We start from the raw sequence: 56,279 nt of genomic DNA on the forward strand, positions 1-56,279 counted from the left end.
CACCCGTCGCGCGGGTTGCGCCGGCGGCTGAGCACGATGTGCTCCGAGAGCCGGGAGACCGTCTGCTCCGAGCCGTACTGGCGGGCGTTGCGGGAGCCGCCCATGGCGTCGAAACCCGCCGCGACGGCGACCGCCTCGACGAGGGTGGACTTGCCCGAGCCGTTCTCCCCGCCGATGACGGTGACCGGGCGGGTCAGCTCGAGCGGCTCGCGCTCGAGCGCGAGGGTCAGCGGCAGCCCGGCGAGGTATCCGGGCAGGTCGGCGGCGGGGCAGGCCAGGCGCACCGACGTCAGGTACGCCGGGCCCGGACCACCCCGGCCGCGCGAGCCGCCGACCACGGAGACGTCAGTAGTCCTGCTCGGGCACCTGGACCTCGCCGAGGGCGGAGAGCTCCTCGACGGTGTCGTAGTCCTTCTCCTCGCCGGTGCCCGGCATCTTGATCATCTCGACGTCCGCGATGAGCTCGCGGGCGGCGACGTCGCGGGCGCCGCCGTGCTTGGCGGCCACGCCGTCGAGCGCCTTGCGCAGCGCCGGGGTGCGCCACAGCTGGCAGAGATGCTGCAGCTGGCCGTCGTCCGACTCGACGACGGCGACGTCGGCGTCCTGGGCGCGCTCGAGGGTGCGGTAGAGCGGGGCGATCAGCGCCGGCGCGTGCGGGGCGTCGACGGTGAGCACCATGGTGTAGCGGCAGGTGGCGTCGAAGGCCGCGGCGATGCCGGCCACAGGGCCGCCGCCCGCGGGCTTCTCGCTGACCTGGCGGATGCCCTCGGGCAGATCGAGGGTCTCGCTCGGCGAGACCACCGTGACGATCTCCGGCCCGGGCAGCTGGCGCAGGACCGCGTCGATCAGGCGCACGCCGCTGACGCGCACGAGCGCCTTGTCGACGTTGCCCATGCGCTTGCCCTGCCCACCGGCGAGGACGATGGCGTGGATGCTGGACATTTAAGACTCCTCCGTTCGGCCTGGCGTCGGACGCGACCAGTCGCCCGACCTGCCCCCTGATTTTGCCACGATCGCGCAGGTGCGGATGTAGGCGGAGCGGTCGACGCCCTTGACCATGTCGATCACGGTCAGGCAGGCGACGGTCACGCTGGTCAGTGCCTCCATCTCGACCCCGGTGCGGTCCGCGGTGCGCACGGTGGCGGACACCGTGACGTGGTCCTCCTCGATCGAGAGGTCGACCACGCAGCCGTGCACGCCGATCACGTGCGCCAGCGGCAGCAGGTCCGGGACCTTCTTCGCCGCCGCGATGCCCGCGATGCGGGCGGTGGCGAGCACGTCGCCCTTGGGCACCGTGCCGTCGCGCAGCGCGGCGAGGATGTCGGGTGAGCAGGCGACCTCGCCCCGGGCGGTGGCGGAGCGCACGGTCGGCGTCTTCGCGGTGACGTCCACCATGCGTGCCTGCCCCCGGGAGTCGATGTGGGTCAACTGGGGTTCGCGAGGTTCGGAACTGGTCATGGACACCGAGTCTAGCGGGCGCGCAGCACGACGGTGGGCGCGTTCGGGCGCGTGACCGCCAGCCCGTCCGCCCCGGCGAGCGCGCCGACCATGTGGGAGCCGCGCGCCGCCGACATCCGGGCCACACCGGCGGCCCAGTCGAGGCGCACCGGGGCCGCCGAGACACCCCCGTGGCGCGGCGTGAGCTCGCCGTCGAGGGGCAGCGCGACCTGGGGGAGCTCCTCGATGGCACCCGCGGCGGGCAGTCCGGCGAGGCGGCGCACGGAGGGGGCGACGAAAAGCACGGCCGAGGTCCAGGCGGCCACGGGGTTGCCGGGCAGGCAGACGACCGGGGTGTCGCCCCACAGCCCGGCACCCTGTGGCTTCCCGGGGTGCATGGCCAGCGGGTAGAAGTCCATCCGCGCGCGCCCGTCGGCGGTGGCGGCGTGCCCGAGCGCCTTTACCACGTCGAAGGCCCCGGCCGAGATGCCGCCAGCGGTGACGACGAGGTCGCTGCCGGCGGCCGCCTCGTCGAGGAGCCCGGCGAGCGCGGCGGTGTCGTCGCGGCAGTGCGCGGCGGTGACCTCGGCGCCGAAGTCGCTGATCAGGCGGGTGAGCATCGGCCCGTTGGAGTCGGGGATGCGCCACAGCTCGTGTCGGGCGTCGGGCGCGGTCTCGTCGCCGGTGGTCAACACGCACACCCGCGGCACGGGCCGGGCGGTGACCGCTTCGACCCCGCAGGAGACGAGCGTGGCCAGCGTCCCGGCGTCGAGCGGCAGGCCCGCGGGGACGGCGACGTCGCCCGCGCGCAGGTGCTCGCCGGCGTGCCGGATGTGCGTGCGGCCCGCGTCCAGCGCGGTGACGGTGACGCGGGCGGGCAGCTCGACGCGCGGGGCGTCGGTGTCCTCGACGGGGACCACGGCGACGTCGTCGTCGCAGGCGGGCACCACCGCGCCGGTCATGATGCGCACGGCGGCGCCGGCCGGGATCTCGACGGGCGGGTGGCCGGCGGGGATGTCACCGGCGACGGGGAGGCACGCGCCGACGGCGAGGTCGCGCACCCGGGCGACATAACCGTCGACAGCGGAGACGTCGGCGGGCGGCACCGCGCGCAGGGCGCGCGCGGCGTCGGCAATCACGCGGCGGGGGTCGGCGCCGCCGACGGCGACGGTGCGCCCGGGCAGGGGGGAGACGAGTTCCTGCACGGCGCGCAGGTGATTGACGACGTCGCGCTGGTGCGACTGGGTGGGCATCGTGCGCTAGCCGCCGATCGCGGACATGGGGCGGTCCGGCTGGATGAAGGAGGGCTCGTCGATGCCGTGGCCGGGCAGTTTCGCCCACATAACGGCGCGCCACGCGTCGGCGAGCTCGGAGTCGGTCGCGCCGGAGCGCATGAGGTCGCGCAGCGATGTCTCCTCGCGGGCGAACAGGCAGTTGCGCACGGAGCCGTCGGTGGTCAGGCGGGTGCGGTCGCAGGTGCCGCAGAACGGGTGGCTCACCGAGGCGATCACGCCGATGCGGCCGGTGACCTGCGGGGCCTCGCGGTCGATCGCGTTCCAGACGGCCGCGGGGGCGGAGCCGCGCGGCTCGGCGGCGGGGGTGAGCTCGAAGCGCGTGCGCAGGTCGGCGAGGATGTACTCGGCGGTGACCATGCGCGTGCGGTCCCACTGGCCCGGCGGGCCCAGGGGCATTTGCTCGATGAAGCGCAGCTCGAGGCCGCGCTCGAGGGCGAAGGCGGCCAGCGAGACGATGTCGTGGTCGTTGATGCCGGGCATGATCACGGTGTTGATCTTGACCGGGGTCAGGCCTGCGTCGAGGGCGCCCTGGATGCCGCGCAGGACCCCGGCGTGGCGGTCGCGGCGGGTCAGCCGACGGTAGTGCTCGGGGTCGAGGGTGTCCAGGGAGATGTTGACGCGGTCGAGGCCGGCGGCGGCCAGGCGCGCGGCGCGCTTGTCGAGGCCGAGGCCGTTGGTGGTGATCGCGGTCTGCGGGGCGGTGCCGTCGTCGGTGCGCAGGCGCTTGGTCGCCGCGACGATGTCCTCGAGCGAGCGGCGCAGCAGCGGCTCGCCGCCGGTGAAGCGGACCTGGCGGATGCCGAGGTCCTCGACGGCGATGCGGATCAGCCGCAGGGTCTCCTCGTCGTCGAGGGTCTCGGCGGTGGGGAACCACTCGAGGCCCTCGGCGGGCATGCAGTAGGTGCAGCGCAGGTTGCAGCGGTCGGTGAGAGACACGCGGAGGTCGCGTGCGACGCGGCCGTAACGGTCCTCGAGGGGGAGGGCCTGGAGAGAAGTGCTGTCTCGGGTCATGGTCCCTCCAATGATAAGTCCGGTCCCGTCGGAATTAAAGAAACCTCTCCTCGGGCGGCGGGCCGGCGGGCTCGCCGGTGCCGTGGTAGCTCTCCGGCGGGGTGATGCGCTCGACGGCCAGCCGGATCAGCGCCTCGTCGTGGGCGTGGTTCTGCAGGTGGCGGTGGATGAGCAGGCCCTCGTAGAGCGAGTCGAGCACGAGCGTGGTCGGCCAGTCGAAGTGACGGGACATCGCCTCGCGGCAGCGGCGCACCCAGCGCAGGAAGATCGCCCGGTAGCGCGGGGCGCGCAGGGCCAGGGCGTAGATCTCGATGGACAGCGAGACGCCGCGCTCCTCGACGGTGGACTCGCTCGTCAGCGCGGAGACGACGGTCTCGCGGGCGGAGGCGAGGTCGTCGGCGGCGGCGGAGGCGGCGCGGAACTCCGCGGCGGAGAGGTCGGTGAAGCGGAGGAAGGCCTCGGTGATGAGGTCCTCGCGGCCGTCGAAGTAGTAGGTCAGCGAGCCGAGCGGCACGCCGGCGCGGGCGGCGATCTTGCGCAGCGAGGTGCCCTCGACGCCGTCGTCGGCGATCACGTCGAGGGCGGCGTCGATGATGCGGTCGCGCCGCTCCGGGTCGTGGCGGGGGGTGCGGGGTGGGCGCGTCGTGGTCCATGTCGGTCACGCTACCCGGGCCGGTCAGGCCGGGGTGTTCGGCGGGACCTCCTCGGCCGTCGGCGCGTCGCTGCGGCGCCGGGAGGTGCGGTAGGCCAGCCAGATGCCGTAGAGGCCGACGACGGCCCAGACGAACTCGGTGACGAAGAGGCCGACGTTGAAGGGCTTGATGGCGGTGTAGACGAACGCGGCGCTTGCGCCAGATCTTGAAGATGCCGTAGACGCCGATGAGGCTCCAGATCACCTCGGTGAGGAAGACGCCCATGTTGATCGGCTCGGTGACGAAGGCGGAGTAGGCCAGGAAGCCCGCGCCGATGGCGTTGAGCCACTGGTAGGTGTAGTGCTCGGCGGTCAGCTTGCCCAGGGTGAGCAGCGCGAAGCCGGCGAGGAGGGCGACGGAGGCGATCAGCCCCGTCACGGTCATGACATCGAGTTCCATGATGGTCATTTCTCGGTGAGGCCCCCCGGCCTCAGCGGTCGTTGTGTTCGGCGTGCCGGCGCTTCTCGGGGCGGCGGTGGTCCTCGACGGTCGGCAGGGCCAGCGCGCGCAGCGTGTCGGTCATGCCGGCGAAGTCCGCGTCGAAGGCGTGTAGGCTCTCGAGCTGGTCGGCGCGCAGCCTGCCCTCTTTCTCCAGGTACTTCAGCCGCGGGTACCGGCCGGCCAGCAGGAGGCCGAAGTCGACGCCGAGGTCGCGCTGGACCTCCGTGGTCGGCCCGCCGCCGGCCTCGGCGAAGCAGCGGACGTCGGCGAGCGCGTCGTGCAGCATGCGCAGGTCGAGGTCGACGCCCGGCTCGGAGCCGTCCTCGGTGGCGTAGGAGTCGACGCCGGTGCGCGACGGGCCGGTCTCGGTGTCGCGCCAGCGGCGCATCCGCAGCGTGTCGGTGGCCAGCACCGGCTCGTTGAGCTCGAGCACCTTCGCGTCGGGCTCGCGCGTCAGCTGACCCTGGCTCATGCGGATGAAGGTGTGCCGGCGGCTCATGTCGGGGCGCAGGCAGCGCAGGCCGACGGCGAAGGCGTCGAGGTCCTCGCGGGTGAAGTTCCAGCCGAGGTAGCGGGCGACGGGCAGGATCTCGTAGTCGTCGGGCCCGGTGCCCGGGAAGCCGAAGCCGGTCTCCTCGATGTAGGCGCGCACCCGTTCGCCGGCGGCGTCGTCGAGGATCATGTCCTCGTGGACGGGATACATGTGCTCTGACTCCTTCTAGATCATCTGCATGCGGTCGTAGTCGTCGTTGTCCTCGAACCAGCCGCCGCGGCCCTTGCCGACGATGTCGTAGCGGTTGACCACGTCGATGCGCTCGACCCACTTGATGGAGCGGAAGCCGGTGGAGATCTCCTGCCGGATGCGCATCGGGGCGCCGTTCTCGATCGGCACGGTCTTGCCGTTCAGCGAGATGGCGACCAGGGTCTGCGGCTGGTTGGCCTCGACCAGGGGCGCGGACTCGTAGTAGAAGCCCTCGTCGTAGACGGCGTCGTCGCGGCCCATGTTCCGGAAGCTCTGGAAGACGACGTCGGTCGCGCCCGGCAGTGGGCGGGCCAGGTCGAGGATCGTCTTGAGCGGCACGCCGCCCCACTCGCCGACCCAGGAGAAGCCCTGCACGCAGTTGTGCATGGTCACCTGGGAGTGGTCCTTGGCCAGTTCGCGCAGGTCTCGCATGGACAGCACCATTGGGCGCTCCACGCAGCCGCCGATCTCGAGGTAGTAGTCGTCCTCGTAGTTGTTGGCCACCATCGCGGTGTACTCGTCGATCTCCGGCGGGCAGCCCGAGCCGCGGAAGAGGCGGCCGGTCTTGAAGCCGGGGAAGTCCTGGCGGCTGGGCAGCTTGATCAGCCGGCGGGTCAGCGGGCGCACCAGCGCGTTGTTGAGCTGGCGCACGATGTGCGACTTGTGGAGCGAGGTCTTGGTGGCGACCACGTGGAAAAAGACCACGAAGGCGAGCAGCGCGGTGAAGATGACGCCGCCGTCGACCGGGGAGTCCGAGTGTCCGAAGACCATCTTGGAGACCTCGTGGCCGTAGCCGTGCATGATGACCATCGCGACGTGGATGACGATGAAGACCAGGTAGATGATCAGGCCCCAGAAGTGCAGGGTGCGGATGACCTGGCGGCCGCCGAGGGCCTTGGTGATCCGCGGCCAGTGCGTGTTGACGGCCGGGGTCTGGAAGAGGCCGGTGAAGATCATGAAGGCCGGCAGGATCAGCATCACGAAGGCGTAGGAGAGCTGCTGCACCGAATTGAAGGGCATGCCGTCCTGCGCGTGCGGGATCTGGAAGGCCGGGTAGTTCACCACGTCGTCGAGGGCCTGCGGGAAGACGTCCCAGCTCTGCGGGACGTAGCGGCGCCACTGGCCGGTGACGGCGAGCAGGACGTAGTAGATGAGGAAGCAGGTGACGTAGCCGGTCACCGTGATGAAGTGCCAGCAGCGGCCCTGGCCGAGCTTGCCGTAGCCGGGCAGCGAGACGATCGGGGAGTAGTTCTCGTACTCCGCGCCGACCGCGTAGTACTTGTGCTTCGGCTTCTCCTTCACCGTGAACTGGGCCCAGTGCTCACCGGGCTGGTTCTGCACCTTGCGGTGCAGGCGCGGGTAGGTGCCCAGGATCTCGATGCCCGAGCGGATGAAGAAGGTGACGGAGATGATGTTGAGGAAGTGCTCGGCACGCAGCCACCAGGAAAATCCTAATTCCATTGTCTCTTTCTCCTTCGGGCTCTCAGTCCGTGAAGCCCTGGTCGTCGGGCCAGGCGACGATCATGCCGTAGTTGATGGCCCAGTTGAGCACCCAGTAGGCGACGGAGGCGAGCATCATCGTGTTCCAGCACGCCGCCAGCTCGACGCTCGCGCCGTTCCAGACGTAGGGCGCGTCGCCGAAGAGCCCGCCGACGTAGACGAGCACGGCGACGGTGGCCACGAGGCTGCCGTAGTCCCAGATGCGCATCCGGGTGCACAGGCCGAGCGCGAGGTAGACGGCGGCCAGTGCCGCCACCGCCCACAGCGCGAACCCGGCCCCGGGGAAGGGGAGGTGGTCGGAGAGCGCTACGGCCACCGCGGTGCCGCCGATGACGGCGACGACGATCAACAGCAGCGCCTTGGTCAGGCGCGGCAGGTTGATCCGGATGTAGCGCGGGAACGGCGCGCGCTCCCGCCCGGCGGGATGTGGTGGAACACATCCTCGGTGGCGTTGGGGGCCCCGACCGCGTTGATCTCTTTCATGGGGCGACCCTTTTCCAGTCAGTCCGTCCCCCGGGGCGTCCGCGCCCGGCGACCGATGTGCCGGGGTTTATCCACGACGTTTCCCGTGCGGCTTGACACACCGGAGTCTAAGGCGGAACCCGAGGGCACGCCTAGTGTACGGGCGTACATATGCGCAGGTGACCGGAGTTGCGGAGGGCACGGAAAATCCCCCGGCCGACAAGCCGGGGGATTGTCACTGACGAGTCCGTGAAAAGAGTTCAGGGGCTTCAGTCGACGACGATGACCATGAGGTCGCGCGGGCCGTGCACGCCCTCGACGCGGACGAGCTCGATGTCCGAGGTCGCCGAGGGGCCGGAGATCATGGTCACGGGCAGCTCGGGGTCGAGGCGGCCGACCATCTCGGGCACGCCGTAGACGACGGTGTCCATGCGCACGATGCACACGTGCCGGTCGGGCACGAGGGTCAGGGCGCGGCGGCCGTTGGTCGCGTTGGACTGCAGGCAGATCGTGCCCGTCTGCGCGCAGGAGACGTGCGAGTCGGTGACCACGGCGTCGACGGAGTCGAGCTCGCGCGGGTCGGAGTCGCGGGAGTCCGGGGTCCATTCGGCGTCGACCTCGGCGAAGAGGCTGGCGTCCAGGCCCTCGGCGTAGCGCACGGTGTGCGCGCCGCGCTCGGAGAGCACGCGGGCCAGGGTGGCCGGCAGCTCCTCGGCGCTCGAGCGGGTCACGTCGGCGCGGTAGTCGACCAGCCGGTCGACCAGCAGCTCGCGCAGCTCGTCGCGGCCCATCTCGGAGGTCGTGTCGTACTCGCGGGGCACCTCGACCTCGGCCGGGGTGTGCGAGAGCTGCTGGGCGTCGCGGACCCGCTTGAGGATCTCGCGCTTGGCGTCGGCGTTGCGGCGCTCCTCGGCGGTGGTCATCGGTTCTCCTCCTCGTTGTCCTGCGCGGCGTCGGGCTCCTGTGCGTCGGGCATGCCCTCGCGGCGGGCCTCGTCGAGCAGTTCGCGGGCCTCGTCGGAGTTCCACCAGGAGCGGAAGGACTTCTTCGGGGGCACGGCGGTGTCGCGCACGTCGGTCCAGCCGGACAGGAAGCTCGGCAGGTGGGTGATCGTCTTGTCGAAGCCGCCGAGCACGCGGCCGAGGAAGATCCCCTGCATGACGGCGTTCCACATCTTCGGGTGCCCCATGACCAGGCCGGCGGCGTCGAGCAGGGCGCCCTCGATCTTCGGCCGGTGGTTCTCCACCTTCTGGTGGCGCAGCTCGAGCAGGATGTCCGTGATCGGGATCTTGACCGGGCAGACGCTGTCGCAGCGCCCGCACAGCGAGGACGCGTAGGGCAGCGAGGCCGAGGGGTCGTCGGTGGAGTCGATGCCGGTCAGCTGCGGGGTGATGATCGCGCCGATCGGGCCCGGGTAGACGGAGCCGTAGGAGTGGCCGCCCGCGCGCTCGTAGACGGGGCAGACGTTGAGGCACGCCGAGCAGCGGATGCACTTGAGCGCCTCGCGGCCGATCTCGTTGGCCAGCGCGTGGGTGCGGCCGTTGTCCAGGATCACCACGTGGAAGTCCTGCGGGCCGTCGCCCTCGGTGGTGCCGGACCACAGCGAGGTGTAGGGGTTCATGCGTTCGCCGGTCGAGGAGCGCGGCAGCAGCTGCAGGAAGACGCCGAGGTCGGAGAAGCGCGGCAAGAGCTTCTCGATGCCCATCACGGAGATCAGGGTCTCCGGCAGGGTGAGGCACATGCGCCCGTTGCCCTCGGACTCGACGATGGAGACCGTGCCGGTCTCCGCGACGCCGAAGTTGCAGCCGGAGATGGCGACCTTGGCGCGCATGAACTGCTCGCGCAGGAAGAGGCGGGAGGCCTCGGCCAGCTCCGGCGGGTTCGCCGGCAGCGACTCGTCGGTGTTGGGCATCTCGCGCACGAAGATGTCGCGGATCTCCGCGCGGTTTCGGTGCAGCGCGGGCACGACGATGTGCGACGGGCGGTCGTGGCCGAGCTGGACGATCAGCTCGGCCAGGTCCGTCTCCTGCGCGTGGATGCCGGACTCCTCGAGGACCTCGTTGAGGGCGATCTCCTGGGTGGCCATCGACTTGATCTTGACCACGTCGGTCTCCCCGGTGGCCTTGACCAGGTCGGTGACGATCCGGCCGGCCTCGGCGGCGTCGCGGGCCCAGTGCACGTGGCCGCCGCGGGCGGTGACGGCCGCCTCGAACTGCTCGAGCAGCTCGGGCAGGTGGGCGGCGACCTCCTGCTTGATCGCGGAGCCGGCGTCGCGCAGGCGCTCCCAGTCGTCGCACTCGGCGACGACTCGGGCGCGCTTGGCACGGATGGAGGTGGTGGCGTGGTGCAGGTTGCGGCGCTTGGTCGCGTTGTCCAGCTCGGTGTGGGCGGCCTTGGTGAAGCCGACGTCGCCGCGCAGGGCGCTGGGGGAGTGGGAGGCGACCGGCGGCATCGCCGGGCGGCCGAGGTTGACGACGCTCACAGCATGGCCTCCCTCTGGTAGGCGGCGCGCTCGGGCGTCCACGGTTGCTCGCGGGTGGAGACGAGGATCTCGGCCATGTGGATCGCGCGGATGCCGGTGCGCTGGCGCGAGAGCGAGCCGACGATGTTCATCAGGCAGGAGGAGTCGCCGGCGGTGACGTACTCGGCGCCGGTGGACTTGATGTTGCGCACCTTGTCCGAGACCATCGCCGCGGAGACCTCCGCGTTCTTGACGGAGAAGGTGCCGCCGAAGCCGCAGCACTCCTCGTAGTTGGGCAGGTCGACCAGCTCGAGGCCCTCGACGGCGTCGAGCAGCCGGTAGGGCCGGTCGCCGACCTCGATGAAGCGCAGGGAGTGGCAGGAGGCGTGGTAGGTCACCCGGTGCGGGAACCAGGCGCCCAGGTCGGTGCGCTGCTCGACGTCGCAGAGGAACTCGCACAGCTCGTAGGTCTTGTCTGCGGCCCGCTGGGCGCCATCGACGAGGGCGGAGTCGCCGTAGCGCTCCGCGATGCGCACGTGCTGTTCGCGCACGGCGCCGGCGCAGGAGCCCGAGGGGGCGACCACGCAGTCGATGGACGGGTCGGCGAAGGCGTCGGCGTAGGTGCGGATGATCGGCACCGCCTCACGCTGGTAGCCGGTGTTGATGTGCATCTGTCCGCAACAGGTCTGGCCCTCGGGGAAGACGACCTCGTGACCCAGCCGGGTCAGCAGGATCGCCGTGGCCTTGTGGGCGTCCGGGAAGAGTGCGTCGCCGATGCACGTGGAGAAGAGCGCGATGCGCATGTGAGCGGCTCCTGGGGAGTATTCGGCGTGAAGACGGACGTCCGCTCCGCCGAACTCGCCGGGGTCGTCGTGAGACGTCTGCGACGGGGGTGGTGGGGTGGGCGTCCGGGTCCTTGGGGCACCCCCGATCCTAGCGCAGAAATAGTTGACACGCCCACGGGTAAAGCTTGCGACCTGCGGTTATTAATGCAATGAGGGTGTTGCGTTATTCCGTTTGCTGTCGAAGAAAATGTCCGGTCGTTTCCGGTTCGTCTACCCCGTCGGGGGTGGCGCGCCGGGTGTGACGTGCACCGCCGAGTCTGCCGCCGCGCCCCCGCGCGGGCCCCGGGGACGCCGCCGAGGGGGGTGACCGGGGTCGAAGATGGGGTCGAAGATAGGGACGATGCACCTCTTTCAACGCCCCGGCCGTGCCGGACGCGCGCGACCTGTGCGTTAGAATCTGCGCCCATGACACCTGCAGCCCTCGGAGAACTCATCGGCACCACGGCCTCGGCCGTCTTCGCCGACCACAACCTCGATACCGCGGTGCTCCCGGAGACCGTGACCGTCGAGCGGCCGCGCAACCCGGAGCACGGCGACTACGCCACCAACCTGGCCCTGCAGGTGGCCAAGAAGGCCGGCGTCAACCCCCGCGAGCTGGCCGGCTGGCTGGCCGAGGCGCTCGGCGCGGACGACGCCGTCGCCTCCGCCGAGGTCGCCGGTCCCGGCTTCCTCAACATCCGCCTGGCCGCGGCCGCCCAGGGCGAGATCGTCGCCCGCATCCGCGAGGCCGGCGCCGCGTTCGGCCACGCCGACACCTACGCCGGGCGCCGCATCAACCTCGAGTTCGTCTCCGCCAACCCGACCGGCCCGATCCACCTGGGCGGCACCCGCTGGGCCGCCGTCGGCGACTCCCTGGGCCGTGTGCTCGAGGCCGCCGGCGCCGAGGTCACCCGCGAGTACTACTTCAACGACCACGGCCGCCAGATCGACCGCTTCGCGCGCTCGCTGGTCGCCGCGGCCAAGGGTGAGCCCACCCCGGAGGACGGCTACGGCGGCGACTACATCGCCGACATCGCCCGGCGCGTCGTCGACAAGCGCCCCGACGCGCTCGACCACGAGCCGGAGGAGACGCAGGAGATCTTCCGCGCCCAGGGTGTGGAGATGATGTTCGCCCACATCAAGTCCTCCCTGCACGAGTTCGGCACCGACTTCGACGTCTTCTTCCACGAGAACTCGCTGTTCGAGTCCGGCGCCGTCGACGCCGCCATCCAGAAGCTCAAGGACAACGGCGAGCTCTACCTCGCCGACGGCGCCTGGTGGCTGCGCTCGACCGACTTCGGCGACGACAAGGACCGCGTCGTCATCAAGTCCGACGGCGACGCCGCCTACATCGCCGGCGACATCGCCTACATCGGCGACAAGATCGACCGCGGCCACGACCTGTGCATCTACATGCTCGGCGCCGACCACCACGGCTACATCGCCCGCCTGAAGGCCGCCGCCGTGGCCCTGGGCTACCGCGCCGAGCAGGTCGAGGTGCTCATCGGCCAGATGGTCAACCTGCTGCGCGACGGCCAGGCCGTCAAGATGTCCAAGCGCGCGGGCACCGTGATCACCCTCGACGACCTCGTCGAGGCGATCGGCGTGGACGCCGCCCGCTACGCGATGATCCGCTCCTCGGTGGACAGCTCGCTGGACATCGACCTGGATCTGTGGGCCTCGCAGTCCAACGACAATCCCGTCTACTATGTGCAGTACGCCCACGCGCGCCTGTGCTCGCTGGACCGCAAGGCCGCCGAGACCGGCGTCGAGCTTCCGGCGGCCGACCTCGCCGCGCTCACCGACGAGCGCGAGGGCGAGCTCATCCGCACCCTCGGCGAGTTCCCGGCCGTGGTCACCGCCGCCGCCGAGCTGCGTGAGCCGCACCGCGTCGCCCGCTACGCCGAGCGCCTGGCCGGTGTCTTCCACCGCTTCTACGACAACTGCCCGATCCTGCCGAAGGCGGACGAGGAGCCCACGGCCCTGCACGCCGCGCGCCTCGAGCTCGCGCGCGCGTCGCGTCAGGTGCTCGCCAACGCCCTCGGCCTGCTCGGCGTCACCGCGCCGGAGCGGATGTAAGGGGGACGCCAGGTGACCGTCCCGAAGAACATACCGGAGTCCGTCCGCCAGACCGTCGCGGCGTTCAAGGCCCAGGGCCGCACGGCCGAGGAGGCCTTCAACGAGCTGCCGGCCAACGTCTGGCCGACCAACGCGCGCCGTCAGGAGGACGGCGTGGTCACGATCGCGGGCGTGCCGCTGCCCGAGATCGTCGAGGAGTACGGCGCGCCCGTCGTGGTCGTCGACGAGGCCGACTTCCGCCTGCGCGCCCGCCAGCTGGCCCGCGCGTTCGGCGGCCCGGACCACGTGCACTACGCCGCCAAGGCCTTCCTGACCCGCCAGATCGCCCGCTGGGTCGACGAGGAGGGCCTGAGCCTCGACGTCGCGAGCGCCGGCGAGCTGGCCATCGCGCTGGCCTCCGGCTTCCCCGCCGCGCGCATCACCGTGCACGGCAACAACAAGACGCGCGGCTTCCTCGAGCAGTGCGTGCGCGCCGGCGTGGGCCACGTGGTGCTGGACTCGCCCGGCGAGCTGCAGATGCTTGACGACGTCGCGCGTGCCGCCGGTGCGGTCCAGTCCGTGCTGGTGCGTGTCACCCCCGGCGTGGAGGCGCACACCCACGAGTTCATCGCGACCTCGCACGAGGACCAGAAGTTCGGCTTCTCGCTGGCCTCCGGCGCGGCCTTCGAGGCCGTGCGCGACGCGCTGGCGGCCGAGGGCCTGCACCTCGACGGGCTGCACTGCCACGTCGGCTCGCAGGTCTTCGACGCCGAGGGCTTCTCGCTCGCCGCCCAGCGCGTGCTGGGGCTCCTGGGCCGTGTGGTCGACGAGCTGGGCCCGGAGTACGGCGGGCGCGAGGTGCTCGCCGAGGAGCTCAGCCTGCTCGACCTCGGCGGCGGCTTCGGCATCGCCTACACCGCCGAGGAGGACCCGCTGGACGTCGCCGGCGTGGCCCGCGACATGCTCTCCCAGGTAGCCGCGCACGCGGAGGCCTCCGGGGTGCCGGCGCCGAAGGTGATGGTCGAGCCGGGCCGCGCGATCGTCGGCCCCTCCGCGGTGACCGTCTACGAGGTCGGCACGGTCAAGGACGTGCCGATCGACGAGGGCATCACGCGGCGCTACCTAGCCGTCAGCGGCGGCATGTCGGACAACATCCGCCCGATGCTCTACGACGCCAACTACGACGCCCGCCTGGTCAACCGCTTCACCGAGGGCGAGGCCGTCGCCGGCCGCGTCGTGGGCTCGCACTGCGAGTCGGGCGACATCCTCGTCCACGACCTGATGATCCCGGACGACGTCGGGGTCGGCGACCTGGTCGCCCTGGCCGCCACGGGCGCGTACTGCCTGGCGATGTCCTCGAACTACAACGCCGCCTGCCGCCCGCCGGTGGTCGTCGTCGACGGGGGAGAGGCGCGCCTGATGGTGCGCCGCGAGACCGTCGAGGACCTCATGGCCCGCGAGGTGCTCTGAGGCCCCGAGGGCCCCTGCCGAGCCCCCTGCGTCGTGCAAAATGAACAGCATGGTCTATAGTGTCGGGACATACCCGTTCTGACGCTTGAGGCAGGAGAGAGATGACGACGCAGCAGCATGACGCCGCCCGGTACCCGACCGCGGCGGCCCGCGAGAATCGTCCGGTGGGCATCGCCCTGCTGGGCTACGGCACGGTCGGTTCCGAGGTCCTGCGGCTGATGACCGAGAACTCCGAGGCTCTCGAGCACCGCATTGAAGGTCCCTTCGAGCTGAAGGGCGTGGCCGTCTCGGACGCGTCGAAGCCCCGCGAGGGCGTGGACCCGGCGCTGATCACCGACGACGCGCGCAGCCTGGTGCTGCGCGACGACGTCGACGTCGTCGTCGAGGTCATCGGCGGCATCGACTACCCGCGCGAGCTCGTGCTCGCCGCGCTCAACGCCGGCAAGTCCGTGGTCACCGCCAACAAGGCCCTGGTCGCCGCGCACGCCGACGAGCTGGCCGTCGCCGCGGACGCCAACAACGTCGACCTCTTCTACGAGGCCGCCGTCGCCGCCGCGATTCCGGTGGTCAACATGCTGCGCCGCTCGCTGGCCGGCGACCAGATCCGCCGGATCTCCGGCATCGTCAACGGCACCACGAACTTCATCCTCGACGCCATGGACGCCACCGGCGCCGACTACGAGGACGCCCTGGCCGAGGCGACCCGCCTGGGCTACGCCGAGGCCGACCCGACGGCCGACGTCGAGGGCCACGACGCGGCGAGCAAGGCCGCGATCCTGGCCTCGATGGGCTTCTACACCCGCGTGCGCTTCTCCGACGTGAGCTGCGAGGGCATCACCGGCGTGACCGCCGAGGACATCGAGGCAGCCAAAGCCGCCGGCGACACCATCAAGCTGCTGGCGATCTGCGAGAAGATCACCGGAGAGGACGGCACCGTGTCCGTATCCGCCCGCGTCCACCCGACCCTCGTGCCGCGGGAGCACCCGCTGGCCAGCGTGTCCGGCTCCTACAACGCCGTCTTCGTCGAGGCCGAGGGCGCCGGCGACCTGATGTTCTACGGCAACGGCGCCGGCGGTGCCCCCACCGCCTCGGCCGTGCTCGGCGACGTCGTTGGCGCGGCGCGCAACAAGTACCTCGGCGGTCGCGCCCCGAAGGACCTGACCTACGCCGACCTGCCGATCGCCGACCCGGGCGACGTGCCCACCCGCTACCACATCGACCTGCGCGTCCACGACCGCGTCGGCGTGCTGGCGGACCTGGCGCAGACCTGCGCCTCGCGCGGCATCTCGCTGCGCACCGTGCGCCAGGAGGAGGGCTACGACGTCGACGGCCACGAGGCCGCCCGCCTGATCCTGGTCACCCACACCGCCCGCGAGCACGACCTGGCCGACTTCGTCTCGGACCTCAAGGCCCACGACGACGTCCTGGCGGTCAAGTCGGTCATCCGGCTGGCCGACTAGGGCCGGCGGGGCAGCGGACGAACAGAGGAGGAGCAAGAACATGGCAGTGGAACTCGAGGTCGGTCGCGCCGTCACCGTGCGCGTGCCCGGCTCCTCGGCGAACCTGGGTCCCGGCTTCGACACGATGGGCCTGGCGCTGGACATCCACGACACCGTCGAGGTCGAGGTCATCGACTCCGGCCTGGAGATCGAGATCCACGGCGAGGGCGCGGCCGACCTGCCGCGCGACGCCTCGCACCTGGTGGTCAAGGCCATCACCGCCGGTCTCAATGCCGCGGACGTCACCGCCCCCGGCCTGCGGGTGACCTGCACGAACACGATCCCGCAGTCGCGCGGGCTCGGCTCCTCGGCCGCGGCCGCCGCCGCCGGTGTGCTCGCCGCCAACGGCCTGGCCGACTCCCCGCTCAGCGAGGAGCAGCTCGTCCAGCTGGCCAGCGCCTTCGAGGGCCACCCGGACAACGCGGGCGCCTCGGTGCTCGGCGGCGGCGTGGTCTCCTGGATCGAGATCCCCGTCGACGGCGTGAGCCATCCGGTCTACCGAGCCGTGCGCATCCCCGTCGACGAGCGCATCCGCGCCACCGTGCTCGTGCCGTCCTTCCACGCCTCCACCCAGGCCGTGCGCCGGGTGCTGCCCAGCCACGTCACGCACACCGACGCCCGCTTCAACGTCTCGCGCACGGCGGTGCTCTCCGTCGCGCTGCAGGCGCACCCGGAGCTGCTCTGGGAGGGCACCCGCGACCGGCTGCACCAGCCGTACCGCGCGGACGTGCTGCCCGTGACCGCGGAGTGGGTCAACCGCCTGCGCAACCGCGGCTGGGCGGCCTACCTCTCGGGCGCGGGCCCGACCTGTGCGGTGCTGTCCACCGAGCCGGTGGACCCCGCGCTTCTCGACGCCGCCCGCGAGGAGGGCCTGGCCGTCTACGAGCTCTCCGTGGCCGGCGGGCCGACGGTCACCCCGTCCCGGGCCTGACCGGCCGGGGGCCGGGGACTAGGGCCGCACGCAGAGGGTGCAGCGGCCCTTCTCGGTCAGGGGCAGCATCGTCGTCTCGGCGGTCGAGGTGGCCCCGAAGTACTCCTCGATGACGCCCTCGTGGATCGCGCAGACGACGGGGGAGGGGGCCGTCTCCCCGGCGACGAAGGGGCAGGCGCGCAGCGAGACCACGCGCGCGCCCTCCTCGGGGTCCTCGGTGAGGTCGCCGCGCGACTCCGGCTCGTCGGCCGGGTCGAAGCCGAGCTGACGCAGCCGCTGGACCAGCTGGTCGAATGCGGCGTCGGCGCCGACGCGCCCGCCCTCGTCGGCCAGCGTCATCTTGCGCGCCCACCGGCGCCCGATGCGGTGCGCGGTGGCGAAGCGCTCCTCGGGGTCCGGGGTGCGCGCGGTCAGGTCGTCCGCCATGATCTCGATGAGCGAGAGGTACTCGCGGGCGATGGCCCGGTTGTCGGGCAGCCGGGCGGAGAAGAGGATCGTCGGGCGGCCGCGGCCGTGGATCGGGGCGGTGGCCGTGTGCACGGCGCCGTGGGCGAGCAGCTCGTCGAGGTGACCGCGCACGGTGTTGGCGTGCATGCCGAGGATCTCGGAGAGTTGGGCGACCGAGACGCCGGCGGGGTGCTCGCGCAGGGCGGCCAGGACCTCGCGCTGCTTGGGGCTCAGCGGCAGGGTCTCGGAGAACAGCTCGGTGGCGGGCCGCGGTGCCCGGCGGCGGGCGGGAGCTCCGGTACGCATACCTTTTATCGTACCCCGTAGAAAACGGGTGTCAGCGCTTGCCCGGGCCCATGAGGGCGACGACGTCGAAGTCGCCGGCGGCCAGGTGGGCGCGCAGGTCCTTCTTGTCGAACTTGCCCACCGAGGTCTTGTCGATGTGGCGCACGAAGGTCCAGTACTCGGGCAGCATCCAGCTGGGCAGCTGGTTGCGCAGCCGCCCGCGCAGGCGCTCGGCGGTCTCGGCGTCCTCCGGGACGTCGGGGTGGACCACGGTGACCACCAGCGGGCGCTCGCCCCACTTGTCGTCGGGGTAGCCGATGACGGCGGCCTCGACGACCTCGGGCGACTCCATGACCATGTTCTCCACCCCGGCCGAGTAGATCCACTCGCCCCCGGAGCGGATGACGTCGCGGGCGCGGTCGTGGACGGTCAGGTAGCCGTCCTCGGTCACGGAGCCGACGTCGCCGGTGCGCAGCCACCCGTCGGCGGTGAACTGGACCTCCGGCGTCTCGGCGGCGCGGTCGTCGGCACCCGCGCTGTCGGCGCCGACGTAGTAGGAGCCGGCGACCAGGGGACCGCGCACCTGGATCTCGCCCTGGTTGCGGTCGGTCGCGGAGACGACGCGGCCGTCGTTGACCACGCGGTAGTCCACGGTGGCGGGGAAGCGGCCCTGGCTGGTGCGGTAGGTCCAGCGCGCCTCGCCGGAGGCGCCGGCCGGCGGGCGGGCCACCGAGCCGACCGTGGAGGTCTCCGTCATGCCCCACACGTGCACGACGTCGACGCCGTAGCGCTCCTCCCACATCGACAGCAGCACCGGCGGGGCCTGGGAGCCGCCGACGAAGATCTCGGTCAGGCTCATCCGCTCCGGCGGGTGGTGCATGTAGTGCACGAGCAGCTGCATCCACACCGTGGGCACGCCGTGGGCCACGCGCGGGTGGGTGGCGGCGATCAGCTCGGCCAGGGTCTCGCCGGAGACGTCGGCGTCGGGCAGCACCAGCGGGGTGCCGGCCATGAAGGCGGCGAAGGGCACCGCCCAGCTGAGCACGTGGTAGATCGGCACGCAGCACAGGAAGCTCTGGCCGTTGGAGACGGCCATCGAGTCGGTGCCCAGCAGCGTCAGCGCCGTCAGGTACAGCGAGCGGTGGGAGTAGGCGACCCCGCGGGGCTCGCCGCCGGTGCCGGTGGAGTAGCACAGGGCCGCGGCGTCGTTCTCGTCGGGCACGGGCCACGCGTAACGGGTGGCGCGACCGTCGAGAAGCGCCTCGTAGGAGTGGACGCTGACCCCCTCGGGCAGCTCCACGTCGGGCAGCTCGGTGCCGATGAAGACGACGTGGCGCACCCCGGGGCAGCCCTCGAGGACCTCGGCGAGCCGGGCGGCCAACCGCGGGTCGGCGATGACGACCTGGCCCTCGGCGTCGTTGACGATGTGCCGGATCTGGCTGACCATCAGCTGCTTGTTCAGCGGGTTGAAGACGGCGCCCATGCACGGCACGGCGAACATCGTCTCCAGGTGCTCGGCGCAGTTGAACATCAGGGAGGCCACCCGCGCGTCCCCGGAGACGCCCAGCTCGTCGCGCAGGGCGTGGGCCAGCGCGGCGGCGCGGGCGGCGATCTGGGCGAAGGTGGTCTCCTCGCCCCGGCCGTTCTTCCACGTGGTCACACGGGTCCGGCCGTGCACCGAGGCGCCGTAGGAGAGGATGCGGGCCACGGACAGTGGTATGTCCTGCATCGTCGACTGCATGTGCCCCACACTACCGCCGGGGGTCGAAGTTCCACCGTCGTGGTGCCATGCGTTAGACTTGTCGCCGGATTGGCCGGGTGCCCGCCCGAATGTGGGGCCCGCCCCCCTCCCGGGGCAGTTGCCCGACCCGCACGCGTGATTCAGCGGCGGAGACGGAGGGGAGACACGGCCGACCGGCATCGTCAGGCCCGAGGGGTGCACCGGGGTGCGCCCGCACGCGATTTTCCGGGCCGCGAGAAGTCTCCACCCGGGCCGCGCGCGCCGCGTCTCCACCGCCGTGGGCCGCACCCGGAGCCACGAAAGGACATCTGTGACGACACAGGACAGCACCACCCCTGCCGCCGGCGGGGACCTCGCCGGAATGCGCATCCCCGAGCTGAAGGCCATGGCCGCCGGGATGGGCATCAAGGGGTTGTCGGGCAAGCGCAAGGCCGACATCATCGCCGCGATCCAGGCCGGGGGTGGCGGGCAGGTGTCCGCGAAGCAGCCGACGAAGAGACAGGACCAGAACCGAGCCGTGGACAACGAGAGCAACGAGAACAAGGGCGGCGAGGGCCGCGACGAAGCCCGGGGCAGGCAGCACGACGCACAGCAGGACGGCCAGGGCCACAAGGACGGCCAGAACCACTACGAGTCCCGCTCCCAGGCGCGTCGCGCCCGCCGCAACCGCGCCCGCCAGGCCCAGCGCGAGCAGGAGAACCAGGACAACGGTTCCCGCGACGGCGGACACGACGGCGGCAACACCGGCGACGGCCACAACAACAACGGCGGCAACAACGACGGCGGCCACAACGACGGCAACCACGGCAAGGGGCGGCGCCGCGAGCGTCGTCGCCGCGGGCGTCGTAACCGCGACGGCAACAACAACCAGAACAACGGCAACAGCAACCAGCAGGGCGGCCGCAACCAGAACCTCGAGGACCTCGAGCCGGTCGCGGGCATCCTGGACATCGTCGACAACAACGTCGCGTTCGTGCGCACCACGGGTTACCACCCCTCGGAGAAGGACGTCTACGTCCCCAACCAGCTGATCAAGCGCTGCGGCCTGCGTTCCGGCGACGCCGTGACCGGCCGGATCTCCGCCGGCGGCGCCCAGGTGCGCGGTCGCGGCCGCAACCGCCAGAAGTTCAGCAACCTGGCCCACGTCGAGACCGTCAACGGCCTGAGCGTGGGGGAGGCCCGCCAGCGGCCCGACTTCGCCAAGCTGACCCCGCTGTACCCGAACCAGCGCCTGCGCCTCGAGACCGAGCAGAAGGTCCTGACCACCCGCGTGATCGACCTGATCATGCCGATCGGCAAGGGCCAGCGCGCGCTGATCGTCTCCCCGCCGAAGGCCGGCAAGACCACCATCCTACAGAACGTGGCCAACGCGATCTCGACGAACAACCCGGAGTGCCACCTCATGGTCGTCCTCGTCGACGAGCGCCCCGAGGAGGTCACGGACATGCAGCGCAGCGTCAACGGCGAGGTCATCGCCTCGACGTTCGACCGCCCGCCGAGCGAGCACACCGCCGTCGCGGAGCTGGCCGTCGAGCGCGCCAAGCGCCTCGTCGAGCAGGGCAAGGACGTCGTCATCCTGCTCGACTCGATCACCCGCCTGGGCCGCGCCTACAACAACTCCTCGCCGGCCTCCGGCCGCATCCTCTCCGGCGGCGTGGACTCCAACGCCCTCTACCCGCCGAAGCGCTTCCTGGGCGCCGCCCGCAACATCGAGCACGGCGGCAGCCTGACGATCATCGCCACCGCCATGGTGGAGACCGGCTCGGCCGGCGACACGGTGATCTTCGAGGAGTTCAAGGGCACCGGCAACGCCGAGCTCAAGCTCGACCGCAAGATCTCCGAGCGCCGCGTCTTCCCGGCCGTCGACGTCGGACCGTCCGGCACCCGCAAGGACGAGCTGCTGCTCGCCCCCGAGGAGGCCCGCCTGGTGCACAAGCTGCGCCGGATCCTGGCCGCCCTGGACAACCAGGCCGCGATCGACCTGCTGATCAAGCAGCTGAAGAAGACCAGGAGCAACGGCGAGTTCCTCATGCAGGTCGCCTCGAGCGCCCCGATGGCCGCCGACAAGGACGTGGAGGACTACCTGTGAGCACCGAATCCACCCGCGTCGACGACGTCCTGTCCGAGTACCAGGGCATCGAGGCCCAGATGGCCGACCCGTCCCTGGCCGGCGACCAGGACGCCTTCCGCCGCCTGTCCAAGCGCTACGCCGAGCTCAAGCCGGTCGTGCAGGCCCACGAGGAGCACGAGAAGGTCGTCGCCGACCTGGCCGACGCCCGCGAGCTGGCCCACGAGGACCACGACTTCGCCGCCGAGGCCGAGCGACTGGCCGCCCGCGAGGTCGAGCTCGAGGAGAAGCTGGCCGACCTGCTCGCCCCGCGCGACCCGCACGACGGCGACGACATCATCATGGAGGTCAAGGCCGGCGCCGGCGGCGAGGAGGCCGCGCTCTTCGCCGGCGACCTGGTGCGCATGTACGAGAAGTTCGCCGACAAGCACGGCTTCATCTACGAGGTCCTCGACCTCGCGGAGTCGGACCTGGGCGGCGTGAAGGACATGACGCTGTCGATCCGCTCGAAGCACCCGGGCCGCGACGGCGCGTGGAGCGTCTTCAAGTTCGAGGGCGGCGTCCACCGCGTCCAGCGCATCCCCGTGACCGAGTCGCAGGGCCGCATCCAGACCTCGGCCGCCGGCGTGCTCGTCTACCCGGAGCCCGAGGAGGTCGGCGAGGTCGAGATCGAGGACAAGGACCTGCGCGTCGACGTCTACCGTTCCTCCGGCAAGGGCGGCCAGGGCGTCAACACGACCGACTCGGCCGTGCGCATCACCCACCTGCCCACCGGCATCGTGGTGACCTGCCAGAAGGAGCGCTCCCAGATCCAGAACAAGGCGCGTGCCATGCAGGTGCTGGCCGCCCGCCTGCAGCAGATGCAGGAGGAGGCCGCGGAGGCCGAGGCCGCCGAGGGGCGCGCAGCCCAGGTGCGCACGATGGACCGCTCCGAGCGCATCCGCACCTACAACTGGCCGGAGAACCGCATCTCCGACCACCGCATCGGATTCAAGGCCAACAACCTCGACCAGGTCCTTGACGGCAACCTCGACGACCTCTTCGACGCCCTGCGCACCGCCGAGCGCGCCGAGCGCCTCGAGGCCGAGTGACCGGCGCCTGGCGCGCCGAGCTGCGGGCCGCCGCCGGGCGCCTCGCGGCCGCCGGCGTCGAGTCCCCGGCCGCCGACGTGCGGCTGCTGGCCGCGCACCTGGCCGGCTGTGCGCCGCTGGAGGTCGGCTTCCTCGACGCCGCGCCCGCGGGCTTCGCCGAGGCGCTGGCCCGCCGGGAGCGCCGCGAACCGCTGCAGCACATCACCGGCACGGCCGCCTTCGGCCCGCTCGACATCGCCGTCGGGCCGGGCGTGTTCATCCCGCGCCCCGAGACCGAGGTGCTCGCCGACTGGGTGGTGCGCCGCCTGCGCGGCGTGCCCGCACCCCGGGTGGTGGACCTGTGCACCGGTTCCGGCGCGCTGGCCTGCTACATCGCCCACGAGATTGACGACGCCGCGGTGGTCGCCGTGGAGCTTTCCCCCGACGCGGCCACGTGGGCGCGTCGCACCGTGGCGGACAACGGCCTGGGCGGGCGCGTCACCGTCGTCGAGGGCGACGCGACCGACGCCGGGCTGCTGGCAGACATGGCCGGCGGCGTCGACGCCGTGGTGTGCAACCCGCCGTACGTGCCGGCCGCGGGACCGGTGGCCCCCGAGGTAGACGCCGACCCGGACCTCGCCGTCTACGGCGGGGAGTCCGGCATGGACGTCATCGAGAAGCTCCTGGACCCGGTCGCGCGCCTGCTGCGCCCGGGCGGGGTCTTCGGTATCGAGCAAGACGACACGACCGCCGCGGAGACGGCGGCGCTCGTCGACGCGACCGGCCGGTTCACCCCGGCGGAGCACCTGTGCGACCTGGCGGGGCGGGAGCGCTTCGTCACGGCCGCTAGACTGTGATTCCGCGCCCGGGAGGTCCGGACGCGGCAGAGCCTTGAAGAAGGGACCCACGTGGGAAACATCTACAGCTGTCTCGACGCCGCGAAGCGACGCGACGCCGTGCGGGCCGCGGCCGAGGCCGCCCGCTCCGGTGAGCTGGTGGTCACCCCGACCGACACCGTCTACGGCATTGGCGCGGACGCCTTCAACAACCCGGCGGTGGCCGCGCTGCTGGCAGCCAAGCACCGCGGACCGGACTACCCGGTGCCCGTGCTCGTCGGCTCCTGGGACACCGTCGCCGGCCTGACCTCCGGCGTCGACGAGCGCACCCGGGCCCTGGTCGAGGCCTTCTGGCCCGGCGGGCTCTCGCTCGTCGTGCCCGAGGCGCCTTCGCTGCCCTGGGACCTCGGCGACACCCGCGGCACCGTGATGGTGCGCATGCCGAATCACCCGGTGGCCCTGCAGCTGCTGCGCGAGGTCGGCCCGATGGCCGTCTCCTCGGCCAACATCCACGGCCACCCGGCGCCGACGTCGGCCGCCGCGGCGCGCCAGCAGCTCGGCGACCCCGTGTCCGTCTACCTCGATGCCGGGGAGGCGACCATCGGGGAGCCCTCCACGATCGTCGACATGTCCGGTGCGACCCCGCGCATTCTGCGCGCCGGCGCGGTGCCGGGGGAGCGCATCGCCGAGGTCCTCGGGCTCTCGCCCGAGTCCATCGGGGCCGTGGCTGAGGACGAGGCAGCGGACGCCGCCGCGGCAGGGGATGAGGAATAACCTGTGGGCGTCGGTGTGGCGGGCGTGCCCCTGCGCGAGCTCGGACTCGTGCTCCTCGTGGGCGCCGCGGTGACCTTCCTGGTCACCGGGCTGATCCGCTACGCCCTCGTGCGCACGGGCCGGATCGCGGAGATCCGCAAGCGCGACGTGCACACCCAGCCCACCCCGCAGCTCGGCGGGGTGGCGATGTTCACCGGCTTCATTGCCGCCGTATTCCTGGCCAGCCAGCTGCCCGCGCTCACTCGCGGGTTCTTGCCCGTGACCCCGGAGATGAGCGCGGTGCTCTGGGCCGGCTTCGTCATCGTCGTCGTCGGCGCCATCGACGACCTCTATGAGCTCGACGCGCTGAGCAAGCTCGTCGGGCAGATCCTCGGCGCCGTCGTGATGAGCCTGCTGGGCCTGAACTGGACGCTGCTCTACGTCCCGGTGGGGGAGGGCACCACCGTCGTCCTCGACCAGGTCCAGTCCACGGTCTTGACCACGGTGTTCACCGTGCTGCTCGTCAACGCGTTGAACTTCGTCGACGGGCTCGACGGCCTGGCCGCCGGACTCGGCGCGATCGCCGGCGGCGCACTCCTGCTGTACTCGCTGACCGTCCTGCACGACCAGGGCGGGGCCGTGGCCGCCTACCCGCCGGCGATCATCGCCGCGGGCCTGGTCGGCATCTGCCTGGGCTTCCTGCCGCACAACTTCGAACCCTCGCGCATCTTCATGGGCGACTCGGGGGCCATGCTCATCGGCCTTTTGCTCGCGGCGGCCGCGACCTCGACCTCCGGCAAGATCAACATGTCGCTCTACGGCACCGTCGACATGATCGCGCTGGCCAGCCCCATCATCGTCGTGGCCGCGGCCGTCTTCGTGCCCGTGCTCGACCTCGTGCTCGCCGTCGTGCGCCGCGTCTCGGCGGGCCGGTCGCCCTTCGCCGCCGACCGCATGCACCTGCACCACCGCCTGCTGCGCCTGGGCCACACGCACCGGCGCACAGCCCTGGTGCTGTACCTGTGGTGCTCCGTCTTCGCCTTCGGGGCGGTGTCCTTCTCCGTGGTCCCGCCGCCCGTGGCGGCGGGCGCCACCGCGCTCGCGCTCGTGCTCGCCGCGGCGGCCACGCTCGTGCCCCTGCGCGACGGCCGCATCGGGCCCGTGAGGCACCGCGCCGGCTGAGCGCGACGTCGGCAAGCGGTAGTGTTGACGGGCGTGAACGACACCGGAAACGACGCCCCCATCAACGAAGGCGACCACGACGACCCGCGCCGGCCCCTGCAGAGGGCGGTGCGCCAGGGTGGCATCGCGCTGCTCGTGGTCACGGTCGTGTCCCTGGTCGCGTGGGGGTGGGCACGTGACCTGCCCGGCATCTGGGGGGTCCTGATCGGCGCCGCGATCGGCGGCGGGTTCGTTCTGCTCACCGCACTGAGCGTGCTGCTGACCTCGGGCACCTCGGCGGCCACCACCGGCGCGGTCGTCCTGGGCGGCTGGCTGCTGAAGCTCGTCGTGCTCGTCGTCGTGCTGTTCGTGCTGCGTGGCATGGACTTCTACGACACCTGGGCGTTCTTCGTCACCGTGGTCGTCGCCCTGGTCATCGTGCTCGCCTGCGAGGCCTACGCGGTGATCACCACCCGGGTCACCTACCTGTCCGACAAGGGCTGACGACCATCCGGACACCGGCGCGCCCGGGCCGGGGGGAATTCGGGGGTGAGTCCAGTCGGACAAACACACAGCGGGCTGATAGCCTGTTACGCGGGTCGCCTCAGCGTGGGCCAACGGAACCGTCTCCGACGGGGCCGGTTCTCCGACGTTGGGGCCTGTTCCCCTGCGGCCATTCCGGGATGAGCGACGGAGTCACGGTGGCCGCGGAATGACTGGCACGACCTCCATCGCACCGTGCGGAGCCCGCCGGCCGCCGCACGGCCCCTAGAACGGGAGAGAACGCTGAGCGTTACGACACTGGCCATGAAGGGGGAGTTTCACGCCCCCGAACTGGACCATGAATTTTTCCCGGGGTTCATGAAAGACGGCGAGGCCCACAACCTCATCTTCACGGGCTTCGCCAACGGCTGGTTTGCACTGGACCGCCTGATGATCGTCCGCCTGATTATGGCGGCGGTCCTGGTGGTCTTCTTCCTTGTCGCCATGCGGAACCCGAAGATCGTTCCGCGTGGGGTGCAGAACGTCGCCGAGATCGCGCTCGACTTCGTGCGCGTGCACGTCGCGGAGGACATCCTCGGTAAGAAGGAGGGGCGTCGGTTCCTGCCGATCATCGCCACCATCTTCTTCACTGTCCTCGTGATGAACGTGGCGACGATCATTCCGGGCCTCAACATCTCGCCGAACGCGCGCATCGGTATGCCGTTGACGCTGGCGGTCGTTGGGTACATCGCGATGATCTACGCGGGGAGCAAAGAGTACGGCTTCGGCAAGTACATGAAGTCCTCGCTGATCGTCCCGAACCTCCCGTGGCCCCTCCACTTCCTGGTGGTGCCCATCGAGGCCTTCTCGACGTTCGTCATGCGGCCGGTCACCCTGACCCTCCGTCTGATGGCGAACTTCCTGGCCGGTCACCTCATCCTGGTCCTGCTCTACAGCGCCACGAACTTCTTCTTCTGGCAGCTGAACGCCTGGACCGCGATGTCGGGGCTGACCATCGTCGCGGCGATCCTGTTCACGCTCTACGAGTGCATCATCATCTTCCTGCAGGCGTACATCTTCGCCCTGCTGGTCGCGGTGTACATCGAGCTGTCGCTGCACGCGGACTCGCACTGACAAGGCGCGAACCACGCGGTCAACTTCATAACCCCAAGAGCACACACCTCGTCCGGGGCCAGGAATAAGAGGGCCCGGACACCAAGAAAGGGAACGACTTTCTCATGAACGACATCATCCTCGCTCAGGCCGACGCCGCCGCTGCCGCCACCCCGCACCTCGGTGCCATCGGCTACGGCATCGCCACCATCGGGCCGGGCCTCGGCATCGGCATCCTCGTCGGCAAGGCCCTGGAGGGCATGGCCCGCCAGCCCGAGATGGCCGGCCAGCTGCGTACCACCATGTTCCTGGGCATCGCGTTCGTCGAGGCACTGGCCCTGATCGGCCTGGTGGCCGGCTTCCTGTTCACCAGCCTGTAAGAACACACGCAGCAGCACGAAGAACGGTTTCACATGACGAACGTCATCACCTACCTTGCGGCGGAGACGTTGCCCCTCGAGTCGGGCAACTCGATCCTCCTGCCCAAGCCCTACGACATCGTCTGGTCCATCATTCCGCTGCTGGTCATCCTCTTCATCTTCTGGAAGTGGATCCTTCCGAAGTTCCAGGAGGTCCTGACCGAGCGTGAGGACCGGATCGAGGGCGGTATCCAGCGCGCCGAGGCCGCCCAGGCCGAGGCGAAGGCCGCCCTGGAGAAGTACAACGCCCAGCTGTCCGAGGCCCGTGCCGAGGCCAACGAGATCCGCGAGCAGGCGCGTGAGCGCGGCAAGCAGATCCAGGCCGAGATGCGGGCGGAGGCGAGCGAGGAGTCCTCGCGCATCGTCGCCTCCGGCGAGAAGCAGCTCGAGGCCTCCCGACAGAGCGTGATCGCCGAGCTGCGTCAGGAGATGGGGCAGAACTCGATCAACCTGGCCGAGCGTCTGCTCGGCGGCGAGCTGTCGGACGCCACCAAGCGCTCCGGCACGATCGACTCGTTCCTGTCGGACCTGGACAGCCTCCCGGCAGGGAAGTGAGTGGGTAGTATGCACGCAGCAAGCCGCGACGCACTGTCGCATTCCTTTGTGAGCCTCGACGCGATCGTCGGTGACGACGTCGCCGCCGCGGCCACGACGGGCACCGAGCTCTTCGAGGTCGTCGAGCTCCTCGACGGGAACCGCCAGCTGCGCGTCGCCCTGGCCGACCAGGCCGTCGACGCCGAGTCTCGCTCCCGGCTGGTCGACGACCTCTTCGGCGGCAAGGTCGCAGGCACCACCCTCGACGCCGTGAAGGCGGCCGCGGGCCGTACCTGGTCGACGCCGCGACAGTTCCGCACCGGTCTGGTCGCGATCGGCCGCCGCGCGATCTTCCGCGCCGCGAACGCCGAGGGCCAGCTCGGACAGGTCGAGGACGAGCTCTTCCAGCTCGCCCGCCTGCTGGAGCGGGAGCCGCGGCTCACGCAGCTGCTGAGCGACGCCACGGTCGACGGTGACCGCCGGCGTTCGTTGGCCGCGTCCGTCCTCTACGGCAAGGTGTCCAAGTACGCCGAGGCCCTCGTCCTCCAGGTCGTGGGTCGCCCCGAGCACGGTCCGGTCGACGACGTCGACGCACTCGTCGCCGAGGCCGCGGAGTTTACCGGCCGGGAGGTCGCCCACGTGGTCTCCGCCGGCGAACTGGATGACCGGCAGCGCCAGGCGCTGGCCGAGAAGCTGGGCCGTGTTTACGGCCGGGACATCTCGGTGCACACCCAGGTCGACGAGTCGCTCCTGGGTGGCGCCACCGTCAAGGTGGGCGACGAGCGGATCGACGGTTCCCTGCGGGGCCGCCTGAACCGCCTCCGCGCCCAGATGGTCTAGTGCGGACGCTTGACTTTTAAAGATATTGAACGAAACTACCGAGAGCAGGAAGAACATGGCGGAGCTGACGATCTCCTCCGATGAGATCCGTAGCGCGATAGCGAACTACACCTCGAGCTTCTCCGCGGAGGCCTCCCGAGAGGAGGTCGGCGTGGTCGTCTCGGCCGCGGACGGCATTGCCCAGGTTTCGGGCTTGCCTTCCGTTATGGCCAACGAGCTCGTCGAGTTCCCCGGCGGCGTCATCGGCGTCGCGCAGAACCTCGACACCGACACCATCGGTGTCGTTGTGCTGGGCAACTTCGAGGAACTTGAAGAGGGCGACGAGGTCAAGAGGACCGGCGAGGTCCTGTCCATCCCGGTCGGCGAGGACTTCCTCGGCCGGGTCGTCAACCCGCTGGGCCAGCCGATCGACGGTCTGGGCCCGGTGGAGAGCGAAGAGGACCGCGTGCTGGAGCTGCAGGCCCCGACGGTGCTGCAGCGCCAGCCCGTCGAGGAGCCGATGCAGACCGGCATCAAGGCCATCGACGCGATGACCCCGATCGGCCGCGGTCAGCGACAGCTGATCATCGGCGACCGTAAGACCGGCAAGACCGCGGTGTGCATCGACACCATCCTCAACCAGAAGGCCAACTGGGAGTCCGGCGACAAGGACAAGCAGGTCCGCTGCATCTACGTCGCCATCGGCCAGAAGGGCACCACGATCGCCGGCGTGCGCCGCACGCTCGAGGAGCACGGCGCCCTGGACTACACCACGATCGTGGCCGCCCCGGCGTCCGACTCCGCCGGCTTCAAGTGGCTGGCGCCCTTCGCGGGTGCCGCGCTGGGTCAGCACTGGATGTACCAGGGCTACCACGTCCTGGTCATCTACGATGACCTGACCAAGCAGGCCGAGGCCTACCGCGCCATCTCGCTGCTGCTGCGCCGTCCGCCGGGACGCGAGGCGTACCCCGGTGACGTGTTCTACCTGCACTCCCGCCTGCTGGAGCGCGCGGCCAAGCTCTCCGACGACATGGGCGCCGGCTCGTTGACCGCCCTGCCGATCATCGAGACCAAGGCCAACGACGTCTCGGCGTTCATCCCGACCAACGTCATCTCGATCACCGACGGGCAGGTCTTCCTGGAGTCGGACCTGTTCAACCAGGGTGTCCGCCCCGCAATCAACGTCGGTGTCTCCGTCTCCCGTGTCGGTGGCGCCGCGCAGACCAAGGGCATGAAGAAGGTCGCCGGTTCGCTGCGACTCGACCTGGCCGCGTACCGCGACCTCGAGGCCTTCGCCACCTTCGCCTCCGACCTGGACTCCGCGTCCAAGGCCCAGCTGGAGCGCGGCGAGCGCCTCGTCGAGCTGCTCAAGCAGCCGGAGAGCTCCCCGCAGGCCGTCGAGTTCCAGATGGTCTCGATCTACCTCGCCAACGAGGGCTTCTTCGACGTCGTTCCCGTCGAGGACGTGCGCCGCTTCGAGGCGGAGCTGCAGGAGTACCTGCGCCAGCACACCCCGGAGGTCTACGAGCAGATCGACGGCGGCGCCCCGCTGACCGACGAGTCCAAGGCCGCCCTGGCCCGCGGTGCCGAGGAGTTCACCAAGACCTTCCAGGCCTCCGACGGCCGCCCCGTGGTCAACGACCCCAAGGTCGACGCGCTGGACGAGAGCGAGATCGAGAAGAACAAGCTCACGGTCTCCCGCAAGAAGACCAGCAACTAGTCGGGGAGGACGCATGACCCACGAGATGATGAAGGAAAGGAGGGACGTTATCCATGGCTAATCTTCGCGAACTGCGCGACCGCATCCGGTCCGTCAACTCGACCAAGAAGATCACCAAGGCCCAGGAGCTGATCGCTACCTCGCGCATCACCAAGGCACAGAACCGCATGAACGCTTCCGTGCCCTACGCCGAGGAGATCCAGAAGGTCGTGGAGCGTCTCGCCAGCGCGTCCTCTCTCGACCACCCGATGCTCAGCGACGACGGCGGCAAGGTCGCCGCGGTGCTCGTGATCTCCTCTGATCGCGGCATGTGCGGCGGCTACAACCACAACGTCTTCAAGAAGACGGCCGAGCTGACCAAGATGCTCGAGGAGGCCGGCTACGAGGTCGTCCTCTACGTGACCGGCTCCAAGGGAATCGGTTACTACCAGTTCCGGGGCACGGAGCTGGCGGGCGCCTGGAGCGGGTTCTCGCAGGACCCGAACTGGGACATCACCCACGACGTGCGCCGGCACATGATCGACGGCTTCCTCGCCGGTTCGGCCGGGACCGCGAAGACCCGCGAGGGTCTGACCGACCCCGAGCACGACGGCGTTCGCGGCTTCGACCAGGTGCACGTGGTCTACACCGAGTTCAAGTCGATGCTCTCGCAGGTGGCGCGTGCGCACCAGCTGCTGCCCATCGAGCCTGTCATCGAGAACGAGGACTTCGAGCTGGGCGACGGCATCCTGGAGGACGCCGGCGATCAGCCCGAGCCCGACTACGACTTCGAGCCGGACCCGGACACGCTGCTCGAGGCGCTGCTGCCCAAGTACGTCTCGCGCACGCTGTTCTCGATGTTCCTCGAGTCGGCGGCCTCCGAGTCGGCCTCGCGGCGCACCGCCATGAAGTCGGCGACGGACAACGCCACTGAGCTGGTCGATAACCTCTCGCGCGTGGCCAACCAGGCCCGTCAGGCGCAGATCACGCAGGAAATCACAGAGATCGTCGGTGGCGCTGGCGCGCTCGCCGAAAGCGGAGAAAGAGACTGATTATGAGTACAGCTCTCAACGAGCATGAAGCACAGCAGGCGACGGCCGCTGGCCGCGTCGTGCGCGTCATCGGTGCTGTCGTCGACGTGGAGTTCCCGCGCGGCGAGCTGCCGGCACTGTACAACGCGCTGAAGGTCGAGGTCACCCTTCCGGCCGTCGCCAAGACCATCACCCTCGAGGTGGCGCAGCACCTGGGCGACAACCTGGTGCGCACCATCTCCATGGCCCCGACCGACGGCCTGGTCCGCGGCGTCGAGGTCATCGACACCGGCAAGCCGATCTCGGTACCGGTCGGCGACGTGGTCAAGGGCCACGTCTTCAACGCCCTGGGCGACTGCCTGGACGCGCCGGAGCTCAACGACGACGAGTCGATTGAGCGCTGGGGCATCCACCGCGACCCGCCGCCCTTCGACCAGCTCGAGGGCAAGACCGAGATCCTGGAGACGGGCATCAAGGTCATCGACCTGCTGACCCCGTACGTCAAGGGCGGCAAGATCGGCCTGTTCGGCGGCGCCGGCGTGGGCAAGACGGTGCTCATCCAGGAGATGATCACCCGTATCGCCCGCGAGTTCTCCGGTACGTCGGTCTTCTCCGGCGTCGGTGAGCGCACCCGTGAGGGCACGGACCTCTTCCTCGAGATGGAGGAGATGGGCGTGCTCCAGGACACCGCGCTCGTGTTCGGCCAGATGGACGAGCCGCCGGGAGTCCGTATGCGCGTCGCCCTGTCCGGCCTGACCATGGCGGAGTACTTCCGTGACGTGCAGCACCAGGACGTGCTGCTGTTCATCGACAACATCTTCCGCTTCACCCAGGCCGGCTCCGAGGTGTCGACCCTGCTGGGCCGCATGCCGTCGGCCGTCGGTTACCAGCCGACCCTGGCCGACGAGATGGGCGTCCTGCAGGAGCGAATCACCTCGACCAAGGGCCGTTCGATCACCTCGCTGCAGGCCGTCTACGTGCCCGCCGACGACTACACCGACCCGGCCCCGGCGACCACGTTCGCCCACCTGGACGCGACCACCGAGCTCGACCGTGGCATCGCCTCGAAGGGCATCTACCCCGCGGTGAACCCGCTGACCTCGACCTCCCGCATCCTGGAGCCGTCGATCGTCGGCGAGCACCACTACGAGGTGGCGCAGCGCGTGATCAACATCCTCCAGAAGAACAAGGAGCTCCAGGACATCATCGCGATCCTGGGCATGGACGAGCTGTCCGAGGAGGACAAGATCACCGTCCAGCGTGCCCGTCGCATCGAGCGCTTCCTGGGCCAGAACTTCTTCGTGGCCCAGAAGTTCACGGGCCTGGAGGGCTCCTACGTCCCGCTGAAGGACACCATCGACGCCTTCGAGCGCATCTGCAACGGTGAGTACGACAACTACCCGGAGCAGGCCTTCAACGGCCTCGGTGGCCTGGACGACGTCGAGGCGGCCTACAAGAAGATGACCGAGAAGTAGGGGGTCGCCATGGCTGACATCACCGTGGAACTGGTCTCCGTGGAACGGAAGCTGTGGTCGGGTAAGGCCACGATCCTGACCGCGCAGACCACCGAGGGTGAGATCGGCGTGCTGCCCGGGCACGAGCCGATGCTCGGCCAGCTGGCCGAGAACGGCGTCGTGACGGTCCGACCCGTCGACGGCGACCGCCGCGTCGCCGCCGTGCAGGGCGGATTCCTGTCCGTCTCGAAGGAGAAGGTCACCGTCCTGGCCGACTGGGCCGAGTGGGCCGACGAGGTCGACCGCGCCCAGGCCGAGGCCGACGCCGACTCCGACGACGAGATGGTGCGCGGCCGCGGCCAGGCCGCCCTGCGTGCGCTGCAGCGCCTGGAGGAGGCCTAGCGCTCCGGTACACCTTTGGAACCACCCCGTACCCGCCACCGGCGGGGGCGGGGTGGTTCTTTGTCGTCTGCGCGATAGACTTGCCCAAAGGGATCCGGGAGGTCCGTGGCAGGCTCGCGTAAAGGAGTTCCCCCGAGTGACGGTCGTTGTCTGGGTGTTCGTGGCGGTTCTGGCCGTCGGGGCGGCGCTCGCCGCGCGCCGGTTCCTCCTGCTGCGCTCGACGGGGGCGACCGTGGTCCTGCGCCGGCTGCCGGCCAACGGCGCCCACGGCTGGCGCCACGGACTGGTGCGCTACGACGGGGACTTCCTGCACTATTACAAGCTGCGCTCGATCGCGCCGGGGCCGGACTCGACCTTCCACCGCGTGGAGCTCACGCTGGGCCGCCGCCGCGAGCTGACCCCCAGCGAGGCCGCGTTCATGCCCGACGGCTACCACGTGCTCTCCTTCCGCAGCGCCGGCGCCGAGTGGGAGATCGCCTGCGCCCCGCACGCCGAGATGGGCTTCACCGCCTGGCTGGAGTCCGCCCCGGACGTCCGCCAGGAGCGCCCGGACTTTTACCGCCTACGCGCCCGCATCCGCCGCGAGCGCCGCGAACGGCGGCGCTGAGCCCCGCGGCACGCGTGCGCGCACCCGGCGGGTACCCTGGTGCACCATGCGTCTCGTCATCGCCCGTTGCTCCGTGGACTACGTCGGCCGTCTGGAAGCCCACCTGCCCCCGGCCGACCGCCTGCTGATGCTCAAGGCCGACGGTTCGGTCTCGGTGCACGCCGACGACCGCGCCTACAAGCCGCTGAACTGGATGACCCCGCCGTGCACGGTGCACACCTCCGAGATCGTCGACGCCGACGGCGAGGACACCGGCGAGGAGCTCTGGGTGGTGGAGAACCCCAAGGGAGAGCAGCTGCGCATCACCGTCGAGAAGATCCACGCGGAGCTTAACCGTGACCTCGGCGAGGACCCCGGCCTGGTCAAGGACGGCGTGGAGGCCCATCTCCAGGAGCTGCTCGCCGAGCAGATCGAGGAGCTCGGCGCCGGCTACACGCTCATCCGCCGCGAGTACCCGACCGCCATCGGCCCGGTGGACATCCTCGCCCGCGACGCCGAGGGGCACACGGTGGCCGTGGAGATCAAGCGCCGCGGCAACATCGACGGCGTCGAGCAGCTGACCCGCTACCTCGAGCTGCTCAACCGCGACGCGCTGCTGGCCCCGGTCGACGGCGTCTTCGCCGCCCAGGAGATCAAGCGGCAGGCGCGCACCCTGGCCGAGGACCGCGGCATCCGCTGCCAGATCCTCGACTACGCCAAGATGCGCGGCACCGAGTCCGACGAGCTGAGGCTGTTCTAGATGCCGCGGCACAACCGGCGCGGGCGCGTCGAGCCGCGGCCCGTGCCCGCCCTGTGGTCCAACCGGGTCACCGGGCCGGGCGGCGGCGACTTCGAGATGCGCCCCGTCACCGCCGACCGCGCACACAAGCGCTACACCTGCCCGCACTGCGTGGGGCCGATCGAACCCGGGGTGGCCCACGTGGTCGCCTGGCCGCGCCACGACCCGGAGTCGCGCCGTCACTGGCACTCCGGCTGCTGGCACCGTGCGGCGCGCACCCGCGGCTAGCCTCGGTACCCCGCGGGTAGTGTGGGGCCCATGATCATCGCCTTTTCCGTGGCGCCCACCGAGACCCCGAACGCGGAGGCGGAGATGTCCGCCGCCGTCGCCGAGGCCGTCCGCGTGGTGCGCGAGTCGGGTCTGCCCAACGAGACCAACGCCATGTTCACCCTCCTGGAGGGGGAGTGGGACGAGGTCATGGACGTCGTCCACCGCGCCTGCGAGGCCGTCGCCGCGGTCTCCCCGCGCGTCTCGCTCGTGCTCAAGGCCGACATCCGCCCGGGCTACACCGACCGCATCCACGGCAAGGTCGAATCGCTGGAACGCCACCTCAAGGAGGACTGACTTGACCGCACCCGACCGTTTCACCTCCCGCGCCGTCGACCTGGGACAGCTTGCCGACGCCGCGCGCGAACGCCAGGCGGACAAGGCTGGCGTCGCCGCCTACGTGGAGTTGTCCCCCGAGAACGCCGAACGCGAGATGGTGCGCCGCTCCACCCAGGTGCCCGTCGTGGTGCTGGTGGGCACGGCCCGCAGCCCCGAGTCCGAGCAGCTGCGCGCCGACCTGCGCGCCCTGGCCGAGGGCCAGGAGAAGACCGGCTTCGTCTTCGGCTACCTGGACGCCGACGCCCAGGCGCGCCTCGCCCAGGCCCTGGGCGTGCAGGGGCTGCCGACCGTGCTGGCGCTCGCCGCCGGGCGCCCCGTGGCCAGCTTCCAGGGCGGCCAGCCCGCCGAGCAGCTGCGCGGCTGGGTCGGCGCGCTCGTCGAGCAGGTCGGCCCGCAGCTCGAGGGGCTGCCGGCCGACGGCGGCGAGGAGGAGGCCGACGACCCGCGCTTCACCGCGGCCGCGGATCTCATCGCCGCCGGCGACCCCGCGGCGGCCGTCGATGCCTACCAGGCCATCGTGGACGCCGAGCCGGACAACACCCGGGCGCGCCAGGCGCGCGACAACGCGAAGCTGCTCGTGCGCCTGGCGGAGCACACGGCGCCCGGCGCCGACCCGGTGTCGGACGCCGACGCCGACCCCCGCGACGTCGGCAAGCAGTTCGCCGCGGCGGACGCCGAGGTCGCCGCGGGCGCGCCGGAGCGCGCCTTCGAGCGCCTGATCGCGCTGCTGACGACGCTGGCCGGCGACGAGCGCGACCGCGTGCGCGACCGGCTCGTCGAGCTGTTCGCCCTCTTCGACGCCGGCGACGAGCGCGTCATCGCCGCGCGCACGAAAATGGCCAGCGCGCTGTTCTAGCGCCGCCGACGGGGCCGGGGCGGACGGCACCGCCCCGGCGGGGGATCAGTCGCGCACCTGGCGGTACCACTGCACGGACTGCGCCGGCAGGTGCAGGGTCACGGAGTGGGCGAAGCCGTCGTACTCCTGCTCGGGGGCCTCGACGAACTCGTCGAGCGGGTTGCCCGCGCCCTCGTAGGCGGCGTCGTCGGTGTTGAGCACCAGCTCCCAGCGCCCGCCGAAGGGCACGCCCAGGCGGTAGCCCAGGTGCGAGGAGCCGGACATGTTGACCACGGCCAGCAGCGCCGAGCCGTCCGAGCCGTGGCGGACGTAGGCGAGCACGTTGTGGGTGAGGTCGTCCGACTTGACCCACTGGAAGCCCGCCGGGTCCGAGTCACGGCTGTAGAGCGCCGGCAGGGTGGGGTAGAGGCCGTTGACGTCGTCGATCAGGCGGCGGATACCGCGGTGGTACTCGCCCTCCCAGCCCTCCATCTGGCCGAAGGGCACGCCGATGGAGTCGTTCCACTCGTCGGCCTGGCCGAACTCCTGGCCCTGGAAGAGCAGGTTCTTGCCCGGGTGGGAGAACATGTAGCCGTAGAGGGTGCGCAGGCCCGCCGCCTTGTTCCAGGCGTCGCCCGGCATGCGCTGCCACAGTGAGCCCTTGCCGTGGACGACCTCGTCGTGGGAGAACGGCAGGATGTAGTGCTCCGAGTAGGCGTAAATCATCGAGAAGGTGATCTCGTTGTGGTGGTAGGAGCGGTGCACCGGGTCGAGCGAGAAGTACTCGAGGGTGTCGTTCATCCAGCCCATGTTCCATTTGAAGTCGAAGCCCAGCCCGCCGTCGTAGGTCGGGGTGGTCACGCCCGGCCAGGACGTCGACTCCTCGGCGATGGTCAGCACGCCGGGGAAGGTCTTGTGCACGGTGGCGTTGGTCTCCTGGAGGAACTGCACGGCGTCGAGGTTCTCGCGGCCACCGTACTGGTTGGGCAGCCACTCGCCGTCGTTGCGCGAGTAGTCCAGGTAGAGCATGGAGGCGACCGCGTCGACGCGCAGGCCGTCGATGTGGAACTCCTCGACCCAGTACAGGGCGTTGGCCACCAGGAAGTTGCGCACCTCGGCGCGGCCCCAGTCGAAGACGAAGGTGCCCCAGTCGCGCTGCTCGCCGCGGCGCCAGTCCGGGTGCTCGTAGAGGGCCTGGCCGTCGAAGCGGGCCAGCGCCCACTCGTCGCGCGGGAAGTGCCCGGGCACCCAGTCGACGATCACGCCGACGCCGGCGCGGTGGCAGGCGTCGACGAGCGCGCGCAGCTGGTCCGGGGAGCCCCAGCGCGAGGTCGGGGCGTAGTAGCCGGTGACCTGGTAACCCCAGGAGCCGCCGAAGGGGTGCTCGGCGACCGGCATGAGCTCGACGTGCGTGAAGCCGTGCTCGACGACGTAGTCGACCAACTCGGTGACCGCGCGCTCGTAGTTCATGCCCTCGCGCCAGGAGCCGAGGTGGACCTCGTAGACGCTCATCGGCGCGGCGGTGTGGTCGGTCTGCTCACGCTGGGAGACCCAGGCGGAGTCGTGCCACTCGTAGTCGGACTCGGCGACCTTGGAGGCCGTCGCCGGCGGCACCTCGGCGGCCTTGGCCATCGGGTCGGCCTTGTCGCGGCGGGTGCCGTCCTGGGCGAGCACGGCGAACTTGTAGGTCGCGCCGGCGGTCACGCCGGGGATGAACAGCTCCCACACGCCCGAGGAACCCAGGGAGCGCATCGGGTGTTGGTCGGCGTTCCAGCCGTTGAAGTCGCCGATGACGGCCACCGAGCGGGCGTTCGGGGCCCACACGGCGAAGGCGGTGCCCACGACGTGGCCCAGGGCCGTGTCGTAGCGGCGCACGTTGGCGCCCAGCACCTTCCAGAGCCGCTCGTGGCGGCCCTCGCCGATCAGGTAGATGTCCAGCTCACCGAGGGTGGGCAGGAAGTGGTACGGGTCGGCCATGATCACCGGCTCGCCGCCCGGCCAGGTGACCTTGAGGCGGTAGTCCAGCGAGCGGCGCGAGTCGAGGCCGACGGCCCAGATGTCGTGGCCGACGGGGACCATCTCGACGCTGTCGCCGTCGTAGAGCAGCTCGACCTTCTCGGCACCGACCTGGCGGGTGCGCACCACGGAGCCGTCCTCCGTCTCGTGCCAGCCGTAGAAGTCGTGCGGCGCCCAGTGACTCTGCGTCAGCAGCAGGTCGAGGTCGGAGTCGGGGATGCCGAGGTCGTGTTCGTGCATGGTGGGTCGTCTTTCCGTTGTGTTCTCGGATATCGGGGTGCCGGCGGCGCCCGGCGTGGGCCGGGCGCGGGGCCGGTCAGGGGCGGTAGTCGTGGACCTCGCGGTAGGCCAGGCGCTCGCGGCGCTCCTCGGGGACCTGCGGCAGGGCCAGGATGTGGGCGACGTCGGCCTGCGGGCTCAGCCGCACGAAGTTGCGGTCCGACCAGCGCCAGTGGGAGCCGGTGACCAGGTCGTGGACGGGGAAGTCGCCCTCGGCGTCGAGGCCGAGGACCTCGCGGTCGACGGTGACGGTGCCCTCCTGCGGGTTGCGCGGGTCGAGGTTGACCACCACCAGCACGGCGTCGCCGGTGACCGGGTCGACCTTGCTGTAGGCGATCAGCTGGTCGTTGTCGACCTCGTGCAGGTGCAGGGTGCGCAGCTGCTGCAGGGCCGGGCGCTCGCCGCGGATCCAGTTGAGCAGCGCGATGAACGGCTCCAGCGAGTCGCCGCGGGCGGCCGCGCCCTCGAAGTCGCGCGGGCGCAGCTCGTACTTCTCGCTGTCGAGGTACTCCTCGCTGCCCGGGCGCACGGCCTCGTGCTCGTAGAGCTCGAAGCCGGAGTAGACGCCCCACAGCGGCGAGATCGTCGCCGCCAGCGCCGCGCGGATGGCGAAGGCCGCCCGCCCGCCGTACTGCAGGGACTCGTGCAGGATGTCCGGGGTGTTGACGAAGAGGTTGGGCCGCGAGACGTCGGCGTTGTCGAGGGTCTGCTCGATGAACTCGGTGAGCTCGCGCTTCGTCGTCTTCCAGGTGAAGTACGTGTAGGACTGCGAGAAGCCCACCTTGGACAGCCCGTAGAGGCGCGCCGGGCGGGTGAAGGCCTCGGCCAGGAAGATCACCTCGGGGTGCTCCTCGTGCACCGCGGAGATCAGCCAGTGCCAGAAGTTGACCGGCTTGGTGTGCGGGTTGTCCACGCGGAAGGTGTGCACGCCGTGGCCGATCCAGAACTCCGCGACCCGCAGGATCTCCTCGTAGATGCCCTTCGGGTCGTTGTCGAAGTTGAGCGGGTAAATGTCCTGGTACTTCTTCGGCGGGTTCTCCGCGTAGGCGATGGTGCCGTCGGGCAGCACGGTGAAGAACTCCGGGTGGCTCTTCGCCCACGGGTGGTCCGGGGCGGCCTGCAGCGCCAGGTCGAGTGCGACCTCCAGGCCGAGCTCCTCGGCGCGGGCGACCAGCGCGTCGAAGTCGTCGAGCGTGCCCAGGCGCGGGTGCACCGCGTCGTGGCCGCCGTCCGCGGAGCCGATGGCCCACGGCGAGCCGACGTCCTCGGGCCCCGGGGCCAGGGTGTTGTTGCGGCCCTTGCGGTTGACCTCGCCGATCGGGTGGATCGGCGGGAAGTACACGGTGTCGAAGCCCATCTCGCGCACCCGGTCGAGGGCCGCGGCGGTGGTGGCGAAGGTGCCGTGCACGGGGTTGCCGGCCTCGTCCCAGTCGCCGGTCGAGCGCGGGAAGAGCTCGTACCAGGAGCTGAACAGGGCCTTCTTCCGCTCGACGTGGACCGGGCGCTCCTCGGAGACGACGATCATGTCGCGCAGCGGCTCGGCGTCGAGGATGCGGCGGGTCTGGTCGTCGAGGGCGATCAGGCTGCGGTCGTAGGGGTGGCCCTCGGAGGCCAGCGCGTCCGCCGCGCTGCGCAGGCGGGTGCGCGCCCCGTGGTCGGAGGAGTTGAGCGCGGCGCGCTCGAAGAGCTCCGCGCCGTGGCGCAGGTCGTTTTCGAGCTCCTCGGCGCCCTGGCCGGCGCCCATCTTCTTGGTCACCGCGTTGCGCCAGGTCGCGATCGGGTCCGACCACGCCTCGACGCGGTACCACCAGTCGCCCTCCCGGTCCGGGACGAAGACGCCGTGGTGGTTGTCCGGGTTCTGCAGCTCCGCGACCATCGGGTAGGCGGTGGTGACCCCGTCGGGGTCCGTGACCTGGAGGGTGGCGGCCACGGCGTCGTGGCCCTCCCGCCAGACGAGTGCGAAGACGGGGACCATCTCGCCGACGACGGCCTTGGCCGGCAGCCTCCCCATCGTGATCGTGGGCCTGATGTCGTCCAAGCCGAGCCGGGCGACGGGGTCAGCGGGGTCTGTCATCTCGGCGTCTCCACCTTCCAGTGACGTGGGCTCTTACCTCCCCCGAGCCTAGCGGAGCGACGCCGGGCACACATGCGGCCGCGCGCGGCACGCGCAATGGCACAATGGTGGTGTGAGTGAATCGAGTGAGGATCTTCTGATCGACTTCCGCGGCGTGACCTTCGCCCGCGGCGGGCGCACGCTGGTCGGCCCCGTGGACTGGCAGGTTGAGCTCGACGAGCGCTGGGTGATCATCGGGCCCAACGGTGCGGGCAAGACCACACTGGTGCGCATGGCCGCGGCCGAGGAATTCCCCTCCTCGGGGGAGGCCTGGGTGCTCGGCGAGAAGATCGGGCGCACCGACATGCGCGACCTGCGCGCCGGCATCGGCATCTCCTCCTCGGCCGTGGCCCACCGCATCCCGGACCGCGAGAAGGTCGGCGACCTCGTCGTCTCGGCCGGCTACGCGATCCTGGGCCGCTGGCGCGAGGAGTACGACGAGCAGGACTTCGACCGTGCCAACGAGATCCTCGAGGAGCTCGGCGCACTGCACCTGCGCGACCGCTCCTGGGGCACGCTCTCCGAGGGCGAGCGCAAGCGCGTCATGGTCGCCCGCGCCCTGATGATCGACCCCGAGCTGCTCATCCTCGACGAGCCGACCGCCGGCATGGACCTCGGCGGCCGCGAGGACCTGGTGGCCTACCTCGCCCAGCTGGCCATGGACCCGGACGCCCCGGCGACCGTGATGATCACCCACCACGTCGAGGAGATCCCGCAGGGCTTCACCCACGCCCTGCTGCTCGACGAGGGCGAGGTGGTCGCCCAGGGCCTCTTCGACGACGTGATGACCAGCGAGAACCTCTCCAAGGCCTTCCACCAGCCGATCCAGCTCGACCGCATCGGCGAGCGGTACTTCGCGCGCCGGGTGCGCACGGGCGGCGCCCACCGCTCGCGGGCGGACCGCTAGGCGGAGGCGGGGGAGATGCCGCAGAATTCCGGTGTCGGCGGCTCACGGCTCGCGGCCACCGTGCTGCTCGTGCGCGACGGCCGGCAGGGACTCGAGGTGTGGGTCCAGGAGCGCGTGTCCGCCATGCCCAACTACCCGGGCATGACCGTCTTCCCGGGCGGCGGGGTCGACCGGCGCGACTTCGCGCTCGTCGACGAGAACGAGGACGGCGTGGAGGACCTGTGGTCCGGCCGGCCGCTCGAGGACACCGCCGACGTGCTTGGCGTGCCCACCCAGCAGGCCCGCGCCCTGGTCTTCGCCGCCGTGCGCGAGCTCTTCGAGGAGACCGGCACCCTGCTGGCCGTCCACCGCAACCGCACCACGGTGGCCGACGCCACACCCTTCCACGCCGACCGGCTGGCGCTTGAGTCCCACCGACTCTCCCTGACCCAGGTGCTCCACCGCGGTAAGCTGCGCGTGCACTCCGACATGCTGCGGCCCTGGGCGCGCTGGGTGGGCACCTCCGAGCGCGGCAACACCTTCGACAACACCTCGTTCCTGGCTGTGCACCCGGTCGGCCAGGAGCCCGACGGGCAGTCCTCGGAGACCGACTCCGCCGGCTGGTTCCCGCCCTCGCTGCTCCTCGACGGCTGGCGCACCGGTCTGGTCCGCCTGGTCATTCCCACCTGGGCGCAGCTGAAACGCCTCGCGGACTGCCGCACCGTCGCCGAGGCGCTGGCCGAGGCCGAGCACTCGGACATGACCCCGGTCGTCGGCGACCCCGTCGACGACCCGCGCTACCGGGAGTTCTTCACCATCGACCGGCCCGACCGCATCTGAGGGAGAAGCGATGGCCTACTCGCGAGCCGAGGCGCGCTTCGTCACCGAACGCGTCGGCGAGGTCGACGACGCGGCCGCCGGACTCGACCTGAGCCCGCGCACTGTGCTGAAGGACACCGAGGTGCTGCGCGCCCGCTTCGGCGAGTTCGGCCGCGCGGCCACCGAGCTGGCCCAGTGCCGCCGCCGCCTGCCCGGCTGGCTCTCCGACGACGAGTCGCGTCAGCAGGCCACCCACCCGGCGGTGGCCGCCGAGCGTGCCCGGATCCTCGCGGCGGCGGGCGCCCGGACCGTCTTCGACGTCACCTGCTCCATCGGCGGGGAGGGCCGCGCCGTGACCGCCGCCGGCATGTGCTATGTCGGCTCCGACCTCGACCACGTGCGCCTCATGCTCGCCCGTCACAACGTGCCCGAGGGCCTCTTCCTTCGCGCCGACGCCCTGCACCCGCCGCACGCCGGCGGGGTCGTAGTCGCCGACCCGGCCCGGCGCGCCGGGGGACGCCGCATCACCGACCCCGCGCGCCTGATCCCTCCGCTGCCGGACCTGCTCGCGGCCCACCGCGGCCGGGAGCTGGCCGTCAAATGCGCCCCGGGCATCGACTATTCCGACTGGGACGGGCTGGTCACCGTCGTCAGCGTCGACGGCGCGGTCAAGGAGGCCTGCCTGTACACCCCGGGTTTCGGCCGGGGTCGGCGCGCCGTGGCGGTCACAACCGCCGCCGACGGCACCGTCACCGCTGTCGACCGCATCGACTCGGGCGCGGACGACGAGGTGGCCGCCGGCGAGCCCGGGCGCTACATCCTCGAACCCGACGGGGCCGTCGTGCGCGCCGGGCTGGTCGCGCACTGGGCCAACCGCGCGGGGCTGTGGATGCTCGACAGCCACATCGCGTTCCTGACCGGCGACCGAATCCCGGCCGGCTCGAGCGGGTTTGAATTCATCGAGGCCGTGCCGCTGAAGAAGCTGCGCGCCACCCTGGCCGCACACGACGCCGGATCCGTGGAGATCCTGGTCCGCGGGGTGGACGTCGACCCGGACCGGCTGCGCAAGAAGCTCAAGCTGCGCGGCACCAGGCCCATGGCGGTGGTCATTGCCCGGGTCGGGGACTCGGCCCGGGCCCACGTCTGCGCGGGCCGGGTACACTGTCCGCCGTAATTCGAGCAAACACAAGTACCTACACAGTGAAGGAGCCTCATGCCCACGATCGTGGCTCTGGTCAAGAACGTGCCGGACACCTGGTCGACCAAGAAGCTCAGCGAGGACCACACCCTCGACCGCGACGCCGTCGACGAGGTCCTCGACGAGGTCAACGAGTACTCCGTGGAGGCCGCGCTGCGGCTGCGTGAGTCCGACCCCGACGCCGGCTGGCGGGTCGTCGCCCTGACCGTCGGCCCGGCCGGCGCCGACGAGGCGCTGCGCCGCGCCATCGCCATGGGCGCCGACGACGCCGTGCACGTCCTGGACGACGCCCTGGCCGGCTCCGACGTCCTGGGAACCGCCTGGACGGTCGCCGCGGCCGTCGCCAAGCTCGACGACGTCCGCCTCATCGTCGCCGGCGGCGCCTCCTCGGACGGCGCCGTGGGCGCCCTGCCGGGCATCGTCGCGGAGTACCGCCAGTGCCCGGCGCTCACCGAGCTGCGCGCCGTGGCCCTCGAGGGTGACACGGTCACCGGCACCCGCGAGGACGCGCACGGCCACTGGGAGCTCTCCGCGCCGCTGCCGGCCGTGGTCTCCGTGACCGACAAGGCCGACAAGCCGCGCTTCCCCAACTTCAAGGGCCTGATGGCCGCCAAGAAGCACGAGATCACCACCTGGGACCTCGCCGCGATCGGCGTGACCCCGGAGCAGGTCGGCCTCGAGCACGCGGCGACCCGCGTGACCGGCGCCAACGAGCGCGCCGCGCGCACCGCCGGCGAGACCGTCCGCGGCCCCGAGTCGGCCGCGAAGGTCCTGGCCTTCCTCGACGACGAGAACCTGCTGTAAGGAGAGCACACCACATGTCCAACGCATACGTACTGGTCGAGCACTCCGGCGGCGAGCTCGACGCCGTCACCGGCGAACTGATCACCGCCGCCCGCGTCTTCGGCGACGTCACCGCCGTCGTCGTCGGCGCCCCGGGCACCGCGGCCCCGCTGGCCGGGCAGCTCGGCGAGCTGGGCGCGGCCAACATCGTGGCAGCCGAGTCCGCCGATCACGACGCCCGCCTGATCCTGCCCGAGGTCGACGCCGTGTCCATCCTCGCCGCGCAGAACCCGGCGCCGATCCTGGTGGCCGCCGGCCCGACCGGCAACGAGATCGCCGGCCGCCTGGCCGCCCGCCTGGCCTCCGGCGTGCTCACCGACGTCACCGGCGTCAACGCCGACGGCTCGGCCAACCACTCCATCTTCGGCGACCAGGTGCAGGTCTCCGCCGTCGTCGGCGGCACCAGCCCCATCTACGCGCTGCGCCCCGGCGTCGTCGACGCCCTGCCGCAGCAGGCGGCGGGCACCCTGCAGAGCCTGCCGCTGCCGGCCGCCGGCGCCAAGGACGTCACCGTCACCTCCTTCACCCCGGCCACCCGCGGCACCCGCCCCGAGCTGACGCAGGCCAAGGTCGTCGTCGCGGGCGGGCGCGGCGTGGGCTCCGAGGAGGCCTTCCACGACGTCGTCGAGCGGCTCGCCGACGCCCTGGGTGGCGCCGTGGGGGCGACCCGTGACGCCGTCGACCTGGCCTACTACGACGCCCAGTTCCAGATCGGCCAGACCGGCGTGAACGTCTCGCCGGACCTCTACATCGGCCTGGGCATCTCGGGCGCCATCCAGCACCTGTCCGGCATGCAGACCGCCGGCAAGATCGTCGCGGTCAACACCGACGAGGACGCCCCGATCTTCCAGGTCGCGGATCTCGGCGTGGTCGGCGACCTCTTCGAGGTCGTGCCCGAGCTGATCGCCAAGCTGGAGGAGCGCAAGTGACCGCAGCGGGGGCGGGGGAGCACTACCTGGACCACGCCGCCACGACGCCGATGCGCCAGTGCGCGATCGACGCGTGGGTGCGCCACGCCCGCGACCTCAACCCCGGCGGCCAGTACGCCGCCGGGCGGGCCGCCCGGCACGCGCTCGACGAGTCCCGCGAGGCCGTCGCCGCCGCGCTCGGTGCCGACCCGGTCGAGGTCGTCTTCACCGGCGCCGGCTCCGAGGCCGACAACATCGCCGTGCAGGGCCTCTACCGCGCCGGCGTGGCCGCCGGTCGCCCGGCGCGCGTGGTGGCCAGCCAGCTGGAGCACTCCGCGGTCTTCCAGACCGTGCGCCACCTCGGCGCCGAGGTCGTCGATCTGCCCGTCGACGAAGGCGGGCGCGTCAGCGATCTTTCGGCGCTGGCGGAGCCGGCCGCGGTGGCCGCGTGCATGCTGGCCAACAACGAGACCGGCGCGATCCAGCCGGTGGACGAGGTCATCGCCGCAGCTGACGCGGCCGGCACCCCGGTGCACGTCGACGCGGTGCAGGCCGTGGGCAAGGTCGCCGTGGACTTCCACGCCATGGGCGCGACGACGCTCGCGGCCAGCGGCCACAAGTTCGGCGGTCCGCGCGGCGTGGGCGTGCTGCTGGCGCGGCGCTCCCCGGCGCCCGAGGCCGTCGTCTTCGGCGGCGGCCAGGAGCGCGGCCTGCGCCCCGGCACCAACGACGTCGCCGGTGCCGCGGCCTTCGCCGCCGCACTCACCGAGGCGCTCGCCGAGCGCGAGGCGGAGAACGCCCGCGTCTCCGCGCTGCGCGACCGCCTGCGCGAGGGCATCCTCGCGCGTGTCGACGACGTGCGCGTCAACACCACCGAGCCCGCCCTTCCCGGCCACCTGTCGGTGTCCTTCCCGGGCGCGGAGGGCGACAGCCTGATCATGCTGCTCGACGCCGCGGGCATCGCCGCGGCGACCGGCTCGGCCTGCTCGAGCGGGGTCAACCGCGCCAGCCGCGTGCTGCTGGCCGCCGGGGTCCCGGAGGCCACCGCCCGCGGCACCCTGCGCTTCAGCCTGGGCCACACCTCGACCGACGCCGACGTCGACCGCGTGCTCGCGGTGCTTCCCGAGGTGGTCGCCCGCGCCCGCGCCGCGGGCATGGCTTAGGCGCAGCCGGGTCACAGCCAACCCCCGGCAAACCCGGGGGCCGGCGTGCGGCCCGTCCGCTCCATTTCCCCGGAATGGGCGCGTACATCTGTTCCGGTGAACATGGAGAAGATCCTCAACTGGCCCCTGCTGGGCGGGGCCGCCGAGGTGACCGTCTGGACCTGCCTGGCACTCGGGGCGCTGCTCGCGCTCGCCGCGCTGGCCACCGCGCGCAACCGGCGCGGCGGGCAGGGCCGCCGCCCGCGCCGCGCCCGCCGCCCCGCGACCGCCCTCGGCGCCGCCGCCGGGGTGACCGTCGCGGTCTGGCTGGTCCTCGAGGTCGTCTTGAGGCCCTTCGGGGAGCCGACCTCGTGGATCGTCTACGCGGTGTGTGGCCTGGTGCTCCTCGGCCTCATCTCGCTCGCGTCGGCCGCCGGGCGCCGCCTCCTCGCCGCCGCGGCCCTGGTGGCGCTGGTCCTCGGCGCCCTCGGGGCGACCAACACCGTCTTCCAGCAGTACCCGACGCTGCGCTCGCTGCACCCGGTGCCCGCGGCCAAGGAGATGGACTGGGCGGAGTTCAAGGCCACCACCCGGCCGCCGCAGGAGGACGGCCGCGACATCGGCGCGCTCGTGCACGTCGACCTGCCCTCGGGCACCGACTTCACCGCCCGTCAGGCCCTGGCCTACGTGCCGCCGGCCTACTGGCGCAGCCCCCAGCACCGCCTGCCGGTGCTCATGCTCATGGCCGGCAACCCCGGCTCGCCCGAGCAGTGGTTCGACTCCGGGACCGCCGGCGAGACCGCCGACGCCTGGCAGGCCGCCCACGACGGGGTCAGCCCCGTCGTCGTCAGCGTCGACGCCACCGGCTCGCTGACCGGCAACCCGGGCTGCACCGGCGCCTCGCGCGAGTACGTCACCGACACCGCCCCGGACCTGATCGCCCGGCGCTTCCGGGTGGACCCGGACCGCTCGCACTGGACGATCGGGGGCCTGAGCTACGGCGGCACCTGCGCGCTGCAGGTGGTCACCAACTCGCCGCAGGCCTTCGGCAGCTTCCTCGACTTCTCCGGGCAGGCCGAGCCCTCGCTGGGCGACCACACCCGCACCGTCGACCAGCTTTTCGGCGGCGACGAGGTCGCCTTCCGCGCCGAGAACCCCGCCGACCTGCTCCGGGACAACGACTACACCGGCATCGCCGGGCGCTTCGTCGCCGGCTCCTCGGACCACGAGGCGACCGCCGCACTGAAGGACCTGAGCCAGGCGGCGGACAAGGCCGGCATGGACGTCGAGTACACCGAGGTGCCCGGCGGGCACGACTTCGGCGTCTGGCGCGCCGCCCTGCGCGCGAACTTCGACTTCGTGGCTGAGCGAGGGGGACTGGAATGAGCGGGATGAAGACGATGGCGAAGACCGTCGCCGGGCGCGCCCCGGTGAGCCTCGGGCTCATCGCGGTGATGTGGCTGGCCCAGCTTCTCGACCCCGACGTGCTGGCCGTGCGCGCCCCTTATGAGCTCGCCGACTGGCACGTCGTGACCAGCGGGCTGACCTCGGCGAGCGCGATCGGCACGTTGATGTGCACCCTGCTGGTCCTCGGGCTGGCCGTGCCCGCCGAGATCGCGCTGGGCCGGCACGCCTTCCCGCTGGCGGTGCTCGGCATGCAGCTGGTGGCCACCCCGGTCGGGTTGATGGCCGCCCGCGCCGTCGAGGAGACCGACCTGAACCGCTGGGGCGCGGACCTCGACTCCGGAGCGCTGCTCTCTCCGCTGGGCTGGATCCTCGGCGCGGCCGTGCTCGGTGCGGCCCGGCTGCCCATCCTTTGGCGCCGGCGCCTGACCACGGCGGCCGTCGCGCTGTCGTTGACGATGGTGCTCTACGCCGGGACGCTTTCCGACGTCGTGGGACTCACCGCCGTGGTCCTGGCACTGGTGCTGCGCCGCCAGGGCGGCGTGCGCGACCCGCGGGGGCTGTCCGCGCACGAGACCCGCGTGCTGGTGGCCACCGTCCTGCTCTGCGTGGCGCTGGGCCCGCTGGTCACCCGGCTCAACCCGCACGCCGGCGGCCCCCTGGTCGAGGCCGGCTTCTTCGCCTGGGGCGAGGTCGCCTGGCACACCGCGTGGCTTTTGGTCAACGCCGTGATCGCCCTCGGCGTGGTGCGCGGGCGCCGGATGGCCTGGTGGATGGCCCTGGCCACCAACGCGGTGACCGCCGCACTGGTGCTGCTGCGCGTGACGGTTCTGCTCGGCGACCTGGACTGGGGTGCCGGCTGGTGGATCAATATCGCCCTGATCCTCGCGCCCTGGCTGACCGCGATCGTCGTGCTGCTGGCCACACGCAAGGCCTTCACCGTCGCCGTGCGCGGGCGCAGGCTCGTCCAGCTCCTGGCCGTGGTGGCCGTGGCCGCCGTGGTCGCCGTCGCAGTCGACTCCACCGGGCTGTTCTGGGTGTGCGTGAGCCTGGCCGCCTACGCCGCGCTGGTCAGCGTGCCGGACATCTCCCGGGCCGACGACCGCGAACGCGCCCTTGCCATCCTGCGGGACGGCACCGGCGACCACCTGCAGCAGATGACCGTCTGGGACGGCAACCGCTACTGGTTCGCCCCCGACGGCTCCGCCTTCGTCGCCTACCGGGTCTCCCATGGGGTGGCCGTCACCGTCGGCGAGCCCGTCTTCGCGGCCGGGCGGACGGGTGCCGCGGACACGGTGGCCGCCGGTTTCGAGGAGTTCGCCGGCGCCCAGGGCTGGACGCCCGTGTGGTACTCGGTCGGCGAGGACTTCGCCGCCGGCCGCGAGCCGGCCGGCTACAAGCGCCTGCACGTCGCCGACGAGTCGATCCTGCTGACCTCGGACGCCGAGTTCCGCGGCAAGCGCTTCCAGAACATCCGCACCGCGCGCAACCACGCGAAGAAGGAGGGCGTGACCGCCAAGTGGACCACCTGGGCCGAGGCCGGGGTGGTGCTGCGCGAGCAGATCGAGGCCCTCTCCGAGCAGTGGGCCGCCACCAAGGCGCTGCCCGAGATGGGTTTCACCCTCGGCGGGGTGGCCGAGCTGGCGGACCCGGACACCCGCATCCTGGTCGCCCTCGACGCCGCCGGGCGCGTGCAGGGCGTGACCTCCTGGCTGCCCGTGCGCGTCGAGGGGCGCGTGACCGGGCTGACCCTGGACATGATGCGCCGCGATGCCGAGGGCTTCCGCCCGGTCATCGAGTTCCTGCTCTCCGAGGCGCTGCTCGGCGCGGCGGCCGAGGGGATGGACTGGATCTCGCTCTCAGGTGCCCCGCTGGCCACCGACAGCGCCGCCGACGGCATGCTCGACAAGGCGCTCAACCAGGTCGGCGGGCTCATCGAGCCGTTCTACGGCTTCCGCTCACTGGGGGCCTCGAAAGCCAAGTTCCACCCCGAGCACCGCCGCTGGTACCTGCTCTACGCCGACGAGGTGCGCCTGCCGGCCGTGGGCCTGGCCGTCTGCTCCTGCTACCTGCCGGGTCTTCGGGTGCGCGACGCCGTGGGCCCGGTACGGCAGTGGGCCGGGGCGGGACGTCGTTAATCGCGCGCCGCAGGCGCGTCGTGGCGTGCCCGCCCGCCGGAGCGGAAACGCTCCACCCACGCCCCGGCGTGGTACTGGGCGGGGACGGCGCCGCCGAGCAGCTCGCGGGTCAGGTCCGGGTCGCGGTCGGTCGGCAGCGCGGTGTCCGAGCCCACGAGCACGATGTTGCCGTAGCGGCGCCCCTTGAGCATCGGGGGATCGGCGATGACGGCGAGGTGGTCGAAGACCTCGGCCATGCCGGCCAGCTCGGCGCGCGCGCCGGTCAGGTCCGCGTGGTCGCCACAGTTGGCCACGTACAGCCCGCCGGGCACCAGCGTGCTCGCGCAGGCGGCGAAGAACTCGGTGGTCGTCAGCGGCTCCGGGGTGACGGCGTCGGCGAAGACGTCGCGCACGATGACGTCGCGGGTCGCCGGGCGCAGGGAGTCGACGACTTCGCGGGCCTCGCCGACGCGGATCTTGACCGTCGGCGAGCGAGGGATGTCGAAGACCTCGCGCACCAGCTTGGCCAGCGCGGCGTCGATCTCGACGACGGTGTGCCGCGAGCGCGGGTAGACCGCCGCCAAAAAGCGCGGCAGCGAGCAGCCGGCCCCGCCGAGGTGGGTCACGCGCAGCTTGTCCGCGTCCAGGTGGGCGTCGACGAAGCGCTGGACCACCGCGGCGATCCAGCGCATGTACTCGAAGTCCAGGTGCAGCGGGCGGCCGATCGCGACGTGGCTGGAGGGCACCCCGTTGAGGTAGAGGGTGAAGGCGTCGTCGAGCTGGTCGTCGGGTACCAGGCGGGCGGTGCCGGTGTCGATCTGGTACCCGGGGATCTCGTGGCGGGACAAGGTGGATGCTCCAGATCGGTCAGGCGTGGGCGTCGAGCAGGTGCTCGCGCAGGTACGGCAGGGTGAAACTGAGGTGGCCGTAGCCGGCCGGGGCGACGAGGTCGGCGTCGATGAGCGCGCGGCGCCGCGTCGAGATCCCGTTGGGGGCCACCCCGAGCTCGGCGGCGATGTCCCCGGTGGCGGCCCGGCCGTCCTCGTCGGCCACCTGGGCCATCGCGACGAGAAAGGCCAGCTGGGAGTCCGGCATGCCGTGCAGCGAGGGGGCGTGGACCTGGCGGCCCATCCGGGAAACCGCGTGCGGCAGGATCGCCTCGACCGTTTCGGCGGTGATCTCCCCGGAGCCGTCGAGGCTGGCCTGCGCCCAGGCCAGGGAGCCGAGCAGCTGGATCAGGTAGGGGTAGCCGTGGGCGCGCGCGGAGATGAGCTCGACGGCCTCGGGGGTGATCTCGCGTCCGCCGGCCGCGACGGTCTCGGCGACGGCGGCCGCCGACTCCCCGGCGGTGACGGGGCCGAGGGTGACCAGCTCGGCGCGGCGCAGGAAGGTCGTGCCCGGGTGCTGCAGCAGCGCGATGATGCCCGCGGGCAGTCCGGCGGCGAGGAAGGCGACGTCGTGGTCGTCGCGCACCAGGTCCTGCACGGCCGTCGCCACCGCGCGCAGGTGCTCGGGGTCGGCGGACTGGACCTCGTCGACGCTGATGACGATGCCGGTGCCGTGGGCGCGCAGCCGTTCGGCCAGGGTGCGCAGCACGGAGATCAGCGTGGCGGCCGGGCGGTGCTCCGGCTCGGTGGTCTCCGTGCGCACCGAGCCGAGGCCGGCGATCGAGGCGCCGGTGATGCGGCGCGCCGGGCGCTCCTCATCGAGGGCGGCCAGGGCCCGGGGGATCTCCGTGGCCGTCAGGTCGGTGAGCATGTCCGCGCCCGGATAGGCGCGCAGCACGATCCAGCCCTGCGCGCGGGCGGCCTCCTCGAGCTCGTTGAGCAGCACGGTCTTGCCGGAGCCGCGCGGTCCGGAGACCAGCATCGTGCGCAGCGGGCTGCCGGGGCCCTCCAGCAGGGCCAGCGGGAACCCGGAGAGCAGGTCGGTCCGTCCGGCCAGCACCAGCGGGGAGACCCCGAAGGAGGGGCGGAACGGGTTGGGTTGCGGGGTGGGCATGCCGCGCAGAGCTCCTTTGTCGTCGGCTGTCGTCATTTGTCGTCGTCCGCCGTCGTCCCGGGGCATGCGGCGGGTGCCGCACACGGGCGTGGTGCAGGCGGATCCGGTGGACCCCGGCCTTCGGGATAGATCTTATAGATCTCGCGGCACATTGTAGATCTTCTAGATCTGATAGATCTGGCGAGCCGGGATAGAACTGATAGATCTGCCGGTGCCCGGTAGATCCGGTAGAACTGGCGCGCCGGGGTAGATCCGGTAGATCCGCGACCACCTTGGCCGCCCGCCGGGCGCGGCGATAGACTCGGCGGGTCACGCGGGCCCGGCGACAGCCCGCGGTGGAAAAGGGGAGAGGAGAGCTAATGAAGGTCATCGCCGCGATGAGCGGCGGGGTCGACTCGGCGGTCGCCGCCGCCCGCGCCAAGGACGCCGGCCACGAGGTCGTCGGCGTTCACCTCGCCCTGTCCCGCGACCCGAAGTCCGTGCGCGAGTCCTCGCGCGGGTGCTGCTCGCTGGAGGACTCCGCCGACGCGCGCCGGGTCTGCGACAAGATCGGCATCCCCTTCTACGTCTGGGACTTCTCCGACCGCTTCCAGGCCGACGTCATCGACGACTTCGTCGACTCCTACGCCCGCGGCGAGACACCGAACCCCTGCCTGCGCTGCAACGAGAAGATCAAGTTCGCCGCCCTGCTCGAGCGTGCCCTCGCCCTCGGTTTCGACGCCGTGGCCACCGGCCACTACGCCCGCATCGACGCTGACGGCCACCTTTTGCGCTCCACCGACGACAAGAAGGACCAGTCCTACGTGCTCGGCGTGCTCTCCGCCGAGGAGCTGGCCCACTGCTACTTCCCGGTCGGCGACACCCCCAAGCCCGAGATCCGCGCCGAGGCCGCCGCGCGCGGCTTCTCCGTGGCCAAGAAGCCGGACAGCTACGACATCTGCTTCATCCCCGACGGCGACACCAAGGCCTTCCTCGGCCGCCAGATCGGCATGCGCCCCGGCATGATCGTCGACCAGGAGGGCACCAAGCTGCGCGAGCACGACGGCGCCTACGGCTTCACCATCGGCCAGCGCAAGGGCCTGGACATCAAGTCCCCGGCCGCCGACGGCCGTCCGCGCTACGTCACCGGCATCGACGCGGCCACCGGCACCGTCACCGTCGGCCCGCGCGAGGCCCTCCAGGTCACCGAGATCGAGGCCGACCGGCTCAAGAGCCTGCACGAGGACTTCCGCGGCTCGCTCGACTGCGAGGTGCAGGTGCGTGCCCACGGCGGCATCGTCGCCTGCCACGCCGAGATCGACGGCGACCGCATGCGTCTCCAACTCGCCGAGCCGCTGTCCGGGGTCGCCCCCGGCCAGGCCGCCGTGCTCTACGCGCGCGACGCGGTGCTCGGCTCCGGCACGATCGTGGCGGCGCGATGACCGCGGCGAGCCGTGCGCTCGGCCTCGGGGCCCTGCCGGGCCGGCGCCTCGACGACGCGACCGGTGTCATCGCCGCCGGCGGGCGCTGGCACGTGCCGCAGCTGCCGGAGCGCGGGGTACTTGACGACGCCGCGGTGCGCACCGTCGCACTCCTCGACGGCGTGCACGCGGACCTGGGCCCGCGCGGCTGGGTGCTCTCCGCGCGCCCGCAGCGCGCGAGCTGGGATGCCCGCGACCGGGTGGCCCGCGACCTCGACTGGCTCGAGGAGAACTGGGCCGGGGTGCCGTGGCTGAAGACCCAGCTGCTCGGGCCCTGGTCGCTGGCTTGCGAGCTGGAACTGCCCAACGGCCACCGGGCGCTGACCGACCGCGGGGCGGTGCGCGATCTGACCGAGGCGATCGCCGGCGCGGCCGCTGCGCACGCCGCCGACCTCGTCGCCCGCTTCGGGCTGGCCCAGGAGGCGCTGGCCGTCCAGCTCGACGAGCCGTGGCTCACGGACGTCGTGGCAGGCCGGGTTCCCGGCACCCACCGCTTCGACGAGATCCGCGCGGTGCCAGCGGAGATCGCCCGCGCCGGGCTGGCCACGATAACCGACGCCACGCGGGCGACGGGGGACGAGGACGACCCGCGCGAGGTGCTGCTCAACGCGACCGGGCAGGACTTAGGCGGCGCCGGTGACGACTCGGCGGCCTGGGGCTTCCCCGGCACGCTGCTGCTCGACCCGCAGCGGCTTGACCCCGCCGGGCTCGACGCACTGGGCGCGCGTCTGGACGCGGGCTCGCGCACGGGTGTGCGCGGGGCGTCGGCGCGCGACGTCGTCAATCTCCTGTCCCGACTGGGGCTGCGGGAGTCCTCCGGGCTGGTCGACGTGGTCGCCGCGGCGGCCGGGGACCCGGGTGCGGCGCGGGCGGCCTATGAGCGGGCGGCCTCGGCGGCGAAGTCGCTGAACTAGACGGCTGCGCCTAGTCACGGTCGAGCTCGTGCGGGTCGCGGGCGCTCAGCGAGATCACCACGGCCGCCGCGGTGGCCACCGCCGCCAGGCTGAGCGCGACGCCGAAGGGGACACCGGAGGGCTCGGCGGCGCCGGCGGCGGCCTCGGCGGCCAGGCCGATCTGGAGCACCGCGCCGATGGCGGCGGTGCCGAGCACCGCGCCGAGCTGGCGGGTGGTGTTGTAGACCCCCGAGCCGGCGCCGAGCAGGTCGGGCGGCAGGTCGCCCATCGTGATGCGCGAGTTGGGCGCCCAGACGAAGGCGTTGCCGACCCCTACGCCGACGAGCGCCACACCGATGAGGACCAGCGAGCCCGACAGCGACATCGCGGCGCAGAGCAGGGCGATGCCGGCCGACAGCGCGGCGAACCCGGCCGCGCACAGCCGGGCCGGGTTGTGGCGGTCGACCAGGCGGCCGACGACGGGGGAGAGGGTGGCCGAGACGCCGGCCTGGCAGATCATCATCAGCCCGGAGGTCAGCGGGGAGAGGTGGTGGACCTGCTGGAAGTAGAGCATCAGCGGCAGCGGGATGCCTGCGACGGTCATGCCCATCATGAAGATGCTCGCGTTGCCGCCGGAGAAGTTGCGGTTGCCGAACACCCGCAGCGGCACCAGGGGCTCGAGACCGCGGCGCTCGGCGCGGCGTTGCTGGGCGAAAAAGGCCGTGCCGACGATCAGTCCCGCGGCGACGGTGGCGAAGATCCAGGGCGCCCAGCCGGCGTCCTGGCCCTCCTGCAGGCCGAAGACGAGCAGGAAGACCGCCACCAGGGACAGCAGCACGGAGGTCGCGTCGAGGCGGCGCTCCAGGCGCGGGAACTCGGGCACCACCCGCCAGGCGAAGGCCACGACGGCCACGCCGATGGGCACGTTGAGGAAGAAGACCCACTGCCAGCCCCACAGCTGGGTGATGATCCCGCCGAAGATGGGCCCGGCCATGCCCGCCAGCCCGGCCGTGGCGCCCCAGATGCCGAGGGCCGCACCCAGGTGGGAGCTCGGGAAGATGCGGTTGATCACGCTCATCGTCTGGGGGCTGAGCATCGCCGCGGACAGGCCCTGCACCCCGCGCGCGACGATCAGCGCGGTCATGCCCGGGGCCAGCCCGCAGGCCAGGGAGCTGACGGTGAACAGGCACATGCCCGCGCAGTACATCGTGCGCGGGCCGAAGCGGTCGCCGAGGCGGCCGGTGAACAGCAGCGGCACGGCGAAGCAGAGCAGGTAGACGGAGGTGACCCAGATGACCTGGTTGTAGCTGGCGGACATCTCCGCCTGGATGTGCGGGGTGGCCACCGCGACGATGGTCTGGTCCAGCAGCATCATGAAGAAGCCGACGCAGAGGACCACCAGCGCCGGCCAGCAGCGCTCGAGCGGCAGGGGCAGGTCCTCGTCACGGACGACGTCGCGGTGGGTGGGGCTCACCCGGCACATTGTGCCAGGCGCGGGGGCGACGGGAGGCGAACGGTCGCGCGGGGTTTCCCTGAGGGGCGGCGGTCTGGGCGGGGTTCTCAGGGGTGAACAGGGGAGGCGACGACCCAGGATCAGTGTGAGCAGAACGGTCACGCGGCGAGTCGAACGTGACGGGCGGCCGCGGCGGAATCGGTCGTAGGAACGGCGGTGTCCAGGGCCCTGAAGCCTCACTTTGGCTGGGAGAAACCGCGCCGAAACTTAAGAAAGCTAGGACCTATTGAGAGCTACCTGAGTCATAAGTTGAGAAAAAAGAGGAAAAACCTGCGACTTAGATAAGAGAAACGCCGCAAAAACGTGAAAAACGTGGAATGTGCAGGGAAAAGCGCCGATTTTCGGCCTTCGCTCTAGCGGTTGCAGGCCAAGAAGGCCGTTGTTACCTTGCCACGCGTCACCCCAGGGTGAAAGGGCGATCCCCGCCACTTCGTACGGTTCAAGCAACACCTGTCACACACAAGCATCCAGCCATCTTCTCAAGCACAGCAAGGAGAATTCATGTCCACCCTCGAAAACCAGATCAACGCAAACGCCGCCTTTGAGGGGCCCATCCAGGCCGAGCGAAACGCCACGCTCGCCCCGATCACCGCGACGCCCGCCATCGTCCTGACCGCTGCGAAGGTCGCGGGCTACGTCGCTGGTGCAGGTGCCGTCACGGGCGCGGCGTACGCGGCCTACCGCCACGTCGCCAACTAACCGACTTCACGCAAAGACTGTCCA

General features: G+C 71.3%; 54 protein-coding genes and 1 pseudogene (1 of these 55 cut by a window edge). 34 read left to right on the top strand and 21 right to left on the bottom strand.

Annotated features, from left to right (window positions below; genetic code table 11):
* The 14 genes and pseudogenes from QQA02_RS00530 to QQA02_RS00585 form a co-directional block, all read right to left on the bottom strand.
* Positions 1-338, bottom strand: the 5' end (the start) of a protein-coding gene (locus tag QQA02_RS00530) for an AAA family ATPase (protein WP_284862950.1). The gene continues 415 nt to the left of window position 1, outside the view; 338 of the gene's 753 nt are visible here — the first part of the coding sequence; it begins with the start codon at positions 336-338; the stop codon falls past the left edge of the window.
* 7 nt (positions 339-345) lie between these two features.
* Entirely contained in the window at positions 346-942 is a 597-nt protein-coding gene (mobA, locus tag QQA02_RS00535) for a molybdenum cofactor guanylyltransferase (RefSeq protein ID WP_284862951.1), read from the bottom strand.
* Entirely contained in the window at positions 943-1,458 is a 516-nt protein-coding gene (gene moaC / locus QQA02_RS00540) for a cyclic pyranopterin monophosphate synthase MoaC (RefSeq protein ID WP_284862952.1), read from the bottom strand.
* Positions 1,459-1,469: 11 nt separating this feature from the next.
* The gene (locus QQA02_RS00545; protein ID WP_284862953.1) at positions 1,470-2,690 is read right to left on the bottom strand and encodes a molybdopterin molybdotransferase MoeA; all 1,221 of its coding nucleotides are present in this window, start codon (positions 2,688-2,690) and stop codon (positions 1,470-1,472) included.
* Between the two features lie 6 nt (positions 2,691-2,696).
* Positions 2,697-3,743 (bottom strand): GTP 3',8-cyclase MoaA, encoded by a 1,047-nt coding sequence (moaA, locus tag QQA02_RS00550; protein ID WP_284862954.1) that lies wholly within the window; start codon positions 3,741-3,743, stop codon positions 2,697-2,699.
* A gap of 34 nt (positions 3,744-3,777) precedes the next feature.
* On the bottom strand, positions 3,778-4,338 hold the full coding sequence (locus QQA02_RS00555) for a TetR/AcrR family transcriptional regulator (protein WP_350309445.1): 561 nt from the start codon (positions 4,336-4,338) through the stop codon (positions 3,778-3,780).
* A gap of 81 nt (positions 4,339-4,419) precedes the next feature.
* Positions 4,420-4,566 carry a hypothetical protein gene (locus tag QQA02_RS11685; RefSeq protein WP_502870959.1) on the bottom strand — a complete coding sequence of 49 codons (147 nt, stop codon included), beginning with the start codon at positions 4,564-4,566 and terminating at the stop codon, positions 4,420-4,422.
* A gap of 31 nt (positions 4,567-4,597) precedes the next feature.
* Positions 4,598-4,843 (bottom strand): annotated as a pseudogene (locus tag QQA02_RS11690) (CBU_0592 family membrane protein); the annotation flags it as partial.
* 22 nt (positions 4,844-4,865) lie between these two features.
* Entirely contained in the window at positions 4,866-5,579 is a 714-nt protein-coding gene (locus tag QQA02_RS00560; protein WP_284862955.1) for a hypothetical protein, read from the bottom strand.
* A gap of 15 nt (positions 5,580-5,594) precedes the next feature.
* A complete protein-coding gene (locus QQA02_RS00565) occupies positions 5,595-7,079 on the bottom strand; it encodes a molybdopterin-dependent oxidoreductase (RefSeq protein ID WP_284862956.1) in 1,485 nt (494 codons plus the stop codon).
* Between the two features lie 22 nt (positions 7,080-7,101).
* Positions 7,102-7,467 carry a hypothetical protein gene (locus tag QQA02_RS00570; protein ID WP_284774033.1) on the bottom strand — a complete coding sequence of 122 codons (366 nt, stop codon included), beginning with the start codon at positions 7,465-7,467 and terminating at the stop codon, positions 7,102-7,104.
* Between the two features lie 382 nt (positions 7,468-7,849).
* The gene (locus tag QQA02_RS00575) at positions 7,850-8,503 is read right to left on the bottom strand and encodes a LutC/YkgG family protein (RefSeq protein WP_284862957.1); all 654 of its coding nucleotides are present in this window, start codon (positions 8,501-8,503) and stop codon (positions 7,850-7,852) included.
* A complete protein-coding gene (locus tag QQA02_RS00580; RefSeq protein ID WP_284774195.1) occupies positions 8,500-10,032 on the bottom strand; it encodes a LutB/LldF family L-lactate oxidation iron-sulfur protein in 1,533 nt (510 codons plus the stop codon). The genes QQA02_RS00575 and QQA02_RS00580 overlap by 4 nt, the downstream gene beginning before the upstream one ends.
* Positions 10,033-10,058: 26 nt before the next feature.
* Positions 10,059-10,844, bottom strand: coding sequence for a (Fe-S)-binding protein (locus tag QQA02_RS00585; RefSeq protein WP_284862958.1), 786 nt, complete (start codon positions 10,842-10,844; stop codon positions 10,059-10,061).
* A 447-nt stretch (positions 10,845-11,291) separates the two neighbouring features.
* Here QQA02_RS00585 and argS point away from each other — a divergent pair, with 447 nt between their 5' ends.
* The 4 genes from argS to thrB all read left to right on the top strand — a co-directional run bounded on the left by argS (position 11,292) and on the right by thrB (position 16,823).
* Positions 11,292-12,944, top strand: a complete 1,653-nt coding sequence (argS, locus tag QQA02_RS00590; protein WP_284862959.1) for an arginine--tRNA ligase — start codon at positions 11,292-11,294, stop codon at positions 12,942-12,944.
* A gap of 105 nt (positions 12,945-13,049) precedes the next feature.
* Positions 13,050-14,393: a diaminopimelate decarboxylase gene (gene lysA / locus QQA02_RS00595; protein WP_502870960.1), complete on the top strand. Its 1,344-nt coding sequence runs from the start codon at positions 13,050-13,052 to the stop codon at positions 14,391-14,393.
* Between the two features lie 101 nt (positions 14,394-14,494).
* On the top strand, positions 14,495-15,853 hold the full coding sequence (locus QQA02_RS00600; RefSeq protein WP_284862960.1) for a homoserine dehydrogenase: 1,359 nt from the start codon (positions 14,495-14,497) through the stop codon (positions 15,851-15,853).
* Between the two features lie 40 nt (positions 15,854-15,893).
* On the top strand, positions 15,894-16,823 hold the full coding sequence (gene thrB, locus QQA02_RS00605) for a homoserine kinase (protein WP_284862961.1): 930 nt from the start codon (positions 15,894-15,896) through the stop codon (positions 16,821-16,823).
* A gap of 18 nt (positions 16,824-16,841) precedes the next feature.
* Here thrB and QQA02_RS00610 read toward each other — a convergent pair whose 3' ends face one another.
* The gene (locus QQA02_RS00610; protein WP_284862962.1) at positions 16,842-17,576 is read right to left on the bottom strand and encodes a helix-turn-helix transcriptional regulator; all 735 of its coding nucleotides are present in this window, start codon (positions 17,574-17,576) and stop codon (positions 16,842-16,844) included.
* Between the two features lie 31 nt (positions 17,577-17,607).
* Entirely contained in the window at positions 17,608-19,296 is a 1,689-nt protein-coding gene (locus QQA02_RS00615; RefSeq protein ID WP_284862963.1) for a long-chain fatty-acid--CoA ligase, read from the bottom strand.
* 361 nt (positions 19,297-19,657) lie between these two features.
* On the opposite strand from QQA02_RS00615, the gene rho reads away from it, so the two are divergent.
* The 19 genes from rho (at position 19,658) to QQA02_RS00710 (ending at position 35,985) form a co-directional block, all read left to right on the top strand.
* On the top strand, positions 19,658-21,385 hold the full coding sequence (gene rho, locus QQA02_RS00620; RefSeq protein WP_284863049.1) for a transcription termination factor Rho: 1,728 nt from the start codon (positions 19,658-19,660) through the stop codon (positions 21,383-21,385).
* The gene (gene prfA / locus QQA02_RS00625; RefSeq protein WP_284774047.1) at positions 21,382-22,455 is read left to right on the top strand and encodes a peptide chain release factor 1; all 1,074 of its coding nucleotides are present in this window, start codon (positions 21,382-21,384) and stop codon (positions 22,453-22,455) included. The genes rho and prfA overlap by 4 nt, the downstream gene beginning before the upstream one ends.
* Positions 22,452-23,291: a peptide chain release factor N(5)-glutamine methyltransferase gene (gene prmC, locus QQA02_RS00630; RefSeq protein ID WP_284862964.1), complete on the top strand. Its 840-nt coding sequence runs from the start codon at positions 22,452-22,454 to the stop codon at positions 23,289-23,291. The genes prfA and prmC overlap by 4 nt, the downstream gene beginning before the upstream one ends.
* Before the next feature lie 51 nt (positions 23,292-23,342).
* On the top strand, positions 23,343-24,044 hold the full coding sequence (locus tag QQA02_RS00635; protein WP_284862965.1) for an L-threonylcarbamoyladenylate synthase: 702 nt from the start codon (positions 23,343-23,345) through the stop codon (positions 24,042-24,044).
* Positions 24,045-24,047: 3 nt separating this feature from the next.
* A complete protein-coding gene (locus tag QQA02_RS00640) occupies positions 24,048-25,205 on the top strand; it encodes an MraY family glycosyltransferase (protein WP_284862966.1) in 1,158 nt (385 codons plus the stop codon).
* 24 nt (positions 25,206-25,229) lie between these two features.
* Positions 25,230-25,688: a Cg1360 family ATP-synthase-associated protein gene (locus tag QQA02_RS00645; protein ID WP_423777757.1), complete on the top strand. Its 459-nt coding sequence runs from the start codon at positions 25,230-25,232 to the stop codon at positions 25,686-25,688.
* A gap of 303 nt (positions 25,689-25,991) precedes the next feature.
* Positions 25,992-26,801 carry a F0F1 ATP synthase subunit A gene (gene atpB, locus QQA02_RS00650; protein ID WP_284774056.1) on the top strand — a complete coding sequence of 270 codons (810 nt, stop codon included), beginning with the start codon at positions 25,992-25,994 and terminating at the stop codon, positions 26,799-26,801.
* A gap of 104 nt (positions 26,802-26,905) precedes the next feature.
* Positions 26,906-27,160, top strand: a complete 255-nt coding sequence (locus QQA02_RS00655) for an ATP synthase F0 subunit C (protein ID WP_075664014.1) — start codon at positions 26,906-26,908, stop codon at positions 27,158-27,160.
* A gap of 33 nt (positions 27,161-27,193) precedes the next feature.
* Positions 27,194-27,754, top strand: a complete 561-nt coding sequence (locus tag QQA02_RS00660; protein WP_075664013.1) for a F0F1 ATP synthase subunit B — start codon at positions 27,194-27,196, stop codon at positions 27,752-27,754.
* A 9-nt stretch (positions 27,755-27,763) separates the two neighbouring features.
* Positions 27,764-28,573 (top strand): F0F1 ATP synthase subunit delta, encoded by an 810-nt coding sequence (locus QQA02_RS00665; RefSeq protein WP_284862967.1) that lies wholly within the window; start codon positions 27,764-27,766, stop codon positions 28,571-28,573.
* A gap of 55 nt (positions 28,574-28,628) precedes the next feature.
* Entirely contained in the window at positions 28,629-30,272 is a 1,644-nt protein-coding gene (atpA, locus tag QQA02_RS00670) for a F0F1 ATP synthase subunit alpha (RefSeq protein WP_284863050.1), read from the top strand.
* 53 nt (positions 30,273-30,325) lie between these two features.
* On the top strand, positions 30,326-31,303 hold the full coding sequence (locus QQA02_RS00675) for a F0F1 ATP synthase subunit gamma (protein ID WP_284774060.1): 978 nt from the start codon (positions 30,326-30,328) through the stop codon (positions 31,301-31,303).
* 2 nt (positions 31,304-31,305) lie between these two features.
* Positions 31,306-32,757, top strand: coding sequence for a F0F1 ATP synthase subunit beta (gene atpD / locus QQA02_RS00680; protein ID WP_284774062.1), 1,452 nt, complete (start codon positions 31,306-31,308; stop codon positions 32,755-32,757).
* 9 nt (positions 32,758-32,766) lie between these two features.
* Complete coding sequence (locus tag QQA02_RS00685) at positions 32,767-33,138, top strand: F0F1 ATP synthase subunit epsilon (RefSeq protein ID WP_284862968.1); 372 nt, start codon at positions 32,767-32,769, stop codon at positions 33,136-33,138.
* A 136-nt stretch (positions 33,139-33,274) separates the two neighbouring features.
* Positions 33,275-33,745, top strand: a complete 471-nt coding sequence (locus tag QQA02_RS00690; protein ID WP_284862969.1) for a DUF2550 domain-containing protein — start codon at positions 33,275-33,277, stop codon at positions 33,743-33,745.
* A gap of 46 nt (positions 33,746-33,791) precedes the next feature.
* On the top strand, positions 33,792-34,484 hold the full coding sequence (nucS, locus tag QQA02_RS00695; protein ID WP_284862970.1) for an endonuclease NucS: 693 nt from the start codon (positions 33,792-33,794) through the stop codon (positions 34,482-34,484).
* Positions 34,485-34,751, top strand: coding sequence for an Rv1322 family protein (locus QQA02_RS00700; protein WP_284862971.1), 267 nt, complete (start codon positions 34,485-34,487; stop codon positions 34,749-34,751).
* Positions 34,752-34,781: 30 nt separating this feature from the next.
* The gene (locus tag QQA02_RS00705; protein WP_284774072.1) at positions 34,782-35,087 is read left to right on the top strand and encodes a thiamine-binding protein; all 306 of its coding nucleotides are present in this window, start codon (positions 34,782-34,784) and stop codon (positions 35,085-35,087) included.
* Between the two features lies 1 nt (position 35,088).
* Positions 35,089-35,985 (top strand): tetratricopeptide repeat protein, encoded by an 897-nt coding sequence (locus tag QQA02_RS00710; RefSeq protein ID WP_284862972.1) that lies wholly within the window; start codon positions 35,089-35,091, stop codon positions 35,983-35,985.
* Positions 35,986-36,030: 45 nt separating this feature from the next.
* Here QQA02_RS00710 and glgB read toward each other — a convergent pair whose 3' ends face one another.
* A complete protein-coding gene (gene glgB / locus QQA02_RS00715) occupies positions 36,031-38,220 on the bottom strand; it encodes a 1,4-alpha-glucan branching protein GlgB (RefSeq protein ID WP_284862973.1) in 2,190 nt (729 codons plus the stop codon).
* A 76-nt stretch (positions 38,221-38,296) separates the two neighbouring features.
* Positions 38,297-40,333: a maltotransferase domain-containing protein gene (locus QQA02_RS00720; protein WP_284862974.1), complete on the bottom strand. Its 2,037-nt coding sequence runs from the start codon at positions 40,331-40,333 to the stop codon at positions 38,297-38,299.
* 112 nt (positions 40,334-40,445) lie between these two features.
* Here QQA02_RS00720 and QQA02_RS00725 point away from each other — a divergent pair, with 112 nt between their 5' ends.
* The 8 genes from QQA02_RS00725 to QQA02_RS00760 all read left to right on the top strand — a co-directional run bounded on the left by QQA02_RS00725 (position 40,446) and on the right by QQA02_RS00760 (position 49,710).
* Entirely contained in the window at positions 40,446-41,279 is an 834-nt protein-coding gene (locus tag QQA02_RS00725) for an ABC transporter ATP-binding protein (RefSeq protein WP_284774079.1), read from the top strand.
* 15 nt (positions 41,280-41,294) lie between these two features.
* A complete protein-coding gene (locus tag QQA02_RS00730) occupies positions 41,295-42,098 on the top strand; it encodes an NUDIX hydrolase (RefSeq protein WP_284774081.1) in 804 nt (267 codons plus the stop codon).
* A 10-nt stretch (positions 42,099-42,108) separates the two neighbouring features.
* Positions 42,109-43,251: a THUMP-like domain-containing protein gene (locus QQA02_RS00735; protein WP_284774082.1), complete on the top strand. Its 1,143-nt coding sequence runs from the start codon at positions 42,109-42,111 to the stop codon at positions 43,249-43,251.
* A gap of 39 nt (positions 43,252-43,290) precedes the next feature.
* Positions 43,291-44,079 (top strand): electron transfer flavoprotein subunit beta/FixA family protein, encoded by a 789-nt coding sequence (locus QQA02_RS00740; RefSeq protein ID WP_284774083.1) that lies wholly within the window; start codon positions 43,291-43,293, stop codon positions 44,077-44,079.
* 14 nt (positions 44,080-44,093) lie between these two features.
* Positions 44,094-45,047, top strand: coding sequence for an electron transfer flavoprotein subunit alpha/FixB family protein (locus QQA02_RS00745; protein ID WP_284862975.1), 954 nt, complete (start codon positions 44,094-44,096; stop codon positions 45,045-45,047).
* Positions 45,044-46,189 (top strand): cysteine desulfurase family protein, encoded by a 1,146-nt coding sequence (locus QQA02_RS00750; RefSeq protein WP_284862976.1) that lies wholly within the window; start codon positions 45,044-45,046, stop codon positions 46,187-46,189. Before QQA02_RS00745 ends, QQA02_RS00750 begins: the two co-directional genes overlap by 4 nt.
* 102 nt (positions 46,190-46,291) lie before the next feature.
* Positions 46,292-47,554 carry an alpha/beta hydrolase gene (locus QQA02_RS00755; RefSeq protein ID WP_284863051.1) on the top strand — a complete coding sequence of 421 codons (1,263 nt, stop codon included), beginning with the start codon at positions 46,292-46,294 and terminating at the stop codon, positions 47,552-47,554.
* Positions 47,551-49,710 (top strand): bifunctional lysylphosphatidylglycerol flippase/synthetase MprF, encoded by a 2,160-nt coding sequence (locus tag QQA02_RS00760; protein WP_284862977.1) that lies wholly within the window; start codon positions 47,551-47,553, stop codon positions 49,708-49,710. The genes QQA02_RS00755 and QQA02_RS00760 overlap by 4 nt, the downstream gene beginning before the upstream one ends.
* On the opposite strand, the gene QQA02_RS00765 is transcribed toward QQA02_RS00760, so the two are convergent.
* Both QQA02_RS00765 and QQA02_RS00770 read right to left on the bottom strand, forming a co-directional pair.
* Positions 49,707-50,537 (bottom strand): spermidine synthase, encoded by an 831-nt coding sequence (locus tag QQA02_RS00765; protein WP_502870955.1) that lies wholly within the window; start codon positions 50,535-50,537, stop codon positions 49,707-49,709. The two genes, QQA02_RS00760 and QQA02_RS00765, sit on opposite strands and share 4 nt — an antisense overlap.
* Before the next feature lie 19 nt (positions 50,538-50,556).
* Positions 50,557-51,690, bottom strand: coding sequence for an ATP-binding protein (locus tag QQA02_RS00770; RefSeq protein WP_284862978.1), 1,134 nt, complete (start codon positions 51,688-51,690; stop codon positions 50,557-50,559).
* Positions 51,691-52,049: 359 nt separating this feature from the next.
* Between QQA02_RS00770 and mnmA the strand changes: the two genes are divergently transcribed.
* Positions 52,050-53,111, top strand: coding sequence for a tRNA 2-thiouridine(34) synthase MnmA (gene mnmA / locus QQA02_RS00775; RefSeq protein ID WP_284774092.1), 1,062 nt, complete (start codon positions 52,050-52,052; stop codon positions 53,109-53,111).
* The gene (locus QQA02_RS00780) at positions 53,108-54,064 is read left to right on the top strand and encodes a uroporphyrinogen decarboxylase/cobalamine-independent methonine synthase family protein (protein ID WP_284862979.1); all 957 of its coding nucleotides are present in this window, start codon (positions 53,108-53,110) and stop codon (positions 54,062-54,064) included. Before mnmA ends, QQA02_RS00780 begins: the two co-directional genes overlap by 4 nt.
* Before the next feature lie 10 nt (positions 54,065-54,074).
* On the opposite strand, the gene QQA02_RS00785 is transcribed toward QQA02_RS00780, so the two are convergent.
* Entirely contained in the window at positions 54,075-55,526 is a 1,452-nt protein-coding gene (locus QQA02_RS00785; RefSeq protein ID WP_502870956.1) for a DHA2 family efflux MFS transporter permease subunit, read from the bottom strand.
* A 531-nt stretch (positions 55,527-56,057) separates the two neighbouring features.
* Here QQA02_RS00785 and QQA02_RS00790 point away from each other — a divergent pair.
* Positions 56,058-56,255 (top strand): hypothetical protein, encoded by a 198-nt coding sequence (locus QQA02_RS00790; RefSeq protein WP_284774096.1) that lies wholly within the window; start codon positions 56,058-56,060, stop codon positions 56,253-56,255.
* Positions 56,256-56,279 lie beyond the last annotated feature (24 nt).

The organism is Corynebacterium sp. MSK006 (genome assembly GCF_030232385.1).
In the GTDB taxonomy this organism is placed as follows: Bacteria; Actinomycetota; Actinomycetes; order Mycobacteriales; family Mycobacteriaceae; genus Corynebacterium; species Corynebacterium frankenforstense_A.

Coding starts and splice junctions, on each gene's coding strand:
- mobA (WP_284862951.1), bottom strand. CDS start 942: ATGTCCAGCATCCACGCCATCGTCCTCGCCGGTGGGCAGGGCAAGCGC.
- thrB (WP_284862961.1), top strand. CDS start 15,894: ATGGCAGTGGAACTCGAGGTCGGTCGCGCCGTCACCGTGCGCGTGCCC.
- QQA02_RS00560 (WP_284862955.1), bottom strand. CDS start 5,579: ATGTATCCCGTCCACGAGGACATGATCCTCGACGACGCCGCCGGCGAA.
- QQA02_RS00705 (WP_284774072.1), top strand. CDS start 34,782: ATGATCATCGCCTTTTCCGTGGCGCCCACCGAGACCCCGAACGCGGAG.
- QQA02_RS00580 (WP_284774195.1), bottom strand. CDS start 10,032: ATGCCGCCGGTCGCCTCCCACTCCCCCAGCGCCCTGCGCGGCGACGTC.
- QQA02_RS00745 (WP_284862975.1), top strand. CDS start 44,094: ATGTCCAACGCATACGTACTGGTCGAGCACTCCGGCGGCGAGCTCGAC.
- atpB (WP_284774056.1), top strand. CDS start 25,992: ATGAAGGGGGAGTTTCACGCCCCCGAACTGGACCATGAATTTTTCCCG.
- QQA02_RS00790 (WP_284774096.1), top strand. CDS start 56,058: ATGTCCACCCTCGAAAACCAGATCAACGCAAACGCCGCCTTTGAGGGG.
- QQA02_RS00585 (WP_284862958.1), bottom strand. CDS start 10,844: ATGCGCATCGCGCTCTTCTCCACGTGCATCGGCGACGCACTCTTCCCG.
- QQA02_RS00735 (WP_284774082.1), top strand. CDS start 42,109: ATGGCCTACTCGCGAGCCGAGGCGCGCTTCGTCACCGAACGCGTCGGC.
- QQA02_RS00660 (WP_075664013.1), top strand. CDS start 27,194: ATGACGAACGTCATCACCTACCTTGCGGCGGAGACGTTGCCCCTCGAG.
- QQA02_RS00785 (WP_502870956.1), bottom strand. CDS start 55,526: ATGTGCCGGGTGAGCCCCACCCACCGCGACGTCGTCCGTGACGAGGAC.
- atpD (WP_284774062.1), top strand. CDS start 31,306: ATGAGTACAGCTCTCAACGAGCATGAAGCACAGCAGGCGACGGCCGCT.
- QQA02_RS00655 (WP_075664014.1), top strand. CDS start 26,906: ATGAACGACATCATCCTCGCTCAGGCCGACGCCGCCGCTGCCGCCACC.
- mnmA (WP_284774092.1), top strand. CDS start 52,050: ATGAAGGTCATCGCCGCGATGAGCGGCGGGGTCGACTCGGCGGTCGCC.
- QQA02_RS00665 (WP_284862967.1), top strand. CDS start 27,764: ATGCACGCAGCAAGCCGCGACGCACTGTCGCATTCCTTTGTGAGCCTC.
- QQA02_RS00755 (WP_284863051.1), top strand. CDS start 46,292: ATGGAGAAGATCCTCAACTGGCCCCTGCTGGGCGGGGCCGCCGAGGTG.
- QQA02_RS00770 (WP_284862978.1), bottom strand. CDS start 51,690: ATGCCCACCCCGCAACCCAACCCGTTCCGCCCCTCCTTCGGGGTCTCC.
- nucS (WP_284862970.1), top strand. CDS start 33,792: ATGCGTCTCGTCATCGCCCGTTGCTCCGTGGACTACGTCGGCCGTCTG.
- QQA02_RS00720 (WP_284862974.1), bottom strand. CDS start 40,333: ATGACAGACCCCGCTGACCCCGTCGCCCGGCTCGGCTTGGACGACATC.
- QQA02_RS00675 (WP_284774060.1), top strand. CDS start 30,326: ATGGCTAATCTTCGCGAACTGCGCGACCGCATCCGGTCCGTCAACTCG.
- QQA02_RS00545 (WP_284862953.1), bottom strand. CDS start 2,690: ATGCCCACCCAGTCGCACCAGCGCGACGTCGTCAATCACCTGCGCGCC.
- QQA02_RS00780 (WP_284862979.1), top strand. CDS start 53,108: ATGACCGCGGCGAGCCGTGCGCTCGGCCTCGGGGCCCTGCCGGGCCGG.
- QQA02_RS00730 (WP_284774081.1), top strand. CDS start 41,295: ATGCCGCAGAATTCCGGTGTCGGCGGCTCACGGCTCGCGGCCACCGTG.
- moaA (WP_284862954.1), bottom strand. CDS start 3,743: ATGACCCGAGACAGCACTTCTCTCCAGGCCCTCCCCCTCGAGGACCGT.
- QQA02_RS00610 (WP_284862962.1), bottom strand. CDS start 17,576: ATGCGTACCGGAGCTCCCGCCCGCCGCCGGGCACCGCGGCCCGCCACC.
- QQA02_RS00760 (WP_284862977.1), top strand. CDS start 47,551: ATGAGCGGGATGAAGACGATGGCGAAGACCGTCGCCGGGCGCGCCCCG.
- QQA02_RS00740 (WP_284774083.1), top strand. CDS start 43,291: ATGCCCACGATCGTGGCTCTGGTCAAGAACGTGCCGGACACCTGGTCG.
- QQA02_RS00685 (WP_284862968.1), top strand. CDS start 32,767: ATGGCTGACATCACCGTGGAACTGGTCTCCGTGGAACGGAAGCTGTGG.
- atpA (WP_284863050.1), top strand. CDS start 28,629: ATGGCGGAGCTGACGATCTCCTCCGATGAGATCCGTAGCGCGATAGCG.
- rho (WP_284863049.1), top strand. CDS start 19,658: ATGCGCATCCCCGAGCTGAAGGCCATGGCCGCCGGGATGGGCATCAAG.
- argS (WP_284862959.1), top strand. CDS start 11,292: ATGACACCTGCAGCCCTCGGAGAACTCATCGGCACCACGGCCTCGGCC.
- QQA02_RS00565 (WP_284862956.1), bottom strand. CDS start 7,079: ATGGAATTAGGATTTTCCTGGTGGCTGCGTGCCGAGCACTTCCTCAAC.
- QQA02_RS00600 (WP_284862960.1), top strand. CDS start 14,495: ATGACGACGCAGCAGCATGACGCCGCCCGGTACCCGACCGCGGCGGCC.
- glgB (WP_284862973.1), bottom strand. CDS start 38,220: ATGCACGAACACGACCTCGGCATCCCCGACTCCGACCTCGACCTGCTG.
- QQA02_RS00615 (WP_284862963.1), bottom strand. CDS start 19,296: ATGCAGTCGACGATGCAGGACATACCACTGTCCGTGGCCCGCATCCTC.
- QQA02_RS00700 (WP_284862971.1), top strand. CDS start 34,485: ATGCCGCGGCACAACCGGCGCGGGCGCGTCGAGCCGCGGCCCGTGCCC.
- moaC (WP_284862952.1), bottom strand. CDS start 1,458: ATGACCAGTTCCGAACCTCGCGAACCCCAGTTGACCCACATCGACTCC.
- QQA02_RS00575 (WP_284862957.1), bottom strand. CDS start 8,503: ATGACCACCGCCGAGGAGCGCCGCAACGCCGACGCCAAGCGCGAGATC.